Annotated in this window: 52 protein-coding genes and 3 tRNA genes (2 of these 55 cut by a window edge); 32 read left to right on the top strand and 23 right to left on the bottom strand. The window is 69.7% G+C overall.

Annotated features, from left to right (window positions below; translation table 11 throughout):
* A protein-coding gene (locus ACIGXJ_RS03880) for an alkaline phosphatase PhoX (protein WP_399641267.1) crosses the window boundary here: on the bottom strand, positions 1-1,009 show its 5' portion. The gene continues 152 nt to the left of window position 1, outside the view; the window shows 1,009 of its 1,161 coding nt (coding positions 1-1,009); the start codon lies at positions 1,007-1,009; its stop codon lies beyond the left edge, outside the window.
* Positions 1,010-1,297: 288 nt separating this feature from the next.
* On the opposite strand from ACIGXJ_RS03880, the gene ACIGXJ_RS03875 reads away from it, so the two are divergent.
* A complete protein-coding gene (locus ACIGXJ_RS03875) occupies positions 1,298-1,792 on the top strand; it encodes an excalibur calcium-binding domain-containing protein (protein WP_399641264.1) in 495 nt (164 codons plus the stop codon).
* Positions 1,793-1,859: 67 nt separating this feature from the next.
* Here ACIGXJ_RS03875 and nirD read toward each other — a convergent pair whose 3' ends face one another.
* The 3 genes from nirD to ACIGXJ_RS03860 are packed head-to-tail and all read right to left on the bottom strand — an operon-like array spanning position 1,860 to position 6,010.
* Positions 1,860-2,210: a nitrite reductase small subunit NirD gene (nirD, locus tag ACIGXJ_RS03870; RefSeq protein ID WP_399641262.1), complete on the bottom strand. Its 351-nt coding sequence runs from the start codon at positions 2,208-2,210 to the stop codon at positions 1,860-1,862.
* Positions 2,207-4,807, bottom strand: a complete 2,601-nt coding sequence (nirB, locus tag ACIGXJ_RS03865) for a nitrite reductase large subunit NirB (protein ID WP_399641259.1) — start codon at positions 4,805-4,807, stop codon at positions 2,207-2,209. Before nirB ends, nirD begins: the two co-directional genes overlap by 4 nt.
* The gene (locus ACIGXJ_RS03860; RefSeq protein WP_399641256.1) at positions 4,808-6,010 is read right to left on the bottom strand and encodes an NAD(P)/FAD-dependent oxidoreductase; all 1,203 of its coding nucleotides are present in this window, start codon (positions 6,008-6,010) and stop codon (positions 4,808-4,810) included.
* 180 nt (positions 6,011-6,190) lie between these two features.
* Between ACIGXJ_RS03860 and ACIGXJ_RS03855 the strand changes: the two genes are divergently transcribed.
* A complete protein-coding gene (locus tag ACIGXJ_RS03855) occupies positions 6,191-6,973 on the top strand; it encodes a sulfite exporter TauE/SafE family protein (RefSeq protein ID WP_399641253.1) in 783 nt (260 codons plus the stop codon).
* Between the two features lie 153 nt (positions 6,974-7,126).
* Here the strand turns inward: ACIGXJ_RS03855 and ACIGXJ_RS03850 are convergent, their stop codons facing one another.
* Positions 7,127-8,032 (bottom strand): NAD(P)-dependent oxidoreductase, encoded by a 906-nt coding sequence (locus tag ACIGXJ_RS03850; protein ID WP_399641250.1) that lies wholly within the window; start codon positions 8,030-8,032, stop codon positions 7,127-7,129.
* Between the two features lie 108 nt (positions 8,033-8,140).
* Here ACIGXJ_RS03850 and ACIGXJ_RS03845 point away from each other — a divergent pair, with 108 nt between their 5' ends.
* Positions 8,141-8,536, top strand: coding sequence for a winged helix-turn-helix transcriptional regulator (locus ACIGXJ_RS03845; protein ID WP_399641248.1), 396 nt, complete (start codon positions 8,141-8,143; stop codon positions 8,534-8,536).
* Here ACIGXJ_RS03845 and ACIGXJ_RS03840 read toward each other — a convergent pair.
* From ACIGXJ_RS03840 to ACIGXJ_RS03830, 3 genes are all read right to left on the bottom strand, one after another.
* Positions 8,471-9,118, bottom strand: coding sequence for a class F sortase (locus ACIGXJ_RS03840; protein ID WP_399641246.1), 648 nt, complete (start codon positions 9,116-9,118; stop codon positions 8,471-8,473). The genes ACIGXJ_RS03845 and ACIGXJ_RS03840 overlap by 66 nt on opposite strands.
* Positions 9,119-9,226: 108 nt before the next feature.
* Complete coding sequence (locus ACIGXJ_RS03835) at positions 9,227-9,739, bottom strand: hypothetical protein (protein WP_399641243.1); 513 nt, start codon at positions 9,737-9,739, stop codon at positions 9,227-9,229.
* 225 nt (positions 9,740-9,964) lie between these two features.
* The gene (locus ACIGXJ_RS03830; RefSeq protein ID WP_399641240.1) at positions 9,965-11,587 is read right to left on the bottom strand and encodes a M4 family metallopeptidase; all 1,623 of its coding nucleotides are present in this window, start codon (positions 11,585-11,587) and stop codon (positions 9,965-9,967) included.
* Between the two features lie 98 nt (positions 11,588-11,685).
* Between ACIGXJ_RS03830 and ACIGXJ_RS03825 the strand changes: the two genes are divergently transcribed.
* Positions 11,686-12,150, top strand: coding sequence for a gamma-glutamylcyclotransferase family protein (locus ACIGXJ_RS03825; RefSeq protein ID WP_399641237.1), 465 nt, complete (start codon positions 11,686-11,688; stop codon positions 12,148-12,150).
* Between the two features lie 151 nt (positions 12,151-12,301).
* Here the strand turns inward: ACIGXJ_RS03825 and ACIGXJ_RS03820 are convergent, their stop codons facing one another.
* Positions 12,302-14,491: a molybdopterin oxidoreductase family protein gene (locus tag ACIGXJ_RS03820; protein ID WP_399641234.1), complete on the bottom strand. Its 2,190-nt coding sequence runs from the start codon at positions 14,489-14,491 to the stop codon at positions 12,302-12,304.
* A 388-nt stretch (positions 14,492-14,879) separates the two neighbouring features.
* The gene (locus ACIGXJ_RS03815; RefSeq protein ID WP_399641232.1) at positions 14,880-15,563 is read right to left on the bottom strand and encodes a vancomycin high temperature exclusion protein; all 684 of its coding nucleotides are present in this window, start codon (positions 15,561-15,563) and stop codon (positions 14,880-14,882) included.
* Positions 15,564-15,718: 155 nt separating this feature from the next.
* Here ACIGXJ_RS03815 and ACIGXJ_RS03810 point away from each other — a divergent pair, with 155 nt between their 5' ends.
* The 5 genes from ACIGXJ_RS03810 to ACIGXJ_RS03790 all read left to right on the top strand — a co-directional run bounded on the left by ACIGXJ_RS03810 (position 15,719) and on the right by ACIGXJ_RS03790 (position 22,551).
* Positions 15,719-16,510, top strand: a complete 792-nt coding sequence (locus tag ACIGXJ_RS03810) for a sirohydrochlorin chelatase (protein ID WP_399641229.1) — start codon at positions 15,719-15,721, stop codon at positions 16,508-16,510.
* A 46-nt stretch (positions 16,511-16,556) separates the two neighbouring features.
* On the top strand, positions 16,557-17,825 hold the full coding sequence (locus ACIGXJ_RS03805) for a deoxyguanosinetriphosphate triphosphohydrolase (RefSeq protein WP_399641227.1): 1,269 nt from the start codon (positions 16,557-16,559) through the stop codon (positions 17,823-17,825).
* A 126-nt stretch (positions 17,826-17,951) separates the two neighbouring features.
* Complete coding sequence (locus tag ACIGXJ_RS03800) at positions 17,952-19,217, top strand: NAD(P)/FAD-dependent oxidoreductase (RefSeq protein WP_399641224.1); 1,266 nt, start codon at positions 17,952-17,954, stop codon at positions 19,215-19,217.
* Positions 19,218-19,263: 46 nt separating this feature from the next.
* Entirely contained in the window at positions 19,264-21,168 is a 1,905-nt protein-coding gene (gene dnaG, locus ACIGXJ_RS03795; protein WP_399641221.1) for a DNA primase, read from the top strand.
* 105 nt (positions 21,169-21,273) lie between these two features.
* Positions 21,274-22,551 carry an RNA polymerase sigma factor gene (locus tag ACIGXJ_RS03790; RefSeq protein WP_399641218.1) on the top strand — a complete coding sequence of 426 codons (1,278 nt, stop codon included), beginning with the start codon at positions 21,274-21,276 and terminating at the stop codon, positions 22,549-22,551.
* A 67-nt stretch (positions 22,552-22,618) separates the two neighbouring features.
* Here ACIGXJ_RS03790 and ACIGXJ_RS03785 read toward each other — a convergent pair whose 3' ends face one another.
* The 4 genes from ACIGXJ_RS03785 to ACIGXJ_RS03770 form a co-directional block, all read right to left on the bottom strand.
* On the bottom strand, positions 22,619-24,547 hold the full coding sequence (locus ACIGXJ_RS03785) for an ABC transporter ATP-binding protein (RefSeq protein ID WP_399641216.1): 1,929 nt from the start codon (positions 24,545-24,547) through the stop codon (positions 22,619-22,621).
* Positions 24,547-26,280: an ABC transporter ATP-binding protein gene (locus ACIGXJ_RS03780; protein ID WP_399641214.1), complete on the bottom strand. Its 1,734-nt coding sequence runs from the start codon at positions 26,278-26,280 to the stop codon at positions 24,547-24,549. Before ACIGXJ_RS03780 ends, ACIGXJ_RS03785 begins: the two co-directional genes overlap by 1 nt.
* A 135-nt stretch (positions 26,281-26,415) precedes the next feature.
* Positions 26,416-27,849, bottom strand: a complete 1,434-nt coding sequence (locus tag ACIGXJ_RS03775; RefSeq protein ID WP_399641211.1) for an FGGY-family carbohydrate kinase — start codon at positions 27,847-27,849, stop codon at positions 26,416-26,418.
* Between the two features lie 314 nt (positions 27,850-28,163).
* Positions 28,164-28,469 (bottom strand): YtxH domain-containing protein, encoded by a 306-nt coding sequence (locus ACIGXJ_RS03770; RefSeq protein ID WP_399641208.1) that lies wholly within the window; start codon positions 28,467-28,469, stop codon positions 28,164-28,166.
* A 134-nt stretch (positions 28,470-28,603) separates the two neighbouring features.
* Between ACIGXJ_RS03770 and ACIGXJ_RS03765 the strand changes: the two genes are divergently transcribed.
* The 3 genes from ACIGXJ_RS03765 (at position 28,604) to ACIGXJ_RS03755 (ending at position 29,031) form a co-directional block, all read left to right on the top strand.
* Positions 28,604-28,676, top strand: a tRNA-Asn gene (locus ACIGXJ_RS03765).
* Between the two features lie 5 nt (positions 28,677-28,681).
* Positions 28,682-28,754 (top strand) — tRNA-Asn (locus tag ACIGXJ_RS03760).
* A gap of 200 nt (positions 28,755-28,954) precedes the next feature.
* Positions 28,955-29,031 (top strand) — tRNA-Ile (locus tag ACIGXJ_RS03755).
* Positions 29,032-29,154: 123 nt separating this feature from the next.
* Here ACIGXJ_RS03755 and ACIGXJ_RS03750 read toward each other — a convergent pair.
* Positions 29,155-31,176 (bottom strand): tyrosine-type recombinase/integrase, encoded by a 2,022-nt coding sequence (locus tag ACIGXJ_RS03750; protein ID WP_399641205.1) that lies wholly within the window; start codon positions 31,174-31,176, stop codon positions 29,155-29,157.
* Between the two features lie 40 nt (positions 31,177-31,216).
* Between ACIGXJ_RS03750 and ACIGXJ_RS03745 the strand changes: the two genes are divergently transcribed.
* Both ACIGXJ_RS03745 and ACIGXJ_RS03740 read left to right on the top strand, forming a co-directional pair.
* Positions 31,217-31,420 (top strand): DNA-binding protein, encoded by a 204-nt coding sequence (locus tag ACIGXJ_RS03745; protein ID WP_399641202.1) that lies wholly within the window; start codon positions 31,217-31,219, stop codon positions 31,418-31,420.
* Positions 31,421-31,525: 105 nt separating this feature from the next.
* Positions 31,526-32,485, top strand: coding sequence for a recombinase family protein (locus ACIGXJ_RS03740; protein WP_399641200.1), 960 nt, complete (start codon positions 31,526-31,528; stop codon positions 32,483-32,485).
* Here the strand turns inward: ACIGXJ_RS03740 and ACIGXJ_RS03735 are convergent.
* Together ACIGXJ_RS03735 and ACIGXJ_RS03730 are read right to left on the bottom strand one after the other, a co-directional pair.
* Positions 32,478-32,657, bottom strand: a complete 180-nt coding sequence (locus ACIGXJ_RS03735) for a hypothetical protein (RefSeq protein WP_399641197.1) — start codon at positions 32,655-32,657, stop codon at positions 32,478-32,480. The two genes, ACIGXJ_RS03740 and ACIGXJ_RS03735, sit on opposite strands and share 8 nt — an antisense overlap.
* Entirely contained in the window at positions 32,650-33,249 is a 600-nt protein-coding gene (locus ACIGXJ_RS03730) for a hypothetical protein (RefSeq protein ID WP_399641195.1), read from the bottom strand. Before ACIGXJ_RS03730 ends, ACIGXJ_RS03735 begins: the two co-directional genes overlap by 8 nt.
* A 1,185-nt stretch (positions 33,250-34,434) precedes the next feature.
* On the opposite strand from ACIGXJ_RS03730, the gene ACIGXJ_RS03725 reads away from it, so the two are divergent.
* The 4 genes from ACIGXJ_RS03725 to ACIGXJ_RS03710 all read left to right on the top strand — a co-directional run bounded on the left by ACIGXJ_RS03725 (position 34,435) and on the right by ACIGXJ_RS03710 (position 39,189).
* Positions 34,435-35,550 (top strand): ParB/RepB/Spo0J family partition protein, encoded by a 1,116-nt coding sequence (locus ACIGXJ_RS03725; RefSeq protein WP_399641192.1) that lies wholly within the window; start codon positions 34,435-34,437, stop codon positions 35,548-35,550.
* A 4-nt stretch (positions 35,551-35,554) separates the two neighbouring features.
* A complete protein-coding gene (locus ACIGXJ_RS03720) occupies positions 35,555-36,190 on the top strand; it encodes a hypothetical protein (RefSeq protein ID WP_399641189.1) in 636 nt (211 codons plus the stop codon).
* 897 nt (positions 36,191-37,087) lie between these two features.
* The gene (locus tag ACIGXJ_RS03715) at positions 37,088-37,747 is read left to right on the top strand and encodes a ParB N-terminal domain-containing protein (RefSeq protein ID WP_399641185.1); all 660 of its coding nucleotides are present in this window, start codon (positions 37,088-37,090) and stop codon (positions 37,745-37,747) included.
* Positions 37,744-39,189, top strand: a complete 1,446-nt coding sequence (locus ACIGXJ_RS03710; protein WP_399641183.1) for a ParB N-terminal domain-containing protein — start codon at positions 37,744-37,746, stop codon at positions 39,187-39,189. Before ACIGXJ_RS03715 ends, ACIGXJ_RS03710 begins: the two co-directional genes overlap by 4 nt.
* Before the next feature lie 544 nt (positions 39,190-39,733).
* Here ACIGXJ_RS03710 and ACIGXJ_RS03705 read toward each other — a convergent pair.
* Together ACIGXJ_RS03705 and ACIGXJ_RS03700 are read right to left on the bottom strand one after the other, a co-directional pair.
* Entirely contained in the window at positions 39,734-40,318 is a 585-nt protein-coding gene (locus tag ACIGXJ_RS03705; RefSeq protein ID WP_399641180.1) for a hypothetical protein, read from the bottom strand.
* A 4-nt stretch (positions 40,319-40,322) separates the two neighbouring features.
* Positions 40,323-40,892 carry a hypothetical protein gene (locus ACIGXJ_RS03700; RefSeq protein WP_399641177.1) on the bottom strand — a complete coding sequence of 190 codons (570 nt, stop codon included), beginning with the start codon at positions 40,890-40,892 and terminating at the stop codon, positions 40,323-40,325.
* A 171-nt stretch (positions 40,893-41,063) separates the two neighbouring features.
* Here ACIGXJ_RS03700 and ACIGXJ_RS03695 point away from each other — a divergent pair, with 171 nt between their 5' ends.
* Together ACIGXJ_RS03695 and ACIGXJ_RS03690 are read left to right on the top strand one after the other, a co-directional pair.
* On the top strand, positions 41,064-41,600 hold the full coding sequence (locus ACIGXJ_RS03695; RefSeq protein WP_399641174.1) for a hypothetical protein: 537 nt from the start codon (positions 41,064-41,066) through the stop codon (positions 41,598-41,600).
* Positions 41,597-43,135 (top strand): terminase large subunit domain-containing protein, encoded by a 1,539-nt coding sequence (locus ACIGXJ_RS03690; protein ID WP_399641171.1) that lies wholly within the window; start codon positions 41,597-41,599, stop codon positions 43,133-43,135. Before ACIGXJ_RS03695 ends, ACIGXJ_RS03690 begins: the two co-directional genes overlap by 4 nt.
* Positions 43,136-43,816: 681 nt before the next feature.
* On the opposite strand, the gene ACIGXJ_RS03685 is transcribed toward ACIGXJ_RS03690, so the two are convergent.
* Positions 43,817-43,993 carry a hypothetical protein gene (locus tag ACIGXJ_RS03685; protein WP_399641169.1) on the bottom strand — a complete coding sequence of 59 codons (177 nt, stop codon included), beginning with the start codon at positions 43,991-43,993 and terminating at the stop codon, positions 43,817-43,819.
* Positions 43,994-44,116: 123 nt separating this feature from the next.
* Positions 44,117-45,016: a hypothetical protein gene (locus ACIGXJ_RS03680; protein WP_399641166.1), complete on the bottom strand. Its 900-nt coding sequence runs from the start codon at positions 45,014-45,016 to the stop codon at positions 44,117-44,119.
* Positions 45,017-45,250: 234 nt separating this feature from the next.
* On the opposite strand from ACIGXJ_RS03680, the gene ACIGXJ_RS03675 reads away from it, so the two are divergent.
* A complete protein-coding gene (locus ACIGXJ_RS03675; protein ID WP_399641164.1) occupies positions 45,251-47,083 on the top strand; it encodes a hypothetical protein in 1,833 nt (610 codons plus the stop codon).
* 52 nt (positions 47,084-47,135) lie between these two features.
* Entirely contained in the window at positions 47,136-47,894 is a 759-nt protein-coding gene (locus ACIGXJ_RS03670; protein WP_399641161.1) for a hypothetical protein, read from the top strand.
* A gap of 30 nt (positions 47,895-47,924) precedes the next feature.
* Here the strand turns inward: ACIGXJ_RS03670 and ACIGXJ_RS03665 are convergent, their stop codons facing one another.
* On the bottom strand, positions 47,925-48,953 hold the full coding sequence (locus tag ACIGXJ_RS03665; RefSeq protein ID WP_399641158.1) for an ATP-dependent DNA ligase: 1,029 nt from the start codon (positions 48,951-48,953) through the stop codon (positions 47,925-47,927).
* A 169-nt stretch (positions 48,954-49,122) separates the two neighbouring features.
* Between ACIGXJ_RS03665 and ACIGXJ_RS03660 the strand changes: the two genes are divergently transcribed.
* The 10 genes from ACIGXJ_RS03660 to cutA all read left to right on the top strand — a co-directional run bounded on the left by ACIGXJ_RS03660 (position 49,123) and on the right by cutA (position 55,361).
* Positions 49,123-49,710, top strand: coding sequence for a hypothetical protein (locus tag ACIGXJ_RS03660; protein ID WP_399641155.1), 588 nt, complete (start codon positions 49,123-49,125; stop codon positions 49,708-49,710).
* A gap of 368 nt (positions 49,711-50,078) precedes the next feature.
* Positions 50,079-50,504, top strand: coding sequence for a hypothetical protein (locus ACIGXJ_RS03655; protein WP_399641152.1), 426 nt, complete (start codon positions 50,079-50,081; stop codon positions 50,502-50,504).
* 85 nt (positions 50,505-50,589) lie between these two features.
* Positions 50,590-50,967 (top strand): DUF6233 domain-containing protein, encoded by a 378-nt coding sequence (locus ACIGXJ_RS03650; protein ID WP_399641149.1) that lies wholly within the window; start codon positions 50,590-50,592, stop codon positions 50,965-50,967.
* A 168-nt stretch (positions 50,968-51,135) separates the two neighbouring features.
* The gene (locus ACIGXJ_RS03645; protein ID WP_399641146.1) at positions 51,136-51,825 is read left to right on the top strand and encodes a hypothetical protein; all 690 of its coding nucleotides are present in this window, start codon (positions 51,136-51,138) and stop codon (positions 51,823-51,825) included.
* A 119-nt stretch (positions 51,826-51,944) separates the two neighbouring features.
* Entirely contained in the window at positions 51,945-52,355 is a 411-nt protein-coding gene (locus tag ACIGXJ_RS03640; RefSeq protein ID WP_399641143.1) for a head decoration protein, read from the top strand.
* Between the two features lie 14 nt (positions 52,356-52,369).
* Entirely contained in the window at positions 52,370-53,425 is a 1,056-nt protein-coding gene (locus ACIGXJ_RS03635; RefSeq protein WP_399641140.1) for a major capsid protein, read from the top strand.
* A complete protein-coding gene (locus ACIGXJ_RS03630) occupies positions 53,425-53,703 on the top strand; it encodes a hypothetical protein (RefSeq protein WP_399641137.1) in 279 nt (92 codons plus the stop codon). The genes ACIGXJ_RS03635 and ACIGXJ_RS03630 overlap by 1 nt, the downstream gene beginning before the upstream one ends.
* A 63-nt stretch (positions 53,704-53,766) precedes the next feature.
* Positions 53,767-54,090, top strand: a complete 324-nt coding sequence (locus ACIGXJ_RS03625; RefSeq protein WP_399641134.1) for a hypothetical protein — start codon at positions 53,767-53,769, stop codon at positions 54,088-54,090.
* A gap of 7 nt (positions 54,091-54,097) precedes the next feature.
* Complete coding sequence (locus ACIGXJ_RS03620; RefSeq protein WP_399641132.1) at positions 54,098-54,910, top strand: hypothetical protein; 813 nt, start codon at positions 54,098-54,100, stop codon at positions 54,908-54,910.
* Positions 54,911-55,022: 112 nt separating this feature from the next.
* A complete protein-coding gene (gene cutA / locus ACIGXJ_RS03615) occupies positions 55,023-55,361 on the top strand; it encodes a divalent-cation tolerance protein CutA (protein ID WP_399641129.1) in 339 nt (112 codons plus the stop codon).
* A 4-nt stretch (positions 55,362-55,365) separates the two neighbouring features.
* On the opposite strand, the gene ACIGXJ_RS03610 is transcribed toward cutA, so the two are convergent.
* On the bottom strand, positions 55,366-56,048 hold the 3' portion of the coding sequence (locus ACIGXJ_RS03610) for a helix-turn-helix domain-containing protein (RefSeq protein ID WP_399641127.1). The gene runs 553 nt beyond the window's last position; the window shows 683 of its 1,236 coding nt (coding positions 554-1,236); its start codon lies off the right edge, out of view; the stop codon is at positions 55,366-55,368.

Raw genomic sequence — 56,048 nt, 5'->3', positions numbered from 1 at the left:
AGGCGGAGATCACGTCGTCGGGGGTGATGAGGCAGATCTCCATGTTGCCGCCGTCCTCGGCGACGTAGAGGTCGCCGGAGGAGGAGCCGGTGATGTTGTCGACGCCGGTCAGGGGGGCCGTGCCGCCGGTGACGAGGGAGTCGTCGTAGGCCAGCTCGTAGGTGTTGTTCAGGAGGTTGAGCTGCCAGACGCGGTTGTCGCCCTTGGTGGTGAACCACACCGTGTCGTCGGCGTAGTGGCAGCCCTCGCCGCCGGTGAAGGACTTCGACCCCGGGACCTGGGTGCGGGTGGTGGTGGGGGAGCCGTCCGGGTCGGGTACGTTCGCCCAGCTGAAGGAGCCGGAGGTGCCGGAGCCGGCGACCATGACCTGGAGGGTGCCGGAGGAGAGGTTGCCCCAGGTGTTCGGGACGAAGCGGTAGAAGCGGCCGTCCGTCTCGTCCTCGGTCAGGTAGATCACCCGCCGCACCGGGTCGGCCGCCGCCGCCTCGTGCTTGAAGCGGCCCATCGCCGGCCGCTGCACCGCCGCGTTCACACCGAACGGGTCCGTCTCGTAGACGTAGCCGAGGGACACCTCCTCGCAGGACAGCCAGGTGTTCCACGGGGTCTTGCCGCCCGCGCAGTTCTGCCGGGTGTTGGACAGGATGCGATACGCCCCTGTGATCTGTCCGGTCGAGGAGAATCTGACCGCGCTCGCGCCGCCACCGGGGTTGATCTCCGAGTTGGAGACGTAGATCCAGCCCGAGCCGTCGGCGTAGCAGGCTCCGCCGTCGGGGGCGTTGTGCCAGGTGTAGGAGGTACCGGAGACCGTCTGGCCGGACCGGGCGATGACCCGGCTGGTGAAGCCGCTGGGGAGCCGGATGCCGTTGGCGTCCGGGGAACCGAGGGGCCCGTAGGGGCCGGTGCCGGGCTGGGCCGGGGCCGCGTACGCGGCGCCACGCCACAGGGTCCCGCCGAAGGCGACGGAGGACCCGCCGAGGATGGCCGCACGCAGGACAGTACGACGTTCCACGCTCACTCCAAGAGGGTGCCGTGACCGCCCGCCGCCGGGCAGACGACGGGGCCGTGCGCTGATGGACCCGAGGGTCTGTCTGACAATTCCCGCCCGCCCTTCGCGCGGACGACGGGAAGCGTCAGGCAGACCCTAGGAGAGCGCGGTTGACGGTTCATGGACAAGCAGTGACGCTCCGCCGTACGGCCGGATCCCTCACGGTCGGTCACAGAAGCATTACACGTCCTTCACAAGCGGGGGCGCGGCCGTACGGTCGTCGCCTGACACGAGACCCGTGGGGGGCCCGCCATGACCAACCCGTACTCCACTCCACCGCTGCCCCGCTGGGCCCGCAAGCGCTATGTCCTGGTCGCCCTCGGGCTCGCCCTCCTGCTCGGCGCCGGCATCGGTGCGGGCGGGGAGGGCGCAGAGGGCGGCGACGGCGACACAGCGGCCGACGCCAAGCCCCTGGCGGCCTCGGCCGCGCCCACGGCCACCGTCACCGCGACCGCCACGGTCACCGCGACCCCGGCCGCCGCCGAGCCCGAGCCGGCCGTCACCGTCACGCGGACGGTGCGGGTCAAGGAGACCGTACGGGTCACGCGGACCGTCACCGCCGAGCCCGTCGAGGACTACGGCAGCGAGGACTACGGCAGCGATGACTCCGGCGGCTCCGGCGCCGGCTCCGTCTACTACGACAACTGCGACGCGGCCCGCGCTGCCGGTGCCGCACCCGTCCACGCGGGTGACCCCGGCTACGGCCGCCACCTGGACCGCGACGGCGACGGGGTGGGCTGCGAGTGAGACGCCGCGAGGCGCGCACCCGGTCGGCGTCGGGTGCGCGCCTCGCGGCGCGTGAAGGGCGGGGCGGTCAGTACGTACGCACCTCGTACGTCGTCACCCGCACCGAGTCGTCGTCCAGGCAGACGCCCGTCTCCAGGTCGAAGCGCTGCTTCAGCAGCGGCGAGGCGACGTAGATGCGGCCCTGGTGGGTGCCGGTCAGGCCGCGGGAGAGGACGGCCGCGCCGTTGAAGGGGTCGCGGTTGTCGATGGCGTAGACGCGGCCCGCCCGGTCGCGGAAGAGGGCGACCTGGTTGCCGTCGGGCAGCAGCGCGGCCACGCCCCGGCCCGGCAGCAGCCGGCTCAGGTCGCAGACGGTCAGCCAGTCGCCGCCGAGCTGGATCTGGACCTTCAGGTCGGTCGTCTCGGGTGCCAGGGTCATCGCTGGGTGCTTCCTTCCAGGGGACGGTGGCCGATGGTCAGCAGCGGCAGGTCCGGCTTGATCTGGTCGCGCTCGGGCACGAAGCCGACGACCGGGTCGGGGGTGTCGGGCGCGTTCACGAAGGACACGAACCGGGCGAGCTTCTCCGGGTCCTTGATGGTCTCGGCCCACTCGTCGCGGTAGTTGGCGACGTGGTCGGCCATCAGCGACTCCAGCTCCTCGCAGATGCCGAGGGAGTCCTCCACGACCACGTCACGGACGTGGTCCAGGCCGCCGGGGATGCGGTCCAGCCAGGTGGAGGTGCGTTCCAGCCGGTCCGCGGTGCGGATGTAGAACATCAGGAACCGGTCGATCAGGCGGATCAGTTCCTCGTCGGTGAGGTCCTGCGCGAGCAGGTCCGCGTGGCGCGGGGTCGCGCCGCCGTTGCCGCCGACGTAGAGGTTCCAGCCGTTGGAGGTGGCGATGATGCCGAAGTCCTTCGACTGGGCCTCCGCGCACTCGCGGGCGCAGCCCGACACGGCCGACTTCAGCTTGTGCGGGGAGCGCAGGCCCCGGTAGCGCAGCTCCAGGTCGATCGCCATGCGCACCGAGTCCTGCTGGCCGTAGCGGCACCAGGTCTCGCCGACGCAGGACTTCACCGTGCGCAGCGCCTTGCCGTACGCGTGGCCGGACTCGAAGCCGGCGTCGACCAGCCGGGTCCAGATCAGCGGCAGCTGCTCGACGCGGGCGCCGAACATGTCGATGCGCTGACCGCCGGTGATCTTGGTGTAGAGGCCGAAGTCCCGCGCGATCTCGCCGATCACGATGAGCTTCTCCGGGGTGATCTCACCGCCGGCGATACGAGGGACGACGGAGTACGAGCCGTTCTTCTGGAGGTTGGCCAGGAAGTGGTCGTTGCTGTCCTGCAGCGCGGCCTGCTCGCCGTCCAGGACATAGCCGCTCGCGCCGATCGTCGGGGCGAGGGAGGCGATGATCGAGCCGACCGCGGGCTTGCAGATCTCGCAGCCGTCGCCGCCCCGGGCCTCCTCACGGCCGTAGCGGTCCAGCAGCTCCTGGTAGGAGTTGATGCGCAGCGCGAGGACGATCTCGTACAGCTCCTCGCGGGTCTGCGAGAAGTCGCCGCACAGGCCCTTGTCGACCTCGACGCCGCTGGCCTCCAGCTCGGCGTCCACGAGCTGGCCGAGGACCTTGACGCAACTGCCGCAGCCCGTGCCGGCCTTGGTGCACTTCTTCACCTCGGGCACGGACGTGCACCTGTGGTCGGTGACCGCGCCGCGGATCTGGCCCTTGGTGACGTTGTGGCAGGAGCAGATGATCGCCTCGTCCGGCAGCGCCGTCGGGCCGAGCTGGGCCGGGGCGCCCGCGCCGGCCGGGAGCACCAGGTTCTCCGGCGCGATCGGCGGGACCGTCCCGGTCAGCGCGCGCAGCGTGCCGTACGCCTCCGCGTCGCCGACCAGGATGCCGCCGAGCAGCGTGCCGTCACCGGCGATGACCAGCTTCTTGTACAGGCCCGAGCGGGAGTCGGAGTAGACGACGTCGAGGGAGTCCTCGGCGGTGCCGTGCGCGTCACCGAAGGACGCCACGTCCACGCCGAGCAGCTTCAGCTTGGTCGACAGGTCGGCGCCGGTGAAGGACGCCTCGTCGGCGGCGATCGTCGCTGCCGCGGTCTTCGCCTGCTCGTAGCCGGGGGCGACCAGGCCGTACACGCGGCCGTCGGCGGCCAGCGCGCACTCGCCGATCGCGAACACGCTCGGGTCGGTGACCGTACGGCACTGCTCGTCGACCGAGATGCCGCCGCGCTCGCCGACCGTCAGGCCGCACTCGCGGGCGAGCTGGTCGCGGGGGCGGACGCCGGCGCTGAACACCACCAGGTCGACGGAGAGCTCGGAGCCGTCGGACAGCTTCATGCCGGTGACGGCACCGGCCTCGTCGACCACGATCTCCTGCGTGCCCACCCCGGTGTGCACGGTCAGGCCCATGCCCTCGATGGTGCGCAGCAGCGCCGCGCCACCGCCCTCGTCGACCTGCACCGGCATCAGCCGGGGCGCGAACTCCACGATGTGGCTGTCCAGTCCGAGGCCCTTGAGCGCGCCCGCGGCCTCCAGACCCAGCAGTCCGCCGCCGACGACCGCGCCGGTCGTCCGGGTCCTGGCGTACTCCTCGATGGCGAGGAGGTCCTCGATCGTGCGGTACACGAAGCAGCCGGCGGCGTCCTTGTTCGGCACCGGCGGCACGAACGGATAGGAGCCGGTGGCCAGCACCAGGTAGTCGTACTCGACGACCAGGCCCGACCGGGCGGTGACCTTCTTGGCCTCACGGTCGATCGTCTCCGCCGGGTCGCCCAGGTGCAGCTCGATGCCGTTGTCCTTGATGAACTCCATGTCCGTCATGGACAGTTCCTCGGGCGAGGTGCCCGAGAAGTACGACGTGAGGTGCACGCGGTCGTACGCGGGGCGCGGCTCCTCGCACAGCACCACCACGCGGTGGTTCGCGGTCAGGCCGCGCTCGGCGAGCGACTCCAGGAAGCGCTGGCCGACCATGCCGTGGCCGACGAGCACGATCGTGGGGGTGGGGGTGGCCCCAGGGGTGGCGGACATTCAGGAGCCTCCATCGTTGGTGAGCAGGTGGAGCAGCGGGCCGTCGTCGGGGAGCGGCTCTGCTCCCTCCCAGGCGCGCGCCAGCGCGCCCACGGTGCCCAGTTCGCCGACGAGAACCCCGCCGACCAGGCGGTCGTCGCGGACGACGACCTTGCGGTAGGTGCCGCGGGTGGCGTCGGCGAGCTGCACGACGTCGTCACCGGGCCGGGGCACGGTCTCGCCGAACGCGGCGAGGTCCAGGCCGGTGAGGGTGAGCCGGGTCAGCGCGCGGGTGCCGCGGTAGCGGGCGGCCGACCGGCCGGCGAGCAACTCGGCCAGCACATCGGCCTGTTCCAGCGCGGGGGCGGCGAGCCCGTAGACCTCGCCGTCGTGCTGGGCGCAGTCGCCGATCGCGTGGACGTACGGGTCGGAAGTGCGCAGCTCGTCGTCGACGAGGACGCCCTTGTGCACGGACAGCCCGGCGTCCTTGGCGAGGCCCACCCGGGGGTGGACGCCGCAGGCCAGGACGACGAGGTCGGCGTCGAGGGCGTATCCGTCGGCCATCTCCACCGAGCGGACCGCGCCGCCGACGCAGCGCACGTCGCGCACCCGGCACTCGGTGTGCACCTCCACGCCGAGCTCGGTCAGGTGGCGGTGCACCAGCCGGGAGGCGGCCGGGTCGAGCTGGCGCTCCATGAGCCGCTCGGACTGCTGGGCGAGCATCACCTGCGCGCCGCGCAGGGCGAGCGCGCGGGCGGCCGACACACCGAGCAGCCCGCCGCCGATCACGACGGCCCTGGTGCCGGGCCGTACCGCCTTGGACAGGCCCAGGCAGTCGTCCATGGTCCGGAACGCGTGCACGCCCTCGGGCAGTTCGTGGTCCGGGGTGAACAGGCCCCGCAGCGGCGGCAGCACCGGGTTGGAACCGGTCGCCAGCACCAGCGTGTCGTATGCGATCTCCGAGCCGTCCGCGCACGCCAGCGTCCGCGCGGCCCGGTCGATGCCGGTCACCCGGGCCCGCACCAGGTCCGCCGGGGCGGGCAGGGCGATCACATCGGGGCTGTACCGTCCGGCCAGCACCTCGGCGAGCAGCACCCGGTTGTAGGGCCGGTGCTCCTCCTCGCCGACGAGCGTCACGGGCGTGCCCAGCTCACCGAGCCGCCGGGCGAGCCGTACGCCCGCGAGGCCGGCGCCGATCACCACCACACGCGAATTCGAGGTCATGGCATCGAGCGTGCGGTGCGGGTGTTACCCGACCGCATCACGTCTGTTTCCCGGGAGGAACGCTGCCCTCAGCGAAGGAGCACCCCTTGTGTGAGGGAAGCCCCCGGAACCTCAGGGGACCCTCAGAACACACCGAACCGCGTGGACAGCACACGTATCCCGTCCCGTAGGGTCCTGACCGTGCCCGACATATCGCTCGCCATGATCGCCCTGCTCTGCCTCGCCGCCCTCGCGGCCGGCTGGATCGACGCCGTGGTGGGCGGGGGCGGGCTGCTGCTCCTGCCCGCGCTGCTGCTGGGGCTGCCGTCCTCCACCCCGGCCGCGTACGCGCTGGGCACCAACAAGGCGGTGGCGATCGTCGGCACCACGGGCGCCGCGGTGACCTACGCCCGCAGGGCGCCCGTCGACGTGCGCACGGCCGTGCGGATCGGGCTCGCGGCGCTCGCCGGGTCCTCGGCGGGCGCGTTCTTCGCGGCCGGGATGAGCACCGAGGTGCTCAAGCCGGTGATCATGGTGGTGCTGCTGGGCGTCGCCGCCTTCGTGATCCTGCGGCCCGCCTTCGGCACCGCGCCGGCCCCCGGTCCGGTCACCCCCCGCCGCATCCTCGCCGCGATCGGCCTGGCCGGCCTCGGCATCGGCTTCTACGACGGCCTGATCGGCCCCGGCACCGGCACCTTCCTCGTCCTGGCGCTGACCGCCGTACTCCATCTCGACCTGGTGACCGCCTCCGCCACCGCGAAGATCGTCAACTGCTGCACCAACGCCGGCGCCCTCGCGATGTTCGCCTGGCAGGGCACGGTGCTGTGGCAGCTCGCCGCCCTCATGGCCGTGTTCAACCTCGCGGGCGGCACGCTGGGCGCGCACACCGCCCTGAAGAAGGGCAGCGGGTTCGTGCGGATCGTGCTGCTGACGGTGGTCTTCACGCTGGTGGCGAAGCTGGGATGGGAGCAGTGGGGGGCTTAGGGGACTTACGGGACTTACGGGACTTAGGGGACTTGAGAGGGCTCAGGGGGGCTTCAGGGGGTGCCCCGCCCGGGCCGTGGCGCCTCCGGGCCGGCGGGCGTCGCGCCTCGCCCGCCGGGGCCGCCCTCGGGGGAGCCGTGCCCCGCCCGGCCGTCAGTTCGTGCCCGGGGCCTTCAGGAGCAGGTCGACCATGCCCGTGGTGTCCTCGTCGCCGCGGCCCGCCGCGACCAGCCGGTCCATCAGCACCATGTACGGCGTGAGCAGCTCGGCGCTGACGCCCTGCTCCTCGGCGGTGCGCAGCAGGGTGCCGTTGCCGGTGGCCTGCATCGCCGCGTTGGAGACGACGTTGCGGTGGAAGTCGCCGCTCTCCAGCTGGTCGGCCGCGTTGTGCACCAGGCCGGCCATCGCCTTCAGCCAGCCCTCCAGCAGCGGGGCGAAGTCCTTGGGCGCGATGTCCTCGTGGCGCACCAGCGCGAAGGCGTGGAAGACCCCGGCGAACATGCCGCTCATCGCGCTGAGCAGCGCCACGTCGTGCAGGGCGGCGAAGCCCGGGTCCGTGCCCACGTACGTCGTGCCGGCCGGGACGGCGAGGGTGTCGCGGTGTTCCTCGAACAGGGCGGAGGAGCCGCTGTAGAAGACGTACGCCCCGCTGTCCGGGCTGCCGATCATCGGCGGTACGGCCATGATGCCGCCGTCCAGGAAGCGGGCGCCGCATGCCTCGGCCCAGGCGGCGCGGGTCCGGCCCTCGGCGGGGGTGCCGGTGGTGAGGTCGACGATGTCCCGGCCGGTGAGGTCGGCCGTCTCCAGGGCCGAGCCGACCGAGGCGTCGTCCAGCAGGCAGACGATCACCAGCCGGTTCGCGGCCACCGCCTCGGCCGCGCTCCTGGCGACGGCCGCGCCCTCGGCGGCGAGCGCCTCGGCGCGGGCGGGAGTGCGGTTCCAGACGGTGACGGGATGCCCGGCGGCGAGCCAGGCGCGGACCAGGGCGCTGCCCATGGCGCCGGCGCCGAGGACGGTGAGGGGCGTGCGGGACCTGGGGGAAGAGGCGTTGTCAGTCATGCCGGTTAGCCTCGTAGCGGGTGGACCACTTGCTCAAGTACGCACTTACGAGTGGGTGGTTACCGCTGCGAAAGCATCCAGGCGGAAAGCAGGGCGGGGGGACGGGGCATGACGATCGGACGGCGGCCGGGTTCGTACATCTGCGGGACGGACGCGGCGATGGACGTGATCGGCGGCAAGTGGAAGGTGCTGATCCTGTGGGCGCTGCATGTGCGCCCGCACCGCTTCGGCGAGCTGCGCCGCGAGCTGCCGGGCGTGACGGAGAAGGTGCTCGCGGCACAGCTGCGCGAGCTGGAGGCGGACGGCATCGTGCACCGCGAGGAGTACGACGAGGTGCCGCCGCGCGTGGAGTACTCGCTGACCCGGCGCGGCGAGAGCCTCAACACGGCGCTGGAGCCGCTCGCGGAGTGGGGTAAGGCGAACCTCCTGGGCGGCGCGTCAGCGCACGCTGCCGGTCAGCCGGGCGAAGACGACCACGTTGCCCTGATACCCGGTCGCGCGTGAGTACCCGCCGCCGCAGGTGATGACCCGCAGCTCGGGCCGGGGTGCGGCCCCGTAGACCCGGCGGTCGGGGAAGTCCCGCGCCTGGTGCACCTCGACGGCGTAGACGGTGAAGCGGGCGGTGCTGCCGTCGCGCCGCTCCACGTCGATGCGGCTGCCCTTCCTCAGCGCGCCGAGGGCGTAGAACACGGCGGGGCCGTCGGCGTTGTCGACATGCCCGGCGACGATCGCCGTGCCCGTCTCCCCGGGGGTGGTCCCGGCCTCGTACCAGCCGGCGAGGTTCTTCTTCTCGGCCGGCGGCACGTCGAGGCTGCCGGAGGGAGTGAGGCCGAGGCCCGTCAGGGGCGCGTCCACGCGGATGGCCGGGATGCGGATGCGGTCGGGCGGGGAGGGCGGCAGGGCGGGGGCGGACCCGGGGGCCCCGCTGTCCTGCGCGGTCCCGCCGTCCTGCGCGGACCCGGCGGCCTCGGCGGCCGAGGGCTGCGGAGGAGCGTGCCGTGCGGTGCCGCTGTGCAGCAGCCAGGCTCCCGTGCACAGGGCGGTGGCGGTGACGGCCACCATGACGGTGTTGCCGTATCTGCGCACCTGGACCTCCCTTCGGTCCCCGTGCCCCCCTCCGGGCCGCGAGGGGCGGTCGGACCCGGAGGGGGAGGGGACATGCGGTACCGGCGGACGGACAGCGGAGGGTGCCCGTCAGATCCCGTCGCCTCTCGCCCGGCGATGCAGGAGCCAGGTACCGCCCGCGGCGGCGACGGCCAGAGCCGCCACGCCCGCCGCGGTCTGCACGGGGTCGGGGCCCAGAGCGCCGCCGACCCCCGTCTTGACACTGCCGCGCGGCTGCACGGCGGTGAGTGTCACCACGAGGTCGCCGCGCACCTCCCGGCCGCCGCGGACACACGCCGCGACGATCTCGTACGTCCCCGGCTGGGCGCTCGGCGGCACCTCGAACCGGCCGGTCACCTCGCCGTCCCGGCTGCCGGGCGCCAGGGTGAAATGCCCGGCCCCGACCGCGCTGGCGTCGCCGTCCGCCGTGGCGTCGGCGCCGCAGGCCCTGGTGCCGACGGTGACGGAGCCGCCGGGGACCGCGGACGACGGGCGCACCTCCAGGCCGGCGGAGCCGGCGGCGTGCACGCTCGCGGTGAGCGGTCCGCTGACGGCGGCTGCGGCGAGTGCGGCGCCGGTCATCAGCCGGGCGGTACGTCGCATCGGTCGCTCCTTCACGAGCTCTTCGGTGGCCCCTGCACTTCCTTGTCCTTCCGAGGTAAAAGGCAGGGCGCCGCGCCCGCTCTCTGAGGGAGCGTCAGAAAACCGCCGAACGGGCCCGGACCGAGCCCCCCGGAGGGCGTGTTTCAGCAGGTCACGGCCGCGCGGCAGAGGTGTCGCGCAAGAACACCAACGGGTGACCGCCCGCCGACCGGCCCGGGCGCCGGGTCAGCCGACCCGCACGGCGCTCCACGCCGCGCCCACCGCCGCGTACTCCCGGCTCCCCGCCCCGTAGAGGTCCCGCGCCGCGTTCAGCGTCGCCGTCCGCGCGCCCGCGTAGTTCGTCGACGACGTCATGTAGACGGTCAGGGCGCGGTACCAGATCGCGCCCAGGGCCGAGCGGCCGATGCCGGTCACCGTGGAGCCGTCGCAGGTGGGGGAGTCGTAGGTGACGCCGTTCAGGGTCCTGGTGCCGCTGCCCTCGGCCAGGAGGTAGGCGAAGTGGTTGGCGACGCCGGAGGAGTGGTGCACGTCCAGGGAGCCGGTCGTCGGGCTCCAGCAGTCGGCGGACTTCCCGTCGCGGCTGGGGCGGTCCATGAAGCGCAGCGCGGTGCCGCCGAAGCCGGAGCGGACGATCTTCTCGCCGATCAGCCAGTCGCCGGGGTCCTGGGCGTTCGCCGCGTGGAACTCCACCAGGGCCCCGAAGATGTCCGAGGTCGCCTCGTTCAGGCCGCCGGACTCGCCCGAGTAGGTCAGGGCGGCCGTCTTGGAGGTCACGCCGTGGGACATCTCGTGCCCGGCGACGTCCAGGGAGACCAGCGGGCCGAACGTCTCGCCGTCACCGTCGCCGTACGTCATGCAGAAGCAACTGCCGTCCCAGAAGGCGTTGTTGTAGGCGTTCCCGTAGTGGACCCGGTTGTAGGAGCCCTTGCCGTCGCCGGCTATGCCCTTCCTGCCGTGGACCTCGGCGTAGTAGTCCCAGGTCGTCGCCGTGCCGTACTGGGCGTCCACCGCCGCGGAGGCCCGGTCGGCCGTCGTGCCGTCGCCCCAGTGGTTGTCGGCGTCCGTGAACACCGTGGCGGGGGCGCGGCTCACGCACACCGCGCCCAGCAGGCACAGGTCCGTCCGGTTCGCCGCGTCGCCGGTGTACGTGCCGCCGCGCACCGGGTCCTTGAGGCTGTACGAGGATCCGCTCGCGGTCGTGTCGAGCGCGACCGTGCCGCCGTACAGCGCCTTACCGTCGCCCGTGGCCGTCTCCAGGGCGTCCCAGGCGGCCAGTTGCGTGCCCGTCGTCGCGTCCGTCAGCACCGTGCGCGCGACCGGGTTGCCGCGCTCGTCCAGCGCGGCCGCCTCCGTGCGCCAGGCCAGCCGCGGCGTGCCGTGCAGGGCGTCGACGACCAGCTCGGGGCTGGAGGTCAGCTTCCGCAGGGCCGTGCCGAGGTGGGCCGCGCGCAGGGCCCGCGCCGCCAGGTCGGCCGCCCGTGTGGCGGGCAGCGCCGGGGTCACGCCGAGGGAGATCCGCCGGGCCGTCGCGCGGGAGGCGCTGCGGTAGCTGCCGTCGGGGGCGAGGTGGAGCACGAAGTCGCCGCCCAGCACCGGGAGTTCGCGGTAGGTGCGGTCGTAGCGGATGTGCTGGGTGCCGTCCGGGTCGACGACGACGTCCCGGACCTTCACCGAATGGCCCTCGGTCAGGCCGAGTTCGGCGCGGTGGGTGCTCAGCGCGGCCGCCGCGTTCTCCAGCGGGGTGGGCTCGGGTGCCGCGCCGGCCGAGGGGGAGAGCACCCCGGCCAGCAGGGCGACGGCGGCGGCGGTGGTCAGGCTGCGGGCGGCGTAGGGCCGTATCCGGCTCATGGGTCTCCTCGGTGCGGGGACGGCGGCGGGAGGTGACCAAGATTCAAAGCGCTGCAGACCTGTCATGGCCATAGCGATCACGTGGAGGAGTGTGAGGAGTGAGAATCGTTTCTGTGACGCCCGACAGCCCCCGCCGCCTCCCCTTCTTCGTCTACGGCACCCTCCGCCCCGGCGAGGTCAACCACGACCTCTTCCTGCGCGGCCGCACCCTCGCCGAGGACCCGGCCCGCCTGCCGGGGGCCGCCCTGTACGACGGCCCCGGCTACCCCTACGCCGTCGAGCGGCAGGGCGCCGCGGTGAGCGGCGAGCTGGTCACCGCGCGACCCGGGGCGTACGCCGAACTCCTCGGCTCACTCGACCAGTTGGAGGAGTACCGCCCGGGCGACCCGGCCCGCAGCCTCTATCTGCGCGTCGAGCGCGAGGTCGTGCGGGACACCGACGGGGCCGCCGTCCGGGCCTGGGTGTACCTCGCCGCGCCGCCGGTCGCCGCCCGGCTGCGGGCGCGCGGCAGGCTCATCGAGAGCGGGGACTGGCGGGCGCGGCACGGAAAGCCCGCGCGCTGAGCCGGGGTCATACGGCGCGCAAGACCCGCGCGCTGAGCTGAGGTCATACGGCGTGCAAGGCCCGGGCGCTGAGCTGAGGTCATGCGGCCCGCGAGGTCCGTGCGCTGAGCTGAGGTCATACGGCCAGCAGGGTACGCGCGCTGAGCCGGGGTCAGTCCGCGGCCGGCGGCACCGCCTCCAGGCGCACCGCGCACGCCTTGAACTCCGGCATCCGCGAGGTCGGGTCGAGGGCCGGGTTGGTGAGCGTGTTGGCGCGGCCCTCGCCGGGCCAGTGGAACGGCATGAACACGGTGTCCGGGCGGATGGACGTCGTGATCCGGGCCGGCGCCACCGCCCGGCCGCGCCGCGACACCACCGCCACCGGGTCGCCCTCGGCCGCGCCCAGCCGGGCCGCGAGCCGCGGATGCAGCTCCACGAAGGGCCCCGGCGCGGCGGCGTTCAGCTCCGCCACCCGCCGGGTCTGCGCCCCCGACTGGTACTGCGACACCACACGCCCCGTGGTCAGCAGCACCGGGTACTCGTCGTCGGGCTCCTCGGCGATCGCCCGGTGGGACACCGCCACGAACCGGGCCCGCCCGTCGGGCGTGGCGAAACGGTCGAGGAAGAGCCGGGGCGTGCCGGGGTGCACGGCCTCGTCGGGCCCCTCCTGCGCCGGGTCCTCGGGCAGGGCGTCCAGCACGGCGTCCTCACCGTCGTCGACCGCCTCCGTCGCGCCGACCGCCCCGGCCGGCTCCACCGGCCCCGGGCACGGCCAGAACACGCCGTTCTCCTCGGCAAGCCGCCGGTAGGTGATCCCGGAGTAGTCCGCAGGCCCGCCCGCGCTCGCGCGGCGCAGCTCCTCGAACACCTCCTCCGGGTCGGTCGGGAAGCCCTTCTCCACGCCCAGCCGGGCGGCGAGGCCGTGCAGCACCTCCAGATCGCTGTGCACGCCCTCGGGCGGGGTGACGGCCCGCCGCCGCAGCAGCACCCGGCCCTCCAGGTTCGTCGTCGTGCCGGTCTCCTCGGCCCACTGGGTCACCGGCAGCACCACGTCGGCCAGCTCGGCCGTCTCCGACAGCACCACGTCCGCCACGGCCAGGAAGTCCAGCGACCGCAGCCGCTCCTCGATGTGCGCGGCACGCGGCGCCGACACGACCGGGTTCGAGCCCATCAGCAGCAGCGACCTGATGTCCGTGCCCAGCGCGTCCAGCAGCTCGTACGCGCTGCGCCCCGGCCCCGGCAGCGAGTCCGGGTCCACGCCCCACACCGCGGCCACGTGCCGCCGCGCCTCGGGGTCGTCCAGCTTGCGGTAGCCGGGCAGCTGGTCGGCCTTCTGGCCGTGCTCGCGGCCGCCCTGCCCGTTGCCCTGCCCGGTCAGACAGCCGTAGCCGCTGAGCGGCTTCCCGGCCCGGCCGGTCGCCAGGCACAGGTTGATCCACGCGCTGACGGTGTCGGTGCCCTTGGCCTGCTGCTCCGGCCCGCGCGCGGTGAGCACCATCGCGGCCTCCGGCTCGCAGAACATCCGTACCGTCTCCCGCAGTTCGGGCACCGAGACGCCGGTGATCCGCTCCACGTACTCCGGCCAGTGCGCCATCGCCGCCGACCGCGCGTCCTCCCAGCCGGTCGTACGGCGCCGGATGTACTCCTCGTCGGTACGGCCCTCCGCCACGACCAGATGCAGCAGCCCCAGCGCGAGCGCGAGGTCGGTGCCCGGGCGCGGGGCCAGATGCAGGTCGGCCTGCTCGGCGGTACGGGTGCGGCGCGGATCGACGACGATCAGCGTGCCCCCGTTCTCCTTCAGCTCGGTGAGGTAGCGCAGCGCCGGCGGCATCGTCTCGACGAGGTTGGAGCCGACCAGGATCACGCACCCGGTGCGCGGGATGTCCTCCAGCGGGAAGGGCAGCCCCCGGTCGAGGCCGAACGCCTTGGTCCCGCCCGCCGCCGCCGAGGACATGCAGAACCGGCCGTTGTAGTCGATCTGCGAGGTGCCCAGCGCGACCCGCGCGAACTTGCCGAGGCTGTACGCCTTCTCGTTGGTCAGTCCGCCGCCGCCGAAGACGCCGACCGCGTCCGGCCCGTGCTCGGCGCGCGTGCGCAGCAACGCCCCGGCGATCCGGTCGAGTGCCTCGTCCCAGCCGGCCGGTACGAGCGCGCCGTCCCGCCGGACGAGGGGCGAGGTCAGCCGGACCCCGGTCCTGAGGACCTCCGCCGAGGTGCGGCCCTTGCCGCACAGCGCGCCGCGGTTCACCGGGAAGTCCGTGCGCTCGGTGACCTCTACGCCCCCCTCGCGTGCGGGCGACAGGTTCATCCCGCACTGCAGGGCGCAGTACGGGCAGTGGGTGGGCGTGAGGGTGCTCTTCATGCAGTTCAGCGTGGGTCGGGCGTGTTACGCCCCATGACGGCCGATTGTTAAACGAAGCGCACGGCGACCTCCCCGTGGGCCCGGCCCCACCGTGAGGTGCGCCCCGCCCCCGCTCCCGCGCGGCCGCCGGAGGCGTCCCTCGCGCTCACCGTCTGCCCGCGTGTCGCCGTGTGCGTCTGCGGGTCGTCGTGGGTTGTTCGCGCAGTTCCCCGCGCCCCTTGAGGGCCGCCTGGCCGTCTGCTCGTGTCTCGCCGTTCGCGGCCGTCGGTCGTCGTGGGTTGTTCGCGCGGTTCCCCGCGCGCCTTAGAAGCCGCTTGCCCGGCTGCTTGCGTCTCGCCGTGTGCGTCTGCGGGTCGTCGTGGGTTGTTCGCGCGGTTCCCCGCGCGCCTTATCCCGCCGATGCCTGGGTCAGGGCGTGGGCCACGCCGGGTTCCCTGGGGCCCAGGAATCGGGGGTCGGGTTCGACCACGGCGTCCAGGGCGGCCTTGCCGGAGGCGAGGATCTCCCGGACGCCGCCGTAGTACCAGGTGGAGTCGTGCGGCTCGGCCACGCCGATGCCGTACGACGCGATTCCCGCGTCCTCGCACAGGGCGACGGCCCGCCGGATGTGGAAGCCCTGACTGATCAACACGGCCTCGTCGACCCCGAAGATCTTCTTCGCCCGGACGCACGAGTCCCAGGTGTCGAAGCCCGCGTAGTCCGACACGATCCGCCCGTCGGGCACCCCGCCGCGCACCAGGTAGGCGCGCATCGCGTCCGGCTCGTCGTACTCCTCGCGGCTGTTGTCCCCGGTGACCAGCACGACCTTCACCCGGCCCGCCCGGTACAGCTCGGCCGCCGCGTCCAGCCGGTGCGCGAGATACGGCGACGGCTCCCCGTTCCACAGCCCCGCCCCGAACACCACCGCCACGTCCGTGCGCGGCACGTCCGCCGTCGTCCGCAGCCGCCCGTCCGTGACGACGTGCAGCCACGCCGCCGGCACCAGCGCCAGCGCGCACACCGCCATCACGGCCTGCACCAGCCGCCGCCGGCCGCCGCGGGTGCGCGGCAGCCGGGGTCGAGCGATCTTCATCCGGCCGTCCTCCCGTCGCCTACTCCGAGTTAGGACGCGCCACGGACCGATCCGGTTCACCTCACACGGGACGCCCCCGTCGCGTGAAGTGCCGGAAAACAACCGCGATACGGCCGTGCAACGGGGGCGCAATCTCGGCCAGCCAGGATCCTTGCATGACGGCGCACCTCATGAACCGGATCAGCAGCGGGCTCGCCGGCCGGCTCGGCCTCGCCCCGCTCGACGGCCCGCCCGCGCTGGTCCTGGTGGCGCACGGCAGCCGCGACCCCCGCGCCCTGGAGACCGTCCGCGAACTGGCCGACCGGGTCCGCGCCCTGCGCCCCGGCCTCGCCGTCCGCCTCGGCCACATCGAGCTGAACGCCCCCCTGCTGCCCGACACCCTCGCCTCCCTCGACAGCGGCGAGGCCGTGCTCGTCCCGCTGCTGTTCAGCCGCGGCTTCCACATCAAGCAGGACATCCCCGACATGGCGGCCGGGGCCGGGATCCGCACCCACCAGGCCGAACCGCTGGGCGCCCACCCCCTTCTCGTCCAGGCCCTCCACGAGCGCCTGACGGAGGCCGGCTGGCGTGCTCCCCGCACGGCGTCCGAGCGCCGTACGACAGCCGTCGTCCTGGCCTCGGCGGGCTCCCGCGACCCGGAGTCGGCCGCGGGCACCCGCCGTATCGCCGACCTGCTGGCCGAGCGGCTGGGCGTCCCCGTCGCGCCCGCCTACGCCTGCGCGGCCGCCCCGACCGTGGACGCCGCGATCCGCACCCTCGGGGCGAGGGGCCGCCACCGCATAGCGGTGGCCTCCTGCTTCACGGCCCCGGGCCGCTTCGCGAGCCAGTGCGCGGCCGACGCCCCGGGCGTGGCGTCGGCCCCCCTGGGCGCCCACCCCGCCATGGCCCGCCTGATCCTGCACCGATACGACCAGGCACTGGAAAGGCCGCTGAGGGAAGCCGCCTAGGGCACGGGTGGGCGCGATTGTCACTGCCGCCCCGTACTGTCAACACATGGCAGGCACTACCCACGACTACGACGAGACAGCCACTGACCGCTACGCCCCGGAGCCCGACAAACGCCCCGGCCGCACCGCCTTCCAGCGCGACCGCGCCAGAATCCTGCACTCCTCCGCCCTCAGAAGGCTCGCCGGGAAGACCCAGGTCGTCACCCCGGGCACCCGCGGCACCGCCTGGGACGCCAGCCCGAGAACCCGCCTGACCCACTCCCTGGAGTGCGCCCAGGTCGGCCGTGAGCTGGGCGCGGCCCTCGGCTGTGACCCCGACCTGGTCGAGGCCGCCTGCCTCTCCCACGACCTCGGCCACCCGCCGTTCGGCCACAACGGCGAACAGGCCCTCAACGAGTTCGCGGCGGACTGCGGCGGCTTCGAGGGCAACGCCCAGTCGCTGAGGCTGCTCACCCGCATCGAGCCCAAGCGGTTCACCCCGGAGGGCTCCGTCGGCCTCAACCTCACCCGGGCCGCCCTGGACGCCGCCACCAAGTACCCGTGGCCGCGCGGCGCCCACCCCACCGACCCCGGGTCGCAGAAGTTCGGCGTGTACGAGGACGACCGGCCCGTCTTCGACTGGGTCAGGAAGGACGCCCCCGGCACCCGCACCTGCTTCGAGGCCCAGGTCATGGACTGGTCGGACGACGTGGCGTACTCGGTGCACGACGTCGAGGACGGTCTGCACGCCGGGCACATCGACCCCAACATGCTGCACGCCGAGCCCGAGCGGCAGGACGTGTTCGCGGTGGCCGTCGGCCGCTATGTGCCCGCGGACACCGACCCGGCCGAACTCGCCGAGGCCCTCGACCGGCTCCAGGACCAGGAGTGGTGGCCGCACGGCTACGACGGCACGGCCCTCGCCCAGGCCCGGCTGAAGGACGCCACCAGCCAGCTCATCGGCCGGTTCTGCCTGGCCGCCGAGGGCGCCACCCGCGCCGCGTACGGCACGGGCCGGCTCACCCGCTACGGCGCCGAGCTGGTCGTGCCGCGCGCGACGCGCATGGAGTGCGCGGTGCTGAAGGCGGTCGCCGACCGGTACGTCATGCAGCGCGACGAGCAGACACGGCTGCGCGCCGATCAGCGGATCGTGGTCGCCGGACTCGCCGAGGCCCTCACCGCCCGGGCCCCCGATGGCCTGGACCCGCAGTTCCGCGCCCTGTTCGACCGGGCAGGCGACGACCGGGCCCGCAAGCGCGTGATCGTCGACCAGATCGCCTCGCTCACCGACGCCTCCGCGCGCTCGCTGCACGCCCGGCTGACGGAGCACTCGTGAGGGGCGCGGCGACCGTGCGGACGTAACCCTGCGTGGCCTGATCGGGTCACTCCCTCTTCCCCCATCACGCTGCGTGCGGGACGCTCGCATGTGGCGCCACGTGCCACGTCAACAAGGAGGCGACCAGTGGTCGACGCGGATCAGACATTCGTCATCGTCGGAGGCGGTCTCGCCGGTGCGAAGGCGGCCGAGACGCTCCGCGCGGAGGGGTTCACGGGGCGGGTGATACTGATCTGCGACGAACGCGACCACCCCTACGAGCGGCCCCCGCTGTCCAAGGGCTATCTGCTGGGCAAGGACGAACGCGACAGCGTCTTCGTGCACGAACCGGCCTGGTACGCGCGCAACGACGTCGAGCTGCACCTCGGCCAGACCGTCGACGCGATCGACCCGGCGGCGAAGACGGTCCGCCTCGGCGACGACGGCACCCTGGTCCGCTACGACAAGCTGCTGCTCGCGACCGGCGCCGAGCCGCGCCGCCTGGACGTCCCCGGCACGGACCTCGCGGGCGTCCACCATCTGCGCCGGCTCGCGCACGCCGAGCGCCTCAAGGGCGTCCTCACCGCGCTCGGCCGGGACAACGGGCACCTGGTGATCGCCGGGGCCGGCTGGATCGGCCTGGAGGTCGCGGCGGCGGCCCGCGGGTACGGCGCGGAGGTCACGGTCATCGAGCCGTCGGCGACCCCGCTGCACGGCGTCCTCGGCCCGGAGCTGGGCAACGTCTTCGCCGAGCTGCACCGCGAGCACGGCGTCCGCTTCCACTTCGGGGTCCGGCTGACCGAGATCGTCGGCCAGGACGGCATGGTCCTCGCCGCCCGCACCGACGACGGCGAGGAGCACCCGGCGCACGACGTCCTCGCCGCGATCGGCGCGGCCCCGCGGACCGCGCTCGCGGAGGCGGCGGGCCTGGAGATCGCCGACCGGGCGCACGGCGGGGGTGTCGTCGTGGACGAGCGGCTGCGCACCTCCGACCCCGACATCTACGCGGCCGGCGACGTGGCGTCCTTCCCGCTCGCCCTGTTCGACCGCCGCATCCGGGTCGAGCACTGGGCGAACGCGCTGAACGGCGGCCCGGCCGCGGCGCGGGCGATGCTCGGCAAGGAAGTGGTGTACGACCGAGTGCCCTACTTCTTCACCGACCAGTACGACCTGGGCATGGAGTACAGCGGGTGGGCCCCGCCGGGCTCGTACGACCAGGTGGTGATCCGCGGCGACGCCGGGAAGCGGGAGTTCATCGCGTTCTGGGTGAAGGAGGGGCGGGTGCTGGCGGGCATGAACGTGAACGTGTGGGACGTCACAGAGCCGATCCAGAACCTCATCCGTTCCCGGGCCCAGGTGAACACGGAGGCTCTCGCGGACCCGCACGTCCCCCTCGACAGCCTCGCATCGTGACCTCACGGGCACCGGGACTGTCACCCCACCCCCGTAGAATTCACGCGTGGCAGGACGGATCAACGACGAGGACGTGAAGGCGGTACGGGACGCGGTCCCGATCGACGCCGTGGTGTCCGAGTACCTCCAGCTGCGAGGCGCGGGCGGCGGCAACCTCAAGGGGCTGTGCCCGTTCCACGACGAGAAGTCGCCGTCCTTCCAGGTCAGCCCGAGCAAGGGACTCTTCCACTGCTTCGGCTGCCAGGAGGGCGGCGACACCATCACGTTCGTGATGAAGATCGACCACCTCACGTTCTCCGAGGCGGTCGAGCGGCTGGCCGGACAGGCCGGCATCACCCTGCGCTACGAGGAGGGCGGCTACAACCCCGCCCACCAGCGCGGCGAGCGCATCCGCCTGGTCGAGGCCCACAAGATCGCCGCCGAGTGGTACGCCGAGCAGCTCGCCACCAGCCCCGAGGCCGACACCGGGCGGATCTTCCTCGCCGAGCGCGGCTTCGACCAGGCGGCGGCCCTCCACTTCGGCGTCGGCTACAGCCCGCAGGGCTGGGACCACCTCACCCGCTATCTGCGCGGCAAGGGCTTCAGCGACAAGGAGCTGATCCTCTCCGGGCTCAGCCAGGAGGGCAGGCGCGGGCCCATCGACCGCTTCCGGGGGCGGCTGATGTGGCCGATCCGCGACATCGGCGGCGACGTCGTCGGCTTCGGCGCCCGCAAGCTCTACGAGGCGGACAACGGCCCGAAGTACCTCAACACCCCCGACACCGCGATCTACAAGAAGTCGCAGGTCCTCTACGGCATCGACCTCGCCAAGCAGCACATCGCCAAGGCCAGCCGCGCCGTCGTCGTCGAGGGCTACACCGACGTCATGGCCTGCCATCTCGCGGGCGTCACCACCGCCATCGCCACCTGCGGCACGGCGTTCGGCGGCGAGCACATCCGCATCCTGCGCCGCCTGCTGATGGACAACGGCTCCGCGCGGGTGATCTTCACCTTCGACGGCGACGCGGCCGGGCAGAAGGCCGCCCTGCGCGCCTTCGAGGACGACCAGAAGTTCGCCGCCGAGACCTACATCGCCATCGCCCCCGACGGCATGGACCCCTGCGAACTGCGCCTGGCCAAGGGGGACGACGCGGTCGCCGACCTGGTCGAGCCGCGCACCCCGCTGTTCGAGTTCGCGCTGCGGCAGATCGTGAGCCGCTACGACCTGAACACCCCGGCCGGGCGGGCCGCCGCCCTCGACGAGGCCGCGCCGGTCGTGGCCCGCATCAAGAACAGCGGCGCCCAGCACGAGGTCGCCGTCCAGCTCGCCGGCATGCTCGGCATCCTCGACACCCAGTTCGTCGTCAAGCGGGTCGCCCAGCTCGCCCGCTGGGCCCGCGACCGCGGCGGCAAGGGCCCCGCCCCGGCCGCCCGCGGCCCCCGGCAGACGTACGACGCGGCCCCCCGCCCGGCCGCCTCCGGCCCGGCCCTCACCCTGCGCAATCCCGTCTACGCCACCGAACGCGAGCTGCTCAAACTCGCCCTGCAGCGCCCGGAGCTGGTCTCCCCGGCGTTCGACGCGTACGGCGTCGACGAGTTCACCGCCGCCCCCTACGCCGCCGTACGGCAGGCGATCCTCGACGCCGGCGGCGCCGAGTACGGCGTGCAGGACCCGCAGGAGTATCTGGTCCGGGTGCGGGACGCGGCCCCGGACGACACGGTGCGCGCCATGGTGACGGAGCTGGCCGTCGAGGCGATCATGCGGCGCACGGTCGACGAGGTGTACGCGGGCATGGTGCTGGTCCAGGTCCGCCGGCGCGCGGTCGAGCGCCGCGTGCGTGACGTCCAGTCGCAGCTGACCCGGCTGGCCGCCGGCGGCGACCCGGCCGAACTGGCCGCCGTCCAGAACGAGTTGTGGGTCCTCCAGCAGTACGACCAGACGTTGCGGGAGCACGGCGCCGCGGCTCTGTGACGACCGCGTGATGACCCGGAGGTCATCACGCGGTCACGGAGCGGACGCAAAAAGTCACCGCACGCCCCTCGTGGCGGGGATGTGTCTTACCCCACACTGGTGCCGGTGCCTGAGTCCTCGGAGCGCGGCCGATCCGTCCCCCACGGATCCCTCACCCCCGCGGTTCCGCTCATCGCTCACGGGACGGACAGCGGCGAGGCCGCCGACTCCGCTCCCGAAGCAGCGCTGCCGTACCACTCCGCAGCGATCACCCTGGAGGTCGCCCCCGTGCAGACCCAGACCCTCTTCCAGACCGATGCCACCACCGACGGGCCGGAGCCCGACGCCGAGACCGGAGTGCTCGTGGCCGTGCCGCCGCAGGGCCGTCCCGTGCTCCACCCCGAGGCCGCGCCGGAGCCCGCGGAACCGCCCGCCGAGGTCCTGGAGGAGGCCGAGCCCGTCGAACCGGCGCCGGTACGCGCCGACACCAGCGGGCCGTCCTCCGACCTGTTCCGCCAGTACCTGCGGGAGATCGGCCGCGTCCCGCTGCTCACCGCCGCCGAGGAGGTCGAGCTCGCCCGCCGCGTCGAGGCCGGTCTGTTCGCCGAGGAGAAGCTCCTCAACACCCCCGACCTGGACACCGAGTTGGCCCTCGACCTGGACCGGCTCGTCGTGATGGGCCGGATGGCCAAGCGCCGCCTCATCGAGGCCAACCTGCGCCTGGTGGTGTCCGTCGCCAAGCGGTACGTCGGCCGCGGCCTGACCATGCTCGACCTGGTGCAGGAGGGCAACCTCGGCCTGATCCGGGCCGTCGAGAAGTTCGACTACGCCCGCGGTTACAAGTTCTCCACCTACGCCACCTGGTGGATCCGCCAGGCCATGTCCCGCGCCCTCGCCGACCAGGCCCGCACCATCCGGGTGCCCGTCCACGTCGTCGAGCTGATCAACCGCGTCGTACGCGTCCAGCGCCGGCTGCTCCAGGAGCGCGGCTACGAGCCGACCGCCGAGGAGGTCGCCGCCCAGCTCGACCTGGCGCCCGAGCGGGTCGGCGAAGTGCTGCGCCTGGCCCAGGAACCCGTCTCCCTGCACGCGCCGGTCGGCGAGGAGGACGACGTCGCCCTCGGCGACCTCATCGAGGACGGCGACGCCGCGAGCCCCATGGAGTCGGCCGCGTTCCTGCTGCTGCGCGAGCACCTGGAGGCCGTGCTGTCCACGCTCGGCGAGCGCGAGCGCAAGGTCGTCCAGCTGCGCTACGGCCTCGCCGACGGCCGCCCGCGCACCCTGGAGGAGATCGGCCGGCTGTTCGGCGTGACCCGGGAGCGTATACGGCAGATCGAGTCCAAGACCCTCAACAAGCTGCGCGACCACGCCTTCGCGGACCAGCTGAGGGGCTACCTGGACTGAGGGGCTACCTGGACTGAGGGGCGCACAAGCAAAGGGGCCGCCTGTCCGGCGGCCCCTGCCCGTCCGCTCAGTCGACCTCCGCCACCGCCTGCGCGAACTGCGCCTTGTACAGCCGTGCGTAGGCCCCGTCGGACGCCAGCAGCGCGGCGTGCGCGCCCTGTTCGACGATCGAGCCGTTCTCCATCACGAGGATGGTGTCCGCGTCCCGGATCGTGGAGAGCCGGTGCGCGATCACGAACGACGTCCGCCCGTGCGCGAGTTTCGCCATCGCCTTCTGGATCAGCACTTCGGTGCGGGTGTCCACCGAACTCGTCGCCTCGTCCAGCACCAGGATCACCGGGTCGGACAGGAACGCCCGCGCGATCGTGATCAGCTGCTTCTCGCCCGCGCTCACCCCCGTGCCCTCGTCGTCGATCACGGTGTCGTACCCGTCGGGCAGGGTGCGGATGAACCGGTCGGCGTGCGCGGCCCGCGCGGCCTCCTCGATCTCGCCGCGGGTGACCTCACGGCCGGAACCGTAGGCGATGTTCTCGGCGATGGTGCCGCCGAACAGCCAGGTGTCCTGGAGCACCATGCCGATCCCCGAGCGCAGTTCGTCGCGGGACATCGTCGCGATGTCCACCCCGTCGAGGGTGATCCGGCCGCCGGACACCTCGTAGAACCGCATCAGCAGGTTCACCAGCGTGGTCTTGCCCGCGCCGGTCGGGCCGACGATCGCGACCGTCTGCCCCGGCTCGACCGTGAGCGACAGGTCCTCGATGAGCGGCTTGTCGGGGTCGTAGCGGAAGGACACCTGCTCCAGCGCCACCCGCCCGCGCAGCTCCTCGGGCCGCACACCCGGCACCGGGTCCGCCGACTGCTCGTCCGCGTCGAGGAGTTCGAAGACCCGCTCGGCCGAGGCGACGCCCGACTGCACCAGGTTCGCCATCGACGCGACCTGCGTCAGCGGCATGGAGAACTGCCGCGAGTACTGGATGAACGCCTGCACGTCGCCGATCGACAGCGAGCCGGTCGCGACCCGCAGACCGCCGACGACCGCGACCAGGACGTAGTTGATGTTCGAGATGAACATCATCAGCGGCTGCATGATCCCGCTGTTGAACTGCGCCTTGAACCCGGCCTCGTACAACGCCTCGTTCTGCTCGGCGAACGCCTGCGCCGACTCGTCCTGCCGGCCGAACACCTTCACCAGGGCGTGGCCGGTGTACATCTCCTCGATGTGCGCGTTCAGCTTGCCGGTGGTGCGCCACTGCTGCACGAAGTGCGGCTGCGACCGCTTGCCCACCCGGGTCGCCACCACGAACGACAGCGGCACCGTCACCAGCGCGACCAGCGCCAGCAGCCAGGACACCCAGAACATCATCGCCAGCACGCCCACGATGGTCAGCACCGAGTTGATCAGCTGGCCCATCGACTGGTTCAGGGTCTGCCCGATGTTGTCGATGTCGTTGGTCGCGCGGCTGAGCACCTCACCGCGCTGCCGCTTGTCGAAGTACGACAGCGGCAGCCGCGACAGCTTCGTCTGCACGTCCTCGCGCATCCGGAACATGGTGCGGTTGACCGCCCGGTTCACCAGCCGGGTCGCCACCGCCATCAGCAGGCCCGCCACCAGGAACACACCGAGCGCGATCAGCAGCACATGCCCCACGGCGGTGAAGTCGATGCCCTCACCGGGGGTGAAGTCGGTGCCGCGCAGCATGTCGGCGATGTCGCCGTCGCCGCGCTCGCGCATCGAGTCGAGCACCTGCTCCTTGGTCGGGCCCGGCTCCATCTGCCGGCCGACGATGCCGCCGAACACCAGGTCGGTGGCCCGGCCGAGGATCTTCGGGCCGGCCACCGACAGACCGACGCTGACGACCACGCACAGCAGCAGCGCGTAGATCGTCACCCGTTCGGGTCTGAACTGGGCGACGAGCCGTTTGCCCGAGCCCTTGAAGTCCATCGAGCGCTGATCGGGGCCGCCCCCGGCCATCATCCGCCCCATCGGCCCCGCCATCAGGCAGCCTCCGCTTCCGTCAGCTGGGAGAGCACGATCTCCCGGTAGGTCTCGTTGTCCGCCATCAGCTCGTGGTGCCGGCCCGTGCCGACGACCCGGCCCCCGTCGAGGACGATGATCCGGTCGGCGTCCCTGATGGTCGCCACCCGCTGGGCGACGATCACCACGGTCGCCTCCGCCGTCTCCTCGGCGAGCGCGGCCCGCAGCGCGGCGTCGGTGGCGTAGTCGAGCGCCGAGAAGGAGTCGTCGAACAGATAGATCTCCGGGCGCTGCACCAGCGTCCGCGCGATGGCGAGGCGCTGGCGCTGACCGCCGGAGACGTTGGTGCCGCCCTGCGCGATCGGCGCGTCGAGCCCGCCCTCCAGACCGGAGACGAACTCCTTGGCCTGCGCCACCTCCAGCGCGTGCCACAGCTTCTCGTCGGTGGCGTCCGGGTTGCCGTAGCGCAGGTTCGTCGCCACGGTGCCCGCGAACAGGTACGGCTTCTGCGGCACCAGGCCCACGACCCGGGCGAGCAGCCGCGGATCCACCCCGGCCACGTCCGCCCCGTCGACCAGCACCTCGCCCTCGGTCGCGTCGAACAGCCGCGGCACCAGACCCAGCAGGGTCGACTTGCCGCTGCCGGTCGAGCCGATCACGGCGGTGACCTCACCGGGCCGGGCCACCAGGTCGACGTTCTTCAGGACCGGCTCCTCGGCGCCCGGGTAGCGGAAGCCCGCGCCGCGGATCTCCAGATGGCCGTGGCGGCGCAGCTCCCGCACCGGGTTCGCCGGCGGCACCACACTGCTGTCGGTGTCCAGGACCTCCTGGATGCGCTCGGCGCACACCTCGGCGCGGGGCACCATCATGAACATGAACGTGGCCATCATGACGGCCATCACGATCTGCATCAGATAGGCGAGGAACGCCGTCAGATCGCCGATCTCCATCCCGCCGCTGTCGATGCGGTGCGCGCCGAACCACACCACCGCGATCGACGACAGGTTCACCACCGTCATGACGATCGGGAACATCAGCGCCAGCAGCTTGCCGGTGCCCATCGCCATGTCGGTCAGCTCGGTGTTGGCCTTGCGGAAGCGCTGCTGCTCGTACTCGTCGCGGACGAAGGCGCGGATCACCCGGTTGCCGGTGATCTGCTCGCGCAGCACCCGGTTCACCGTGTCCAGCCGCTCCTGCATGGACCGGAACAGCGGGCGCAGCGCCCGCACGATCAGCGTCACGCAGATGCCCAGCACCGGCACGACCGCGACCAGCACACCGGACAGCGGCACATCGAGTCCGAGCGCCATCACGATGCCGCCGACACACATGATCGGCGCGGACGCCAGCAGCGTGAACGCCATCAGCGCCAGCATCTGCACCTGCTGGACGTCGTTGGTGGTCCGGGTGATCAGCGACGGCGCGCCGAAGTGGCCCACCTCGCGCGCGGAGAACGACTGCACCCGGTCGAAGACCGCCGCCCGCACGTCCCGGCCGAGCGCCGAGGCGGTGCGGGCACCGTAGTAGACGGCACCGACGTTGCACACGACCTGCGCGAGCGAGATCGCGATCATCACGGCACCGAAGGAGAGGATGTAGCCGGAGTCCCCGTTGACGACACCGTTGTCGATGATGTCCGCGTTCAGGGTCGGCAGGTAGAGGGTGGCGCAGGTCTGCAGGAACTGCAGCAGCACCAGCACGGCGATGGGTTTCCTGTAGGGCCTGAGGTAGGTCCGCAGAAGTCGTATGAGCACGTCGCTTCTCTCGGAAGTGGGCGAAAGGACGGTCGGCGAGGGGCGGTCGGTTGCCCTTGGCCCCTATCGTCGAGCACTCCACCCGCGTTACCTCAACTGATTAACCCGTCAGGCGTGTGCTACGGCCGGTCTCCCTCAGACACGGAACGCCCCCGGGTGCGTCTGCTCCCGCACGGACACGAACTGCTGGCGCACCGCCTGCCCCACGGCCAGGTCCTCGCCCGGGTCGAGCACCTGGGCCGCCGCGCCCTGCCAGGACGGCGGGGTGCGCGGGTCGAGGGTGCCCTGGGAGGCACCGAGGGCCCAGGCGGCCTGCCGGGCGGCGCCGATCGCGGCGTAGTCGGCCGGCTGCGGCACCACCACCCGCGCACCGAACAGCGACGGCGCGGCCGCCTGCACCGCGGGCAGCTCGGCGGCCGGGCCCAGCAGGAAGATCCGCCGCACCTCCACGCCCCGGCCGCGCAGCACGTCGAGCGCGTCGGCGAGCCCGCACAGCATGCCCTCGAACGCCGCCCGCGCCAGGTGCTCCGGCCGCATCGCCTCACGCCTGAGGCCCGCGAGGGTGCCCGCGGTGTGCGGCAGGTTCGGGATGCGCTCGCCCTCCAGATAGGGGAGCAGCACGAGCCCGTGCGCGCCCGGCGTCGACTTCATCGCCAGGTCGGACAGGGTCTCCAGATCGGGCAGCCCGAGCAGCTCGGCGGTGCCACGCAGGGTCCGTACGGCGTTCAGGGTGGTCACCACCGGCAGGTGCATGCCGGTCGCGTCGGCCAGCGAGGTGATCGTCCCGGTGCCGTCGTGCAGCGGCTCGGGGTGCACGGCCATCACCGACCCGGACGCGCCCAGCGACACCACGGCGTCCCCGAAGCCGACCCCCAGCCCGAACGCGGCGGCCATGGTCTCCCCGGTGCCCGCCGAGATCAGCAGGCCCTCCGGCGTCGTACCGGCCGCCTCGGCGGGTCCGATGACCTCGGGCAGCAGCGCCTGGCGGCCGAGCGCAAGCTCCACCAGGTCCGGCCGGTAGGCGCCGGTGGTCGCCGACCAGTAGCCGGTCCCCGACGCCCCGCCCCGGTCGGTCGTACGCCGCACCGGGCGGCCCAGCAGCTGCCAGACGAGCCAGTCGTGGGCCTGCATCAGCACGGCCGTGCGCTGGGCGTTCTCGGGTTCGGTCTTCTGCAGCCAGCGCAGCTTGGTGACCGGGTGGGCGGCGGTGGGGACGCAGCCGACGGCCTGCGCCCAGGCCTCCCGGCCGCCGAGCGCGTCGACGAGGTCGGCCGCGGCGACCTGCGCGCGCTTGTCGCCGCCGACCATCGCCGGGCGCACCGTCGCCCCCTGCGCGTCCAGCGGGACGACGGCGTTGGCCTGCGCCGACACCCCGATCGCCTGGACGCCCTCCAGGAGTCCGCCGCCGGCCGCCTCACCGAGGGAGAGGAGCCAGGTCTGCGGGTCCACGTCGGAGCCCTCCGCGGGGTGGGGTGCGTACCCCTGCCGCAGTACGGCCCCCGTGTCCGTGTCGCAGACGACGATGCGCGTGAAATCGGGTGAGCTGTCCAGCCCGGCGACTATCCCCATGAGGGAGATTTTGCCGCACCCCGACCCCGTGGTGATGCCTGCGGTCGCCCCGGGTACGGGCCGGGTGCGCCCGCACGCATCCGGGGAGCCACCGCACGGTGGCTCCCCGGTGGCTCCTCGTGGGCCGACTAGGGCCTGTCGTTTGGATCATGTCGGCGTCGCGGGGTCTGGCACGCACATCTGCGGCGTTGTCGTCGGTTGCCGACGCTCCGCGTCGACGCCCTCCTCCGCCTTGCAGCTGCACGCACCAGACCCCGCTCGACCCCGCCGAGAAGCGCAGTCCCTTTCGGCCGACCTGATCCAAACGAAAGGCCCTAGGTGTTGGTGGTGCCCCAGTCGTCTTCCTCGGGGAAGCTGCCGTTGCGGTCGCGCAGGTGGCGGACGCGGTCGGCCACGGAGGCCGGGACGCGGTCGCCGACCTTCTCGCTGACCGTGTGGATCGCCTTGCCCGCGAAGTGGCGGCCCTGGTGGGCGGCCGACTCGGCGGTGTTGCGGACGGCAGGGTTCTGCGCGACCTGGCGTGCGGACTTCTTCAGCTGTTCGTAGCGCTCGCGCCCGGCACGTGTGCCGAGGACGTAACCGAGAGCCAGTCCGGCGACGAACGTGAGCTTGTAGCGCATACCCGAGCCACCCTTCCGTCGTGAGGGAGTACCGATTGGCGGAGCACCCCCCTGCTTGCGCTAATGTATGTGTCGCAGCGAGCGAACGCCCCCTGGCGGATACCCAGGTAGGTACGTTCGATGCAACGAGGCATTCCTCCGTAGCTCAATTGGCAGAGCAGCCGGCTGTTAACCGGCAGGTTACTGGTTCGAGTCCAGTCGGGGGAGCTCGGTCCTCCGTAGCTCAATTGGCAGAGCAGCCGGCTGTTAACCGGCAGGTTACTGGTTCGAGTCCAGTCGGGGGAGCATCGTGAACGAGGACCCCGCCGGGGTCCTTTTTCATGTCCGGCTTCCATGGGTTTCATGTCCGGGGGAACCGCCGGGGCTCCGGCGCGGTCTTCATGGTCACGAAGGCCGTGCGAAGCCGACCATGCCGGAGCAGGAGATCGTATGAGCGGCTATGCTGCGGCAGACGGCGCGCACACATGTACGCGACACGCCGCTATGGGGCGGTAGCTCAGCCGGTTAGAGCAGCGGACTCATAATCCGTCGGCCGTGGGTTCGAGTCCCACCCGCCCCACCATGCACCATCGGTGCAGAAACCTTCTGACCAGCGTCTTCGCTGGTCGGGGCGAGCGTATGAGGGTCCTGGCGACCCTGCGGTGATCATGACTTCATGATCGGCAGGACAAATTCGGGACGCAAGTCAGGCGGCGCGTGAGCGCGACCTCTTCCGCCCGTTGCGGCTGGCGAGACGCGAGGGGCGCGACGTGTCCCAGCCTGCGATGCTCGGCGCTTCTGATCGGGCGACCGTGAACCGCAGGAGCGAGAAGTGCTCGCGCTGGTCTTCCCGGTAGTGGTCGTTGAAGTTCTCGATCCGGACAAGCTCCAGATCGTTCGCGGTGCAGTGGTCGCGCATCCACTTCACGGCCGCGTTGGCGGCGTCGTCCTGTCCCCGGCCGGTGAGGGTGACCATGCCCAGAACATCAGAGTCGGGCTGGGTCTGGGCTCCAACCGTCCAGGAGCCCCCTGACTGTCGCGCACCGTGGGCGAAGAAGACGGCAAGGTCGCCCTGCCAGGCCGTGCCGGGGATCTCCAGTGGGGTGTCCACCTCGAAGGGGACCTCGCGGGGGACAACGGCTATGACCGATTCGGCCTCGGCGCGCATCATCTCGGGCAGCACGCTGGTGTACGTGTCGGAGGTGATCTGGCGCGAGGAGTGCCCCAGCTTCTCCTGGACCACCTTGATGTCATTGCCGGCGAGCAGGGACAGCGTGGCGGCGAGGTGACGCAGGTCGTGGAGGCGGACCGGCGGCAGGCCGGACAGCTCCACTAGACGCGCGAAGCGCCGGGAGATCCAGTCGGGGTGCAGCGCCTCACCGTTCTCGTGCGTCCACACGCGACCGGTTTCGACGTAGGCGTCACCCCACTCCTTGCGCTTCTGTTCCTGCTTCGAACGGAAGCTCACCAGATTGTCAGCGGACTCCAGGCTCAGCGACACGGTGCGGACGCTTTCGGCCTTCGGCGCCTCGCCGTACAGCTTGTAGGCGACCTCCACGATCTGCTGGGAGATCCGCAGCCAGAGGGCATCGATGCTGACCTCCGTCCAGGGCAGAGCGGCCATCTCACCGCGGCGGGGGCCGAGGAAGATGAACGAGTGCCACAGCTCGTAGAGCCAGTCGTCCTTGACGAAGTCGAGGAACTCCCCGGTCAACTTCGGTGTCCAGACCATGACGGGGCCGGGCTTCTCGCCGGTGCGCTTCCAGTGCTCGACGCGCTCGGGCGTCCAGACGAGCGGCTTCGGCCGGGTGACCGGTGGCAGCTCCACGAGCTGCGCCCAGTTCCTGGCGAACGCCTGCTCGCGCTTGATCCCCCAGGACAGCGCCGAGCTGAGGGTGTCGTTGATACGGTGCATGGTGGCGGCGGAGGTGACCTTCCGCAGCCCCTTCTTGCCCTCGCGGAGCGCCGCGTTCGCGTCGAGGAACGCTCGGCGTGCAGCGCGCCGCTCCTCCTCCTTCCCCGCCGCTCTCACCCAGACACGGTGTGCCTCGTCGCGGTCCTTCTGGAGCTGATCGACACGTAGCCGGTGGAGGACCCTCTCTGCGTTCTCCTTCTCGATCGCGTCGTACATGAGGTCGAGGTGACGCACCTTGAGGTCGCGCCGCTTGATGTGGCCCAGGTGAGGGAGCAGGTAGTTGCGGATGTGCTCCTCGTATCCGTGGCGGGTGGTGCGGGCGAGGGACTTCTTCGACTTGATCCACCGCAGGAGGAAATCGCCGCACGTCTCGTCGGACAGCACGTCGGTGCCGGCGGTGGCGGCGTCGTAGAGTTCCTTCGCCTTGCGCTGGGCGTCTGTCTTTCTGGCGAAGCCGCCGCGGCGGACGCGCTGACGCTTCCCGCCCTCGCCTGCTTCGAGCTCGAAGTAGAAGTACCAGGTGCCGTGGTCCTTCTCTGCGAGCTTCGGGCAGGCCGCGCCGATTTTGCGCAGCTTCGGCTTGCCGTCGGCGCCGACCTGCGGAACGCCGTCCTCCCCTATGACAGGCTCCCGGCAGGCGCAACGCCGCGTGTAACTCGGATCGAACACGCGAATCCCCTTCGTGATCTCCACTTGTGGAACATCTGTGCTGGTCTGTGTCGACCGTTGCACCATCTTGCCCCAACACTCCAGTGTTGGCGTATCCTTATGGCACGTTGGCGCGGGGGAGAACGCGACAACGGGAATGATCACGAAGAACGCTTCTGGAGCTACGGACTCCGGGGTCGGCCAGATGACCCTGGAGGAACTGCTGGCGCTGCCGCCGACGGTGAACGTCACCACGGCTGCTCGGGCGCTGGGGATTGGTGTGCACAAGGCTTACAGCCTGATCAGGAACGGGTCCTTCCCCGTGCAGACGCTCCGTCTGGGCAGCACGGTGAAAGTCCCAACAGCTGCGCTCTGGGCGGTTCTCGGCGTGACGCCTCCGGCGCGGTGATCGCTGTGCTCCTTGGTGGCCAATCCGCCTGGGTCGCAGTCCTGTCATGGGACGTGCCCCGGGATCGGGTGGCATCAGGGCGCACGAGCGAGAACGGACCACCGCATGCCACGGCTGTACGGTTTCGAAGACACGACGCGTCGTCGGCTCCGCGAGGACGAAGTGGCCGCCATTCGTCAGATGGTGAGCCGGGCCCTAGTAGGTCGCGCAAGCAATGAGGACATTGCGGTGTGGGCGAACGGGGAGGGCTACCGGGGCACGCTCGGAGGCATGTGGAAGGACGCCTCGGTCGGCCGGTTGTTCCGCAATCCGGCAATCGCAGGCCTTCGGTACGACGGCGATGGCAACCTGGTCGACGCCGGTCATCCTGGCGCAATCACTCCGGAGGAGTTCGTTCGCCTTCAGGAGCGGGAGCAGAGCCGGAAGACGCCAGACTCAGACCCGCCCCACGACTACCTGTTCGTCGGTGGCGCCAGCACGTGCGGCCACTGCGCAGCGGGCCTGCAAGGAGCTCGGACCAACGCGGGAACGCCCGGCTACCGATGCCGTCCGAAAGACAAGCAGGGGAGAGGCGGTTGCGGCGAGGTCCGCATTGATGCCGACCTGTTGGAGAACCACGTCGGCGAGTACGTCGTGGCCGAGCTGCTCAAGCCGGGCATCCGCGAGCAGATCCTCGCCGCCAGGGACAAGATGCGTGAACAGGTCAGCGTTCTTAAGAAGGACATCTCCGACCTCGAAGCGCGGCGGACCGAGGCCGGGACCCTGTTCGGGGCTGGCAAGATCTCCGGTGACGCGTTCGCGGCAGCCGACCGGGAGATCACAGCGACTCTCAAGGCCACTCGTTCCCGCTTGCGGTATGCAGAACAGATGGCCAGCTTCGAGCTTGGTAATGCGCGGGACCTCGTCAAGTGGTGGAACACGGCGCCGACTGCCTCGAAGAGGGCTATCGCCCTGCTGCTGCTGGAGAAGGTCGAGGTGTTCAAGGCGAGCGCCCGTGGAGTTCGAACGGTCGAGCCCGGACGCGTCGTCCTCCACTGGCGCCAGTTGGGGGAGCCTGTCAGCTGACTGAAGCAGCCGCGGTGCGGGAGGCGATCCGCCTGCCGACCATCGCCATCGTCAATCCCGTGATCAGTGTGACGACGGCGAGTCCTGCCAGGAGAGGAGAGACGATCTCCTCGTTGCGCAGCGGCCAAGGGTGACCCAGGTAGTGGGTGACCAGGTAGGAACCCTTACTCATGGCGTAGGCAACACCGAGGATTGCGGCCGTCGCGGACATCGCGAGGCCTCGGGCCGACCAGACATGCCCAGCGCGGCGCGCGGGGAGCCATGCCCGTGCACAAGAAGGCGATCTCTCCACAAGTGATCGCGACGTACGCCAGGTAGACGAGCAAGTAGACGGTCACCCCTGGCACGCTGGCGTACGCGGTCGTGAAGGCGACGTTCTCGTCCGTGGTCTCGATGAACAGGGGCAGCATCGCCGCGAGCACGCAGATCGCGAAAGCCACACGGGCATACAGGCTGGCCTTGAGGACGTACTCGTTGTACGACCAGTCGACAAGCATCAGTTGCAGGCTTCCGCACCACAGCACGGCGCAGATGTGCGCCCCGAGCTTCGCCGCGTTGTTCATCCCGGCGACGTCCTCGATGAGGGCATCAACCGCCGGGATGGCCATGCCGACCCCCAGCGTGCAGACGCCGAAAGCCACAGCCCGGGTGAAGCGGGCTATCCGGTATTCGCTTCGGGCGCGCTGGCGCCACGCTTCGCGTGCAGAGAGCACGGTGCCCAGTAAGCCGACCAGAGTGCACGCGCCGAAAACGAGGCCGTCCATGGGGTTCATGTTCCTTCCAGATCGGAGACGGCCCGCTCGGCTGCCTCGCTGAAACTGAGGCGCCTTCGCTGGCCTGGTCGTGGGGGCTCCACGGCAGGTGGTAGCGACTCGGGGACTTCAGGGACGGACAGGTCGCTGTGACCGTGACGTCTGCGGATGTCACGTGCGGCCTCCAGCAGTTCGGCTGCTCCGGCTTCGCCCAGGTCGTGGACGAGCCGAAGCGCCTCGCGGGCGTCTGGGGAGTTCTCGTAGACAGTTAGGGAGGTCAGACCGTTGTAGCCGGGGAGTAGGTAAGCTACCGGACAATCGAACGCGCGTGCGAGGCCGGACAGTTGGTCCACCCGCGGGTTCGTGCTGACTCCGTTCAGGAGGTCATTCACGACTTGATGCGTCATTGCGGGCTTACCGCCCGGCGCTACGGCTGTGGCCGCGGCGATGGCGCGCGTACTCGGGGTCTTCCCGTCCGCTCCGAGTTTCCTTCTGAGGAGGAGAGCGAGCTTGCTCGAGAGCGGCGTGTCCGGGCCGAGCGGCATTTGGCTGGCTGCTCCTGTTCATAGCGTGGCGGCAGGTCCGGCCTTCGACGCCGGCTGGTCAAAACGCGCGGCGGATCGGGTGCGCGATGACGGGAACAGCTTAATGTCTAGGTTGGTTGACATTAAGTGATCCCCAAGCAAGATCTGTAATGGCAGTCGTAGAGCGCGTACTCACCCTGCGGGCCGCCCTCCTCTACCACCTTTGTGAGATTGTGACCGGCGCCCACTGGACCCCCGTGATGTGTGCCGCAAACACGTCTGCGCGGGGATCTAACTGAGCCGCCGCTGACTGGGGTGGACGCCGCGATGCGGGGAGGGAACCGGTGGGAGTCGAGCTGGAGCGTGTGTTGGCCCGGCTACGAGAGTCTGACGGCGTGGAGCATGTCGAGCTGGATGGGGACTCCGCCGTGCGCGCCCTCGGGGCGCTGACGATCGTCGACCTGGGGGACGTCGAGGATCGGGTGGGGGCGCTGAGCGGCAGCGCCGCGAGCTGAGTGCCGGAATGGGCTGGGTGCGGACTCGTGTGGGTCCGCACCCGCGCGTCTGAACTGCAAAAACTTCTCGGAAAAATGTGGCCCCCTTCTCTGAGTGCATATAGAATAGAACTACAAGGAGAGGGGGAGAGCCCCTCGCCGACCTCTTGGAGCCCGAAATGACCCACCGCTACACGACCCTGAAGATGCGCCAGATCCGCCGCAACCCGGGCCAACCCCGCAAGAGCTTCGACGATGAGGCGCTTCGCGAGTTGGCCAACTCGATTCAGCAGCACGGACTCCTTCAGCCCATCGTCGTCCGCAGGCTGCAGGACGAGGGCGGCTACGAGCTCGTCGCCGGCGAGCGCCGCTTCCGCGCCAACGAGATCGCGGGCAACATCACCATCGAGGCCAAGATCCTCCTCGCCGAGGGCGAGGCCGGGATCACCGACATGGACTCGTTCAAGAAGGCGATGTCCGAGAACCTCAACCGCGAGGACATGCTTCCGATGGAAGAGGCCCGCGGCTTCAAGAAGGTCCTGGACGAGGAAGAGGGCGCCGACCCCGCCAGCATCGCCAAGACCTTCTCCAAGAGCGTCCAGTACGTCACCCAGCGGCTGGCCCTGCTCAACCTGCGCCCGGAGATCCAGACGGCGGTCGACCTGGGCCACATCGGCACCCAGGCCGCTGTACAGATCGCCGCCCTGTCCAAGGGCAACCAGAAGGCGGTCTTCGAAGGCTGGAAGAAGGGCGACAAGAACGACAACCAGCTCGTTCACATCGCCTACGCCATGCGCAAGCAGGAGAACGCGGCGCAGCAGGGGTCGATGGTAGATGTCGAGGAGATGAGTGCCGAGGAGAAGGCCCAGCGCAAGCGGGCGCAGGCCAAGACGCGAAGCGACCTGGACTCCATCGAGCGCATGTGTGAGCTGCTTGACGTCATCGCCAAGACCGACTCGATGGAGCTGGCCCGTACTTTGGACGGGGAAGTGGGCAAGCGCCTGGAGCAGATGGACCGGGTCGCCACCTACGTGCAGAAGGCCCGCTGGCAGCTCCGGCAGGCGAAGGCCCACGCGGACGCCAGCGAGATCATGGTCAGCCCCGCCGCCGCGGCACCCGACCTCGCTGCCGAGGCCGACGCTGTCCTCGCTGAGATGGAGGCGAACGCGGACGGCACTGGCCCGGCTCCGGACGTGGCGGACGGGCATGCGCCGGACACCACCGACGCGGAGCAGGAGGTGGACTCGGTCGGTGGCGTGGACGTGGAGGCGGCCGCCGCTGAACCCCACGCCTGAGCCGGTGATCGCTCAGCTCCTGGACCTGGCCCAGCTCGAACCCGGATGCGAGGTCCTGGAACCGTCCGCCGGGCGAGGGGCCATCGCCGAGGCCGCCGACGCCCGAGGCGCCGTCGTCGACTGCATCGAGCTCGACGGAGCCCGTGCCCAGTACATCCGCGCCGCCGGATACGCCCGCGAGGTCATCCACGCGGACTTCCTCGGGATGCCGGTCCAACGCCGGTACCAACGGGTTGTGATAAATCCGCCGTTCGCGGACAGGCAGGACATCCGGCACGTTGAGCGTGCCCTGCGCTTCGTCCAGCCAGGCGGCTTGGTCGTTGCGGTGATGTTCGGGAGCCTCACCTTCCGGACGGATCGCGTGACCAGAGACTTCCAGCAGCGGGTGCGAGAGGCGAGGGGGACCATCAACGAACTGCCGGACGACGCCTTCCCGGCTGTCGGCGTCCGCACCGTTGTGGCGGTCATCCCGGTTCGCGATGTGATACAGCCTGGTCGGTTCAACTCGAGGGCGCCGAGGCCCGAGGACTTCACGGCCAAGCCGCGAGCCGTTCAGCAGGGGCTGTTCTTCACGGGCCAGTCCGAGGCTCACGGAACGGCTCCCCTCGACGGGTACGAGTATGGAGCCTCACCGCATTGAACGGCTGGCAATTAGATCCCAACACTGAAGAGTGATACGGTCTATCTTGCTGGACGGGAACGGCCACGCCGAGGAACCGGCCCGCCAGCGCGCCGTGGCATGCGGCATCCCCTTCGGTGCCTGGCGGGTGGCCAATCCCCCGCGCCCTACCCGCCAGGCGCCGGTCCCGCACCGGAAGCGGGCAATACGGGAGCCGCCAAGACCACATCACGACCGGACCCGCCCCTCGCCGGGGGCGGGTCCCCGTGCACTCAGGAGTGCGCCATGAAGGCACAGGACTTCAACGGCCACCCGGCAGACCGCCAGCTGTACGAGCGTCTCCTCGCCGAGCGGAACGGCCCTCTGGCCCAATTGCTTGCCGAGCGAGACCCCGGACTCCGAATACCGCAAGCCCCCAAGCAGGAGGCGGCGCGGCACTGGACCGAGCTGGGAGAAGCCGTCTCACGCCGACACCGAAAGGGCAGAGCAGCATGACGACCGAGCACGAAACCGAAGTCCAGGCCGACCGCCGGACGCCACCCGTACCCGGAGCCGTGTGGTGCTACTCGTGCGACTCCTGGTGCCTGCCCCCCGGCATCTGCCGCTGCAACAACCGGTGATGCGCGCCGCAGTCCGCCTCGCTGCCGACGTATTGACCATCCTCCTGATAGCAGTCATCGCCGTCATCGCCTGGATGACCATCCACCTCGGAGGCGGCGGAGTCCTCCTCGCAGTGCTCCTCGCACTCCCGGCCTGCACCATCACGGCGGCCGGCCTCTACCATGCCGAGCGGCGCATCGCACGCCGACAGGCCCCGCGCCAAGCGCACAGAGGCCCCGGCACCCACGGCGACGCAACGTAGATCGTCTAGTCTGAGCAGCTGTAGGGCGCGGGGAACGGCCTACACAAGGGATCCCCGTGACGTCGACCGCCAACATCCCCGAAACGCTTCAGCCGCTGGCCGTCCCCATCGGGGACCTCACGTCCTACTACCGCAACCCCCGTACCGGTGACCTCCCGGCCATCGCCGAATCGCTCACGGTCAACGGCCAGTACCGGGCGATCGTCGTCAACAAGGGCACCCAGACCGGACGGCCCAACGAGATCCTGGCGGGCAACCACACACACGCCGCCGCCCTCCAACTCGGCTGGGACCAGATCGCCGTCACATGGGTCGACGTCGACGACGACGCCGCGGCCCGCATCGTCGTCGTGGACAACCGCACCAATGACCTCGCCGGATACGACTCCGCACTCCTGGCCGAGATCCTCTCCGAGATCCCGGACCTTTCCGGTACCGGCTACGACCGAGAGAGCGTCGACCGGCTCCTCGACGACACATCCCTCCCCGAAACCCTGGAACTCACCTCCGACGGAGCGGGCACCGGCGCCGCGGCCACCGTCGACTACCTCCAGTGGGGCTACCTCCAGTGGGAGTCCAAGCGCGTCCGCATCACCTCCGAAGAGGTCGAAGCCCTCAACGCGATCTACACCAAGTACGTGGACGACACCAACAGTGACCTGGGCTTCGGCTGGCACGTCCTCCAGCACGCCCACCAGGAGGCTGAGCCGGAATGAGCACCGCACCCACGACCACGTTCTACGAGAACTTCCCGCTCGACAAGCTCCGCCCCGCCGACTACAACCCGCGTCGCCTGAGCGAGGACGCCTTCGTACGGCTCCAGACATCCCTGCGTCGACACGGCGTCGTCAAGCCGGTCATCCTCAACGCCGACGGCACGCTCGTCGCAGGCCACCAGCGAACCAAGGGCCTGAAAGCCATCGGGCTGACCCACACGCCCGCGGTGATGCTGGGCACCAAAGTGCGGCTGCAGGACGAGATCCAGTTCAACCTGCTGCACAACCGAGTCGAGACGGAAGCCAGCATCGTCTACGCGGAGCCCGGCGAGATCGGGCAGTGGTCGTGGATCTCCTGGCAGTCCATCCGCGTGGCCGAGCAGAAGAACCTCTCCTTCATCAACGCAATCGCCCACATGACCGCCGGCCACGGCCCCTGGGGCAGCGTCGTCATCGACGACCAAGGCCGCATCGTCCTCAACGCCGAGTACGCCGTCGTAGCGTCCATTTCCCGCTTCGATCTACTCGCCTGGACCGTGGCCTCCGCTGACGCCGCCCAGCTCCACGCCGACCTCACCGGCGAGTACGGCGTCTACGACTGGACCGCCATCGAGGACAAGGCACCGGTGTGGAACCAGCACATCGTGCAACCCAAGCGGCTCCGCAAGTTCTCGTCCAAGGCCAAAGAAGGGAAGCTCGCCTACGGCTCCGAGACCTGGGACCAGCTCGTCACACCCTGGCTGAAGCCGTCGCACCGCGTCGTTGACTTCGGAGCCGGCTACGGCGACTACGCGAAGCACCTACGCGCCAAGGGTTTCAACATCCACGACTACGAGCCCTACCGCTGCCGAGACGGCTCGTACGCCGTCGATATCCGAGCTGTCGTCGGCATGATCCGCGACATCGCCAACGACGTCCGCGCTCACGGGCTCTACGACGTCGTCGTGCTCGACTCCGTCATCAACGCCACCACCTCCCTCGACTACCAGCACTGGGTGCTGACCACCGTCAACGCCTTGTGCGCAGCCGACGGCGCCGTATGCCTCGGCACCCGCAGCCTCGGCCGCGAACTGCGAGACGAGCAGGCAAGGCGGGTCACCTCGCAGACCGCCACCACGAAGATGAGCTTCCTCGACGAGAACAACGTTGAGATGAACTTCGTCAAGGGAAAATGGCAGAAACTGCGCTTCCACACCCCCGAGACACTGGAAGCTCTACTGCGCCAGTACTTCGAGGACGTCAAGGTGAGCGACCGCAGCGGCTCCAACCTAAAGGCCACCTGTCGTCAGCCGATCCCACTGCCGAAAGCAGAATACGAGAGGGCATTTGAAGAGGAATTCAATATGCCCTATCCCAACGGCTTCCGCCATGACAGGCATCTGGAATTGGTGGGAAATTTGATAAAATTGGTAATGGAGAGGAATTCTTCTCTCGCCAATTGAGTGGCCATATGGGGAGTGCATGTCGCAGCGAATACGAGTAGAGATCGAATCACGGGCGCGATTCCACATCATGTGGCTCGCGGGCATACGGCACGTTGCCCTTGACCAGCACTGCCTGCGTGCCTTTGGTCGGCCCGACCGCCCCGGCGTCGACCCTCGCCGCCGGCACCAGGTGGTCGACCTATCCGCGTACGGTCAGCCGCTGGCTTGGTACCTGTGCGCGTTGCCTGCACCGTGGGAGTGGAGCAAGAACGCGCACCTCGCGTTCGAAAGCGCGCCAGGTGAGAGTTGGGAAGGCCCAGCTCTTGTGTCTGGTCTCAATGTTTGCTGACTAACGCTCGCCCCATCGCTGGGTGGGGGGAGCACTCTATCCCTAGGAGTGAGCCGTTACGCCAGTCCATGCGCTACCGCACCTGCCGCAACTACCAGTTTGCTTGGTGGCTTCGGCAGTACCGTGCCGCCCCGGACGCACCGCCCGAGTACGCGCCGTCGCGCCGCTCCGAGGGAGGTGAGCAGATGACGTTTATGTAGCAACGACGGGGTGCTAGCTGAGATACATCGTCTTAATGGCAAGCTGGACGGCTTCATCGTCAGTATGTACGTAGCCGGAATACTTGGCAGTCGCGAGTTGCAGAAACCAGATGGCGCCCTGCCATCGGAGAGTCTGAGATGTGCGCGCTTGTCCTGCTAGGTCAGTGTCCCTGTAGTTCTCTTCCATTTGAAAGACCGCCTGAGCCAAGGTCTCGGGGGAGTCCTGCAGTAGTTCAATGGGGCCGATGATGCTGGAGAGTCGATAAGCGTCCGCTGAGAAGACCGTCACGTCAGAGTATTTGGGCGCATGGTCCTTCAAGTTGCCCGTTTTACAGAAGTCACGCCAGCTAAGGCAGTCGTAGTGGAGCGCGGCGAGGCGAGCGGAGTCAATTCCGACTGAAACCTCGCCGCTGCTCGCTTCGGCTGCAATCGCAAACTCGGCGGCGGCGAGGTGTAGGTGATCTAGTTTCTCCTGGGCTGAGGGGGCATCCTCAACGAAGGTGTGGAGTAAATCTGTGGCGGGTTCACTAAACGTGATGCCGCTTTGTCGCTGCAAGGCTTCTCCGAGCGAGAACACAGTACTCCATTCATCCTGCATGGTGCTATGTGGCGACTACGGCGGAGATGATGCAGAGCAAGCCGTACGACAACCCCCATAACGTGATGTACTGGAAGATGACAACGAAGGCCTGGGTGCGAACTCCGAAAATCTGATGGGAAACAAACGTAAACAGGAGGATTCCTGAGATGACTCCTACTCCGAGGGCGATCACGGCGACTTTTACTGTGTTTGTGACGTCTTTATTGCCCACAAATGCAAAGATGAGGCCGAGCACGACTCCTTGGATTGTTACCGCCAGTTGAACGCTCGCCGTGACGGAATCTTTCAAGGGGCTGCGGTTGTCCACCAGTGCCAGTGTTGGCGCTGGTGCCGGGGTTGCGGCTTTGTCTGAAGCTGCAAGCTTGTCCCAGAGAAATCCCCCTCCCCAGAAGAGGCACATAACTGCGGCTAACGCGCCGGTCGCCACGACCAACGGGCGCTCGCCTCCGTTGATGCCGAGAAGAGTGGCACTCAACACGGCTACAGCTAGGGCAATCCCGCAGAAATGTGAAACTGCTTTGCGAATCGCATCACGGACGACGTCGTTCGGATTTGCGCCTGTGGCTGCCATGCCGCCTCCTGAGCTTCACAATGTGTGTACCACGAGACCCATTGGCCATTAGGAGGCTGACACTGCGGACGATGAAGACCACTCGAAAGGCCCACCGGCGCTCGGATGCGCCAGACGTGATGCGATCATGAGGGCGGGCGCGGGGGTGCATCCGAGTTGTGGAGGACCGCCGTGGGACGCCCCGACAAGGCCGCGCGTGCGGCCATCGCCCGCCGCCGCTCCGACGCCATCGACTTACGTCTCGCTGGTGTGGACTGGTTGACCATCGCGCGCAAGCTCGCAGCCGACCCCGCCATCAACTCGGACGGCATCGCCTACCCGCAGGGATACGGCATCGAGCGGTACCGCAAGAACCAGGACCCACCCACCAATGAGGCCCTGATCCACGCCGCCTGCCGGGATGTCCGCACCGCACTGGCCGACCGCCGCGCCGAATTGAACGACGACGTGGACGAGCTACGAGCCCTGGAAGCCGACCGGCTCGACCGACTGTTCTTCGTCGCCTACAAGAAGGCCGTTCGCGACCAGGACCTTGCAGCCATCGACCGCACCCTGCGGATCATGGAACGGCGGGCACGGCTGCTTGGTCTCGACATGCCCGACCGCACAGAACTGTCCGGCCCCGGGGGAGGACCGGTACAGGTGGAGAAGGCCACCGCAGACGAGCTCGACGCCCTGATCGCCCTCACTGACCCGGGCAGCGCATGAGGCCCCCCGACTCCGCGAGCGTCATCTCGCGCTACAAGACGCTCCAGCCGGCACAACGCCGCGCCATCACCCGAGCCGCCTCGCCCGAACTCCGCGCCGAACTGGCCCGAGCAGAACGCCAGCTCGCCATGGACCGCTCACCTGGTGCGCTCGCCGCCGTCCTCACCGGCGGCCGCGAGATGCAAGCGCCGCACCTCGACCTCATTGATCAAGCCTTCATCGACATGGCCGAGGGCCACTGCGACCGCGTCATGCTCACCATGCCCCCGCGGCACGGCAAGAGTCGCCGAGCCTCCCGCTGGGCACCCCTGTGGTATCTGCGCCGGAACCCCGGCCATCGCATGATGATCGCCAGTTACTCCGCTGACCTCGCCGACGACCACGGACGGTGGATCCGAGACGCCATTTACACCTGGGGCGACGAACTCGGTATCCAGCTCAAGCCCGGCTCGCAGGCCGCCAACCGCTTCGACATCGTCGGCGGCGAAGGCGGGCTCCTCGCGGCAGGCATCGGCGGCGGCCTCACCGGACGCGGCGCCCACATCGCCATCGTCGACGACCCGGTCAAGGACATGGCCGACGCGGACTCCCCGACCATGCGCAAGCGGGCCTGGGATTGGTGGACCTCCGTACTGCAGACACGCCTCGAACCCGTCGGCGCCATCTGCCTCATCCAGACCCGATGGCACGAAGACGACCTCGCCGGCCGCATCCTCGCCACCGAACGCGAAGCTTGGCGCGTCATCGACCTGCCCGCCATCGCCGACAGCCCTGATGACCCTCTCGGTCGGGCCCCCGGCGAAGCACTGTGGCCCGACCGCTTTGACGCCGCCCACCATGCCAAGACCCGCAAACGCGTCGGCGAGCGGGTATGGGGCGCCCTCTACATGCAGAAGCCGAGGCCACCGGAGGGAGGCGTCTGGAAGCGCGAGTGGATCGACACCGCCCGCATCAACGCCGTCCAGTTCTCTGGGCTCGACATGGCCCGCATCGTCGTCGCGGTCGATCCCGCCGGCGGCGAGACCACCGTCGGCGACGAGACCGGCGTCATCGGGGTCGGCCGCGACTTCGACCGGAACCTGTACGTCCTGGCGGACCGCTCCGGCTCCATGGGCGCCAACGACTGGGGCTTGGCGGCATGCCGCCTCGCGCTCGAACTCAAGGCGGACGCCATCGTCGTGGAGAAGAACTACGGCGGCGACATGGCACGGCAGATCGTCACCCAGGCATGGGAGCAGCTCCGCCGCGACGGGGTGACAAAGGGCCTCCTCATGCCGATGATCCTTGAGGTCACCGCCAAGGTCGGCAAACGGCTCCGCGCTGCACCGGTGGCCCAGCTGTACGAGCAGCAGCTCGTGCACCACGTCGGCGAGTACCCCGACTTGGAAGACCAGATGGTCACGTGGGTCGAGGGCATGGACAGCCCCGACCGCATGGACGCCGCGGTGCATGGGCTGACAGAGCTGGCCGACCCCGACCAACTCGACACGCTTCCGCCAGGTTCCGACGACGACCGCTTCGGTGGCCGCCGCTGAGCTCGAACGCGTTCGGAGCAGCCCGAAGAGGAAATCGCCCGGTCAGCGATCTGGCAGAAGTGTGCTGACGCTGGAAACTCAACGCATCGACCGTCCTGCGTTAAGTTTTATGTGTCATACGTAACTCGGGTGGCTATGCTCGACTCCGTTGAACACCCCATACGGGTGTGCGTAGTTTGCAGGCAAGTGCGGGCACCGGCCGCCCCTGGATTGCCGTCTCTGAACGGCCGGTACCCATCCGGCTACTGGTCGCCGAAGTGCTGGTTGATCCAGAACGCGATCTGGATCAATAACCAGACTCGGCGGCCAGTCAGTCGCCGGCGCCGCGGTTTGGCGTGCTCTCCCATCTCACTCTCCCTTCACGGTGAGGTGCCCGTACGCACCGGACGTGTGAACGGGCGAGCGAGATGGGTGAGTTACGCCTACGGCACTGCGACCCTATGCGTCGCACACCCAATCTGCGCGTCCTTCTCCAAAGTCACCGGATGAAGGGGGCTCGATCGGCATTGGGAGAAGTGCCGGACGCCACGGCTCCGCAACGGTTCAGCGACACGAGGTCGGCTTTCGCCTGATCTTGCGGCTCTGGGCGGGCTACCTCGAAGGGGCACAGTGGGCCAAGTGGGCTGGCCGTTCGTGTGCGAAGTCGGCAGCCTCAAGGATGGGGCTGCCGACATGATCAAGCTAGCGGCGCTGCTCGAACATCACCAGGAACGGGGAAACGAATCCGGCGGCTTCGACCGAGCTGGTGTCGCCGAAGACGACCAGCGCAACCCCGGCCAGCAACGCGAGGCCGTAGATCCTAGCCGCGGTGGGATCGTGTCCGTTGCCGAGTTCGGGCGTGGCAGGTTTTTCGCACATACTGGAGTAGCTCCTGTTCCTTGCTGGACATGGGCACGGTTACTCACAGCGACTAGGACCCCTGTGGTAACCAGGTGGCGGCTGGGGCGGCGGCGCATTCCCGTGCGCCTGTTGCCTCAGCCGTCAGTCATGAGTCGATACGAAACCTCCTCCTGGAGCCGGCCATGCGACCTCGATGCACAGTGACGCGCACAGGTCGAGCAGGTCCTCCCTCGGCGCCGACGGCACGAGCAGCGTGAGGGTCGGCGTGGGGTTGAAGAAGCGGCGGTAGTCCAGCAAGGCGCCAACCGCGCTCCGAACGGACTCTCGGGTGGCGTTGTGCTTCACCTCGATGAGCCTGTTCTCTGTTACGTCCAAGAGGTCGATTCGGGCAACCCTGGTTTCACCCCTGACGCGCACCTGCGCGGCAGACACCTCGCGGCCCAGGCCACGCAGGTGGTCGGCGTAGTCTGCCGTCAGACGAGAGATCACGCCGCTGGGGGTCTCTTGAACCCGCAGGCGGGCGGGTTCAAGGCGAGGTTCGGGTGCTGCCTTAAGGATGCGTGTTTCCGTCGCCGGAGTAACCGGCAACCGCGGCCCGCCTGTGACCGTGGCGCCGACCGGCCGCAACCGGAAGACGATCACAGTCCGCATGATCCCGCTCGCGTCTGGGGCGTCTGCGGTGTAGTAGGGCTGCGCAGGGTCTACTTCGAAGCGCCCCAGGTGGCGGTAGTGCCTCACCTCTGCGGTCTTCGGTAGCTGATGGAATACGTGCACAGCTCGGCCGCTGTCCGTATGGCGCAGGAGCGCAAGGTTGCCGCGTGTCATTTCCTGGTCGCCGTGCACGCCTGCTCCCGTGAGATGGAAGACGCCGTCCTCGCCCCAACCGGTGAACTCGTGCGGCAGCGGGCTCTCAGCAACAAACACCATGATCATCTGGCTCGTGGTGGACGGCGAGATGCCCCCCTGAGGGGTGCCGCCGAACCGCTCATGCAGCTCGCGCCGTGTTACGACCGCACCTGCTGCCAGCTCCTGTGTAGCCATCGCGCACCTCCCGTCTCCATGGAAGGTTAGCGCAGTCACCCTGACAATTAGGGGTGACCTGGATCTGTCAGGTGACTTTCTGCGGTAAGTGTCCCCCTTCAAATCGGGCATACGCGGACTAAAGCACCACACAGGCCCCACCGTGTGTTATTTATTCGTTATGCGTACGGGGGATGGACTCCCGTTCGCTTAGGGTGTCGGTGTGGCGCGGGGCCGACTGCCTGGAGGGGCACTGTGGGCCTGCGCGAGCTGATCACCGACGTCTGGAGCTGGCTGGACTACAAGCCAGCCATGACTAACCCTGGCCACGCTGGCCGGAACACCTGGGCGGAGATGACCTCCTCCTGGGTGCCGGACGAGGACCTGCGACGCCTGGCCGCCTACAGGCTGTTGGCCGCGTACGACTCCAACCAGGCCGGCCAGGTCGCCGCGATCACGGGAAACGACCCGAGCGGTGTCGAGCGTAGGGAACTCGGCGACGCGTCCAAGCTCGTCGACACCGCGCTCGGCTACCTCCTTGGCTCCGAGCAGACCATCACCGTGGCCGGTGCGGAACACACCGGTCAGGAGTCCAGCCCGGAGACCGCCGCGGCGGCGGCCGTCCAAACTGCGCTGCGCGCGTGGACGGAGAAGGAGCTGCTGCCGCTCCGACTTCAGCAGGCCGAGCGCACCGCCATCCTCCTGGGGGATGCTGTCTACACCCTCGCCTGGGAACCGGCCAAGGCCCGCGTCATCCTCCGCACCTGGGATCCAGGCCTGTACTTCCCGGAATGGCCGGACGGAGAGGCCCAGGACAGCGCCGACTTCCCGAGTCGCGTACATCTAGCGTGGGAGATCCCGGAGAACACCAGGGCCGGCACCAAGGCGAAGCTGCGCCGGATCACGTACGAGCTGGCTCCCATCGGCGGGGCCACCCGGCGCGGAACCACGAAGACCGGCCAGCCGATCCGGGAGCTGGTGTACGCCGAGGACGGCTCAGCGGTTCTCACGCCCGGCGACTTGCAGCACCCGGAGACCGGCGTGATCACGCGTACCTACCCGTGGGCTCCGGACAAGCCCTCCGCCTTCACCTGCTACCTGACCGACGCCGAATGGGACCTGGACAAGCTCAAGCACTCCGACCTGCTGTACGACCTGCCTCTGCACAAGGCCACCTACCGCGTTCGCTCCGACGGTGAAGTCCTCGACCGCCTGGACCTGCGATGCGACTTCATCCCGCTGATCCACATCACCAACAGCATCCCCCACTCCGGCGACCACTGGGGCAAGCCGACCCTCGGGACCATCCTCCAGGCCGTCGACGAGCTGTCCGCCACCGACACGGACTCCTCGGCGGCGAGCGCCACGACCGGCTCCCCGATCATCGGCCTCTCCGGTGCCCGCCTGCCCATCGACCGTGCCACCGGCCAGCCACTGCCCGTAAAGGTGGCCGCCGGCACGGTCTGGCAGCTCAGCGAGGGAGGACGCATGGACGTCCTCGACACCTCCGCCCAGCTCGCCGAGCTCCGTGCCCGGGTCGACCACATCCTCGACCGCATCGCCGCCAACAGCCGGATCGCCGCCGCAGGCCTGGGCACCTTAGACCCCACTGCCCTGCCATCCGGCTACGCCCTGCAACTGGCCCTTGGGCCGCTAGACACGTTGGTCGCCGCCATGCGCCTGGCCCGCGACCACAAGTACGCGATCTTGCTGCGTATGGTGCAGCGCCTCCACCAGGCCGGGCAGGCCCCGGACTGGCCTGCGGGGGAGAGCCAGCCCGCCCGCCTGATGTGGGGGCCGCACACGCCGACAGACCGGGCGGCCGTCCTGGACGAAGTCGTGAAGGGCGTCGGGGCCGGGGTGCTGTCCGTAGAGACTGGGGTGCGCATGCTCCAGGACGCCGGATACCCGATCGACGACGCTCAGCAGGAGATCGAACGCATCCAGGCCCGTGCTTTCGAGGCTGCCGCGCGGCTCGCCGACGCTACTGGCGACAACGCGGCTGTGCGCGCTTACCTCGGTCTACCTGAGGCGGACCCGGAGCTGCCCAGCACGCCACTGATCCCGGCTGGAGCGTATGAAGGGTGATCAGGAGCAAAATGCCGTGCTCTCGCAGGTCTAGCCCTGCACTATGTGGGCCATGACTGACGACGTCACGGCCGAGAACCAGCGGGCATACCGGGGGCTGGAACAGCTCGCTGCCCTCACGGAGCACGTGGCGAGGCACGCCCCAACCGACGGCGATATACGGCCGTACCTCGTCGGATGGGGCCTGCTCGCCGCTATGCAGCGGCAAGCGCATGCCGTGATCCTTCTGCACCGGAAAGGCTTCGACCACGAGGCAGCACCCAACCGCCGCGCCATGATCGAGCACCTGGCACAGATCCGCTGGCTGTCGGAGGACGGCCCAGCTGCCGTGGACTCCATGAACCGCGCGTTGCAGCACTCGCAGCAGAGGCTTCGAGACGCTGCCGACGCAGCAGGCATGAAATACGACCCGACTATCGCCGACGTGGTCAAGGCAACGGAGATCCCGGCGCACCCTGCCAACCAGTACAACAACCTGAGCCCACTGCTGGCGCGTCTGAGCCCCGTGCTGCTAGCCGTGTGGAGAGGCGAGACCCAGCTCGCACACCCCACTCTCACTGGTGCGGCGTTCTTCTATGACGACCGAGCTGAGGGCTCGACGACTCTCTTCTACGAACCGACCAGACGAGACGGCGTCGAAGAGCCATCGGACCGGTCCCCGTTCATCGCCTTCGCGCTGCTGTGGTCAGCCATGGAAGGGTTCAACCGGCTGTTGAAGGGCGAGCCATGGACTCAACGGCTTCAGCGCATAGCCCATGACGGCGGCCTTGATGATCAGTGGACCGCCCATGGCGGCCCTGCCCCCAGTTGACGGAAACCGCGGAGCCGCGCGAGAGGTTGGTCAGCTCTCGAATGGTGGCACCTGGTCGGGTGCAAGGTCGTCCCGCAGGCGGTGGTAGCGGACCGGATGGCGGTACCGGCCCGCATCCACTGCTGTGTCGGCGACAAACTCGACGACCAGCTCGGGGCGCACGGGGTGGAATTCCAGCCCTCCCCGTGCGCCCCAGCTGGCGGTGAAGCGGCGGCCGTGCCATGGGTGGTCCGGCCCACCAGGACTCACCCGCTGGGCGATCGCGCGCCGCTCTGCCGTCCGTAGCGGCGTCGTCCGGGCGATCAGGCGCAGCCCCCCGGCGGTGTCGTAGCGGCCCAGCAGCATCGTCCGCGGCAACGCGAAAGAGCCGGTAATCCCGGCGAGCACCGCCTCGGAGGAGACGTAAGAGCGGACCTTTACCCAGGCCCGCTTTCCGGGCAAGTAGGGCTGGTTAAGGCCCTTGACCACGACGCCCTCGACGCCGGCCGCGCCCCAGGCCGGGTCCAGCCACTCCTGCCCCACGGCCCGGTCGGTCGTATGGGGGCACAGGGTGAACGGCGCGGTGAGGTCACCGCGCGCGAACCGCTCCTCAAGGACGGCCCGGCGATGCCGGTACGGGCGGGCGAGCAACTCCACGCCGTCGGCCTCCAGGATGTCGAAGACGATCAGGTAAGCGGGAAACTCGACGGCGGCCTGGACGGCGCTGCGGCCCCGGCGTCGAGCACGCCGCTGCAACTCGCCGAAATCCAGCCGTCCGTGGGCGGGCACGACCAGTTCACCGTCCAGGACCAGGTCGAGCCCGGCGGCCGCCGCGGCGATATCGGGGAACGCCGACGTCAGGTCGGCGCCCTGGCGTGACTGAACCAGCACCCCATCCGGCCTGGCGAACAGGAGAGCGCGGAAGCCGTCGCTCTTGGCCTCCATCACCAGGCCACCGGGCAGCGACCCGTCCGGCGGCAGCTCCCGGCGTGCCTCGGCGAGCATCGGCTCGATGGGAGGGGTCAGCGCCACACCGCCACATCTACGCTGTGCCCCGTGGACGCCGCGCGCCAGCTCCACCAAGCGGTCTATAGGAAGCCACCCTGGCGGGGTTAGCAACGGTTGTCCTGTGAAGCTTGAGCGGGCGCCCTCGGACTGGGAGCGTGGCGGTAATCGCCCCGGTACCTCCGAACGAGGGATCATGTGATTCCGCCTCCAGGAGGTCCTTTCTGGTCCAGGCTGTCTAGCCATGAGCCCTGAAGTGATCGACCTCTGGACCGCTCTCGGTGGTGGCCTCATCGGAGGCATTCCAGGCGTAGTCCTCGCCGCTGTCCTTGCCCGACGAGCACGCGACAGGGACCGGAGGTACGAACGAGCGTATACCGCCTACCAGCAGGCCATTCTGGCCATGCTGAAGACTGTGGAACTGATCAGCTCCATCCGTACGGCGGATAGCGCCTGGCCCGATGACGGGGTTCGCGCAGACTGGACCAGGTCCGTCTCTGGCATGAGAGCGGCAATGGTGCAGGTCACCATGGTGGGACCGCCCCAAGTAGCGGCAGCACTTCAGTTCTTCTGCTGCTTGGCCGACACGGAAGCGCGCATGCTGCTGGTACAGAGGGGACTCTCGTTGCCAACCCCGCTGGTGCCGCAAGACGACGTGGTGCGCCTTCCGACGCCTGCCAATCTGCCTGGCGCAACCTGGGTGTCGGTATCCGACGAGGTGGTGGTGCAGCGGACGTCCTCTCGACGGCTGATGGACGAAGTCGCCGCACTGACCGAGCTGGCGCTCGATCAACCTCGGCGTTTGCAGACGCTGCCCACTCGCAACGTGTGACAGCGTCCTGTGTCACCGGACCTTAAGCGTGTACCAACGAGGCTTGATCGGTTGCTCGCCCGGGTGGAGGCCCTCAGCATGCGAGGAAGGACTTGGCCTATCAGCATGGAGGTATGTGCGCGCGCCGGAACTTGTGCCGCGCTGTCGTGGCGGCTGGCCTTCTCGTCGCTCTGGCGTCCTGTTCGGGCGACTCCGGTGCCGGTGACCGCCCGAGTTCGGTGGCCCCGACCCGCGATAGTGCGCCCGCGGGCGCGCCTCTAGGAGCCGAGGTACTCGGGACGGCGTCCCCCCGTCAGCCCTTCACCGTTACGGTCCTCGCCTCGGACACCGTCGACGACCCCCACAGGTGGCAGTTCACCGTACGCAGCGTGGTCTGCGGCAAGCCCCTCGACCCGGCAGTCATGGCCCACGCAGCCGACTCGGTCGGCGCACCCACCGCCAGCCCGACACCCGAGGTCGGCAAGCAGTTCTGCGTGCTGACCATGGATGCGGTCAATGTAGGCAAGAGCATGGCGGTATGGAACCCCGACAACAGGGTGAGCCTGAACGTCGCGGATACGCGCTACACCATGTCGCAGAAGGACTCCGACTACGCCTCGGACTACGCCCAGTACTGGAACAGCCGGGGCCAGACTGCGCCGACCTTCGGACTCAACCCGGGCAGCAAGGGGCCGGTGCACGGGGTCTTCCAGATCCCGACAGGGGAGAAGCCCACCAGCATCTGGGTCACGTCCGGTACGGCCATCACAACAATCGACGGCGTTCAACCGGGCTATCTCGTGCTCCTTACGTGAACCGAGCCTTCCACTTGCGCGACCCGTCCGATCAAGGTTCGGTGGCACGCGCTCAAGGTCCACTGTCACAGGACAGACAGGCCGGATGCCTCCGCTCAGACCAAGAGGACAGCGTAGAATCGAACGCACGAACGATAGGCGGGTCAAGCTTGAGCGCGCCCGAACCGTGCGCTGGTGGCTCGCCTGGCAGCTCTCCCAGCTGGACCAGCAGATAGCGAAATGGGAGCGCGAGGAAGCTGCGGCAAAAGCAGCCCGGCCGCTGCCTCCCCCAGCCGAGTGGCTGCTCCAGCGCGGCATCGGCCAGGGCCGACCTCCGGTTGCGATTCATGCGGGCAGCTGTCGGCTGGCCGGTTCGCATGCAGCACCGCTGTCGGAGGCTGAGGCCCGGCGCGCGTTGGGTAATGGGCTGCCTGGTTGCGAGGTTTGCGACCCAGAGGCAGTTCTGGGGTACGACCCGGCGTGATCAGTCTCGGTGCTGCGTGCAAAAGCTGGCCGGATCGGGGGAGAAGCCTGGCGGTGGGCATGCCTGAGGTCGCTCGTCATACGGCCCCATGAGGAAACGGCCCACTCCGGCCCGTGACTAGACTGATCTTCGGCGCGGGGGCGTTGGAGACCATTGGATGGTTCACGCATGACGCGCCGCTCCCTTCCCTCACCGGCTGTGCCGGTCGGATACCGCCGCGACGGTCGGCCGATCTACCCCGTGCTCGGTGCCTCTTCGGACGACGACTCGAATAAGCAGGGCAGTGAGGGAGCGCCGCCCGCCGGGGCCGTGTCGCAGGAGGAGCTGTCGCGGCTGCTGGCCCGCGAGAAGACGCAGGGCGGCCGGGCTGCCGTGAAGAAACTCCTGAGCGATCTGGGCTTCGAGGACACCGAGGCGCTGAGCACCTACGTGACCTCTCAGCGACAGGCCGAGCAGGCGGCGCTGTCCGAGGTCGAACGGCGTGAGCAGGCCGCCGCAGAGCGGGAGCGTCAGGCCGACCAGCGACTCGCTGAGGCCGTCACCAGGGAACGTGCCGCCATCCGGCGCGCGGTGCTGGCCGGACTCGGGGCCAGCGGAGAGGACCTGGCCGACGCCGTCGTCCTGGTCGACCGCGCCCTGGCCGATCAGCCGGACCTCGACGAGGACACGGTGACCGCTGCCGCTGAGCAGCTGAGGGAGCGCCGCCCGGAGCTGTTCGGCCAGCGCCAGGAGGCCACACCGCCGCCCGCGCCCGGTGGATCGCCCGCCGGCGGACCGCCTCCACGGGGTGTCACGCCGCCGAAGCCTGGCTCGGCCGGGCTCGACATGGCCAGACAGCGCGGCTACCTCGGCACCTGACCAACTCTCCCACCGGCGGGACAAGGCCGGACTGGGGACCACGCCCCTCCCTCGTGGACGGCGCCACTTGCCGGTGAGCGCGCGGATACCGCCATCGCGTCCCTGGGAGGGGCAACGCCATGCTTCAGCCGATCGCGACGCAGCGCAGCGTCACGGCGAACAACGAGTGGCTCGGCGGCCGACACGGCACCGATGACACCGACACCATCACCCTCGACATCACTCGGTTCACGTCCGGCGTGCACTACACGCCGTCGACGGACACAGCCCAGCCGTACAGCCTGTTCAAGGCGGGCGTGCCGGTCGGAAAGATCACCGCTTCGGGTCTGTTCGGCCCCTTCGACAAGGCAGCGACGGACGGCCGCCAGATCCTCGCCGGCTTCGTCGTCGCCGAAACCCTCTTCACGCCCGGCGCCACGAAGGTGCCCGCCGCACTGCTCTGGCACGGCACCGTGCGCGCCGCGAAGGTCCCCGGCGGGCTGAATCCGGCCGACATCATCGCCACCACCGCCCTGATCCGGTACGTGTAAGGAGCCGCTGACCCATGACCCTTCAGGACCTGATCAAGGACGTCACCACCCGTGACCTGACCATGTTCGCCCGTGCTGTGCCGACGCCGGACGAGTGGACGCTGACCACCGGCGACAGCCCGGTCTTCCCGGAGCTGAAGCTTCAGTCGCCGTTGTGGGAGATCAAGGACTCCGGCCGGTATGTGAACGCGGCCAAGTTCCGGGCGTACGACGCCAGTGCGCCGCTCGCGACGCGCGAGGCGTGGGAGACCACCCGCAAGGGCGGGCTGCCCGTCATCTCGCAGAAGCTCACCGTCAGCGAGCAGGAGATCATCCTCGACGAGGTGCAGCGGGGAGCCGACGCGCAGCGGCTGATCAACAACCTGTACGACGACACCGAGCGGCACGTGGAAGCCACCAGGGGCCGCATCGAGCTGGCGGCAGCGGACGTCCTCCTCGACGGCAAGCTGACCGTCAACGAGAACAACTACATCACCGAGGTCGACTTCGGCGTGCCGGCCGAGAACATGCCCACCGCCCCAAAGCTGTGGTCGGACCCGACGTCGGATCCGCTGCGCGACGAGCTGGGCTGGCTCCAGTACCTGGAGGACATCGGCTCGCCCGCCCCGGAGTTCGCCCTGACCTCCCGCCGCGTCATCAACACCTGGGCCGCCAACAACGCGTACCGCGCGGCCTACTACAAGTCGGTCAACCCCTCCACGACACCGACTGCCTCCCTCACGCCGGACCAGGTCAACTCGGTGCGGGTCGAGTACGGTCTGCCGCCCATCCGCATCTACAAGGGGCAGGTCCGCGTCGACGGAGCCTGGGTCAAGCCGATCCCCGACGACCGCTACATCTACGTGCCGCCGCAGCGGCAGAAGTGGGCGAACGTCCAGTGGGGGCTGAACGCCGACTCGATCGTCCTTTCGACCGGGCGGAACCCCGAGATCGAGAGGGAGGAGGCGCCCGGCATCGTCGTCACCCGCGACGTCGACTCCGATCCGATCCGCATCTGGACCAAGGTCAACGCGAGTGCCATGCCGGTGATGCACGACCCGCGGGCGCACCTCGTGGCGAAGGTGCTGTGATGGGCCGCCGACTGCGTGCCGCTGTGCACCTAGTCCACCCCGTCACGCACGAGCCCGTCATCCTGCTGCCGGGCGACGAGCCGGACGAGGACCTGACCGAGCTGCTCACGCATCCGGAGGCGTGGGAGGAGGCAGAGGCGGCCATCGCGGCCAAGCCTGCTTCGGCAGGAGCGGAAGAGGTGGCGCCCGAAGGCGACGATCCCGACGCTGCTGAGCCGGAGCCGGAAGATGCGCCCGCCGCTCGACCGCGGCGCCGCAAGAGCCAGTCCGCCGAGTAATCCGCCACCGTCCGACCACCGACCTGTAGGGGTCGGTGGTCGCCTGCTATCAGGAGGGCAACGATGACTCCCGAAGTCCTCGCGTGGCTCCTTGCACAGCTTGGGCCGAGCACTGATCAAGACAACCTTGCTGCCCGGTACGCGCGCCTCGGCAGCGCGCGGCTCGTGGCTGGCGAGGTGCTGGCGGAGCGGCGTGCCAGTCTGTTGGCCGAACCGCTGAGGATGACCGTGGACGGCGTCGTCACGATCGACCAGAGCAACAACCTGGCGGGCCTCGAACGGCAGATTGTCCAACTGTCTGATGCCACCGCCCCCGATGACGCCGCAGCGGGCGATGAGGTCGACCTGGTCGCCGCGCCCCTTCTGCGCGACCGCAGAGCGCGGTGAGTTGACCATGAGCTACGAGTGGCCGCCGCTGGTGCCCGGGGACGCCGACGAGGTTGCACACCGAGTGGCGGCGGTGCTCGAGGACGCATGGCAGCGCCTCGCAGCGAAGCAGCAGGCCGTCCTCGTCCAGGTCGCCGACAGCCCCAGGGCGCCGCTCACCGTCGAGGTCCTAGGGGAGTTCAAGGCGGCGATCAGCGCCTTCCGCCGACGCGTCGATGGGGAGGCCCGGGAGTTCGTGCAGCGTCAATTGCCTCATCTGTACGAAGAGGGCGCCCGCGCTGCCGCCGAGGCGCTGGACGTCACCTTCACATGGACGACGTTCCACAGGGACGCGCTCCAGTCGCTTGCCTCCGATTCCTACGCCGATTTCCTGCACCGCTCTCAAGAGGCCGAACGGATGGCGAACCGGTTCTACCGGGCAGTGCGTGAGGCCGCACGCCGAGAGGTGCCCCTGCTCACAACGGGCAACATGACGGCCAAGCAGGCAGCCACGAACCTGGCCAGGAGGCTGGCCGCCGACCACAAGCTGAACCATGTCGTCTACCGCAACGGTGCGAGAGTCCCAGTGAGAGCCTGGGCCGAGGCCGCGACGCTGACGAAGTCGGCCGTGGCGTACAACGCGGGCACGCTGAATCGCACCCGGCAGGCCGGCGTGAGCAGTGTCGAGGTCTTCGACGGGTCCGACTGCGGTTGGACCTCACACCACGACCCGGACAAGGCGGTGCGTACCGTGCGCACAGTCGAGGAGGCCGCAGAGTGGCCGATCTCCCACCCGCGGTGTCGCCGGGCATTTGGCCCCCGCCCGGACCAGTCCGCCTAGAAGTGGTGCTGGAGGCCAAGCTTCACTTCGCTGCATCTCCGAGAACCCGACCGGCTGATATGGAAGGCCGCTGGGTAGTGTCGTGTTACACCGACCTTGGAAGGGCAGTTGCATGGCGAGCAGCGAGATCGTGATTGCGCAGACAACCATCGATGACGAGGGGCAGGCCAAGGCTCTCGCTCGGGGCGCCGTCGAGAATCGGTTGGCCGCCTGCGCGCACATTGATCAGCCGTTCACCGCGGTGTACCGCTGGAAAGGTGCCATCGAAACGGCCACAGAGTGGCGGATCTCGTACAAGACGACCACGGAGCGACTTCCGCAACTCCAGGCATGGGTCCTCAAGGAGCACAGCTACGAGGTCCCCGAGTGGATCACTCTCCCTGTGACCGGAGGGTCCGATGCCTACCTGGACTGGGTGGTCGAGGAATCGGCTCCGCAGTCTGCTGGATGACGCCTTACGTGGCGAACTGCTGCAGGTGCCGCGCGAGTTCGCGCTCGCGGTTCGGGAGCTGCGAGGCGACGGCTTGGGCGCGAACTCGGCCCATGGTGTTGGGACGGGCCTCGACTGCTAGGGCGAACTGACGGGACACATGAATGCCTTGATCCACGTCTCCGCCGTGTAGAAGTGCACTGGCCAGGTCCCCCAGCACGACAACGCCGGCTTCTGGCAGCTCCCGGCCAAGGCGATCCATCGCGTGGTCGGCAGTCGCGGCAAGCTCCTGCCGGCCGAGTCGGCCGTACACCGACAGTGCGAGGGAGTCCATCCGGTAAGGGGTCATGAAGCGCACCCACGCCTGTTCGGTGGTGTGGTCTGCGAAGTCGTATGCGGTGCGCGCACGTTCTAAGGCTCGGAGGGCGTTGGTCTCATCGCCAGCGTTTGCAGCCTCTTCCGCGAGCCTGCCGTGGACCCAGGCGGCGGCAGCAGCGTTGCCTGGCCCCCGCGCATCTTTCGCGGCTTGAACGAGTAGTTCTCCAGCCTTCTGCGGGGTCGCCTGTCCGTAGCTGGCGTAGGCGAGGGCCAAAGCCCGCAGAGGCGGATGACCAGCTTCCTTCGCACAGTCCATGGTGACTTGGTAGTAGGCGTGCGCCCGCTGAAGGTCTCCCAAGTCCCACGCGACCCATCCGGCCAGCGCCGCCG

The organism is Streptomyces sp. NPDC053367 (assembly GCF_044545925.1).
GTDB lineage: Bacteria > Actinomycetota > Actinomycetes > Streptomycetales > Streptomycetaceae > Streptomyces.
The sequence above is the reverse complement of the archived record's forward strand: the minus strand, read 5'-3'. Positions and strand labels throughout refer to the sequence as shown.

Coding starts and splice junctions, on each gene's coding strand:
- ACIGXJ_RS03745 (WP_399641202.1), top strand. CDS start 31,217: ATGACCCTGGAGGAACTGCTGGCGCTGCCGCCGACGGTGAACGTCACC.
- ACIGXJ_RS03730 (WP_399641195.1), bottom strand. CDS start 33,249: ATGGACGGCCTCGTTTTCGGCGCGTGCACTCTGGTCGGCTTACTGGGC.
- ACIGXJ_RS03640 (WP_399641143.1), top strand. CDS start 51,945: ATGCTTCAGCCGATCGCGACGCAGCGCAGCGTCACGGCGAACAACGAG.
- ACIGXJ_RS03805 (WP_399641227.1), top strand. CDS start 16,557: ATGGCAGGCACTACCCACGACTACGACGAGACAGCCACTGACCGCTAC.
- ACIGXJ_RS03625 (WP_399641134.1), top strand. CDS start 53,767: ATGACTCCCGAAGTCCTCGCGTGGCTCCTTGCACAGCTTGGGCCGAGC.
- ACIGXJ_RS03850 (WP_399641250.1), bottom strand. CDS start 8,032: ATGACTGACAACGCCTCTTCCCCCAGGTCCCGCACGCCCCTCACCGTC.
- ACIGXJ_RS03660 (WP_399641155.1), top strand. CDS start 49,123: ATGAGCCCTGAAGTGATCGACCTCTGGACCGCTCTCGGTGGTGGCCTC.
- ACIGXJ_RS03875 (WP_399641264.1), top strand. CDS start 1,298: ATGACCAACCCGTACTCCACTCCACCGCTGCCCCGCTGGGCCCGCAAG.
- ACIGXJ_RS03820 (WP_399641234.1), bottom strand. CDS start 14,491: ATGAAGAGCACCCTCACGCCCACCCACTGCCCGTACTGCGCCCTGCAG.
- ACIGXJ_RS03770 (WP_399641208.1), bottom strand. CDS start 28,469: ATGCGCTACAAGCTCACGTTCGTCGCCGGACTGGCTCTCGGTTACGTC.
- ACIGXJ_RS03680 (WP_399641166.1), bottom strand. CDS start 45,016: ATGGCTACACAGGAGCTGGCAGCAGGTGCGGTCGTAACACGGCGCGAG.
- nirD (WP_399641262.1), bottom strand. CDS start 2,210: ATGACCCTGGCACCCGAGACGACCGACCTGAAGGTCCAGATCCAGCTC.
- ACIGXJ_RS03635 (WP_399641140.1), top strand. CDS start 52,370: ATGACCCTTCAGGACCTGATCAAGGACGTCACCACCCGTGACCTGACC.
- ACIGXJ_RS03690 (WP_399641171.1), top strand. CDS start 41,597: ATGAGGCCCCCCGACTCCGCGAGCGTCATCTCGCGCTACAAGACGCTC.
- ACIGXJ_RS03810 (WP_399641229.1), top strand. CDS start 15,719: ATGACGGCGCACCTCATGAACCGGATCAGCAGCGGGCTCGCCGGCCGG.
- ACIGXJ_RS03710 (WP_399641183.1), top strand. CDS start 37,744: ATGAGCACCGCACCCACGACCACGTTCTACGAGAACTTCCCGCTCGAC.
- nirB (WP_399641259.1), bottom strand. CDS start 4,807: ATGTCCGCCACCCCTGGGGCCACCCCCACCCCCACGATCGTGCTCGTC.
- ACIGXJ_RS03700 (WP_399641177.1), bottom strand. CDS start 40,892: ATGGCAGCCACAGGCGCAAATCCGAACGACGTCGTCCGTGATGCGATT.
- ACIGXJ_RS03740 (WP_399641200.1), top strand. CDS start 31,526: ATGCCACGGCTGTACGGTTTCGAAGACACGACGCGTCGTCGGCTCCGC.
- ACIGXJ_RS03835 (WP_399641243.1), bottom strand. CDS start 9,739: ATGCGACGTACCGCCCGGCTGATGACCGGCGCCGCACTCGCCGCAGCC.
- ACIGXJ_RS03830 (WP_399641240.1), bottom strand. CDS start 11,587: ATGAGCCGGATACGGCCCTACGCCGCCCGCAGCCTGACCACCGCCGCC.
- ACIGXJ_RS03685 (WP_399641169.1), bottom strand. CDS start 43,993: ATGTGCGAAAAACCTGCCACGCCCGAACTCGGCAACGGACACGATCCC.
- ACIGXJ_RS03705 (WP_399641180.1), bottom strand. CDS start 40,318: ATGCAGGATGAATGGAGTACTGTGTTCTCGCTCGGAGAAGCCTTGCAG.
- ACIGXJ_RS03630 (WP_399641137.1), top strand. CDS start 53,425: ATGGGCCGCCGACTGCGTGCCGCTGTGCACCTAGTCCACCCCGTCACG.
- ACIGXJ_RS03645 (WP_399641146.1), top strand. CDS start 51,136: ATGACGCGCCGCTCCCTTCCCTCACCGGCTGTGCCGGTCGGATACCGC.
- cutA (WP_399641129.1), top strand. CDS start 55,023: ATGGCGAGCAGCGAGATCGTGATTGCGCAGACAACCATCGATGACGAG.
- ACIGXJ_RS03775 (WP_399641211.1), bottom strand. CDS start 27,849: ATGGGGATAGTCGCCGGGCTGGACAGCTCACCCGATTTCACGCGCATC.
- ACIGXJ_RS03650 (WP_399641149.1), top strand. CDS start 50,590: ATGCCTCCGCTCAGACCAAGAGGACAGCGTAGAATCGAACGCACGAAC.
- ACIGXJ_RS03735 (WP_399641197.1), bottom strand. CDS start 32,657: ATGAGTAAGGGTTCCTACCTGGTCACCCACTACCTGGGTCACCCTTGG.
- ACIGXJ_RS03725 (WP_399641192.1), top strand. CDS start 34,435: ATGACCCACCGCTACACGACCCTGAAGATGCGCCAGATCCGCCGCAAC.
- ACIGXJ_RS03860 (WP_399641256.1), bottom strand. CDS start 6,010: ATGACCTCGAATTCGCGTGTGGTGGTGATCGGCGCCGGCCTCGCGGGC.
- ACIGXJ_RS03815 (WP_399641232.1), bottom strand. CDS start 15,563: ATGAAGATCGCTCGACCCCGGCTGCCGCGCACCCGCGGCGGCCGGCGG.
- ACIGXJ_RS03785 (WP_399641216.1), bottom strand. CDS start 24,547: ATGGCGGGGCCGATGGGGCGGATGATGGCCGGGGGCGGCCCCGATCAG.
- ACIGXJ_RS03845 (WP_399641248.1), top strand. CDS start 8,141: ATGACGATCGGACGGCGGCCGGGTTCGTACATCTGCGGGACGGACGCG.
- ACIGXJ_RS03620 (WP_399641132.1), top strand. CDS start 54,098: ATGAGCTACGAGTGGCCGCCGCTGGTGCCCGGGGACGCCGACGAGGTT.
- ACIGXJ_RS03670 (WP_399641161.1), top strand. CDS start 47,136: ATGACTGACGACGTCACGGCCGAGAACCAGCGGGCATACCGGGGGCTG.